The sequence below is a fragment of the Pseudomonas sp. H1h genome (assembly GCF_000633255.1).
GTDB lineage: Bacteria > Pseudomonadota > Gammaproteobacteria > Pseudomonadales > Pseudomonadaceae > Aquipseudomonas.
Genome location: NZ_AYMJ01000003.1, coordinates 285,575 through 343,245, shown reverse-complemented (window position 1 = coordinate 343,245; position 57,671 = coordinate 285,575). Strand labels below are relative to the sequence as shown.

Here is a 57,671-nt window from a genome sequence, read left to right as displayed (position 1 = left end):
ATCCGGCGCCGGCAAGGCCTTGCGGTCCAGCTTGCCATTGGCGGTCAGTGGCCAGGCTTCAAGGCGTATGTAGGCCGAAGGCAACATGTAGTCCGGCAACCGACCTTGCAGTTGTTCGTGCAGGTCGCTGATTGCCGGCGCGTGAGCGTTGTCCTGCGCGGTGAACCAGGCCACCAGTCGTTTGTCCCCGGGCACGTCTTCACACAGCAGGACCACGGCGTCGCGCACACCGGCGCATTCGGCCAGGCGGTTTTCGATCTCGCCCAGCTCGATGCGATAGCCGCGAATTTTCACCTGCTGATCGTTGCGTCCCAGGTATTGCAAGGTGCCGTCGGCTAACCAGCACACCAGATCGCCGGTGCGGTACATCAGCTCACCCGGGACTTCGCTGAACGGGTCGGCGAGGAATTTCTCGCGGGTCAGTTGTGGCTGGTTCAGGTACCCCTTCGCCACCCCCGCGCCGCCCATGTACAGCTCGCCGACGGCGCCCACCGGCAACGGCTGCTGACGCGCATCGAGCACGTAGGCGCGGGCGTTGCCGATCGGCCGGCCAATCGGAATGCTGCCGGCCTCCAGCGCACGGACTTCATGGGTGGTGGAAAAGGTCGTGGCCTCGGTCGGGCCGTAGCCGTTGAGCAGGTGCTGCGGCGCGCCGTCGCGCAGAACCCGGGCGATCACCGCCGGGTCCAGCACATCACCGCCGACCAGCAGATAACGCAAGCGACGGAACGCCGGCATCAGGTCATCGGCATATTGGTGAAACAGCCCGGCGGTCAGCCACAACACGCTGACGGCTTGCGCCAGCAGCTCGTTGAGCAAGCCTTCGCGGGACAGCACCTGGTTCTGATCGATCACCACTACCGCGCCGCCGTTGAGCAGCGGCGCCCAGACTTCGAGGGTACTGGCATCGAACGCCGGGTTGGAGGCGAAGGCGACCCGATCACTGGCGTTGAACTCGGCGTAGCCATTGTTGATGACCAATCGGCTGATCGCCCGGTGCGGCACCAGCACGCCTTTCGGTGCGCCGGTGGAGCCGGAGGTGTACATGATGTACGCCAGCGCTTCGCCGGACTGCGGCAGGTTCGGGTTGTGCGCCGGATACTCGGCCGGCGTCAGCGTGTCGAGGTCCAGGCGCCGCGCCGGGTAGCCGACGGTTTCGCTGCTGCGGGTCAACAGCAGCACCGCGCGGCTGTCCTGCACCATGTAGCCCTGCCGGTCGGCCGGGGCGTTGATGTCCAGCGGCACATACACCGCGGCGCACTTGCTGATTGCCAGTTGGCACACCAGCAACTCCAGCGAACGCTCAAGCAAGGTCGCGACGCTGTGCCCCGGCTGCACGCCGAGGCCGATCAGATGGTGGGCCAGGCGGTTGGCGCGCTGGTTCAGTTGCTCGTAGCTCAGGCGCTGTTCGCCCTGCACCGCCGCCAATGCTGCGGGACGGCGTGCAGCCTGGGCTTCGAACAAGCGATGCACGGTCTGCTCGCGCGGATAATCGCGACCAGTGATGTTGAAACCGACCAACACCCGTTGACGTTCGCTCGGCGAGAGAATCGACAACTGTTGCAGCGGCGTCGCCGGGTTGTCTTCCAGCGCCAGCAGCAGATGGTGCAACGCGGTTTGCAGGTAATCGCCGACCCGCGCGCCATCGACCTGCGGCAAGGCCTGCACCGTCAGTCGGAAGCCTTCGCCCAGATCGTCGACGTTGACCACCAGCGGGTAGTTGCTGCGCTCGCGGGAGCTGAGAATTTCGATCCCGTCCCAGGCCACGCCTGCCGATTTCTCAGAACTATGGCGGTAGTTGAGCAAGGTGCTGAACAGCGGCAGCGACGCAGAAACGCCGCTGCAACGCTGGGCCAACGAGAGTGATGCCTGTTCGTGCGCGAGCAGTTGCGCCAGACGTTCATGGGTAGCACGCACGCCGTGTTGCACCGCGGTCGCGCCGACACTGACCCGCAGCGGCAAGGTATTGATGAACATGCCCAGCGCCCGTTCGGCGCCTTCGCCACCCTGCATGCGCCCGAGCAGCACGGTGCCAAACACCACCGCTTCGCGCCCCGAGACCTGCGCCAGTACCTGACCCCAGGCCTGATGCACCAGGCTCGCCGCGCTGATGCCGAGCCGCCGCGCCTGTTCACGCAAACGGCGGGCAACGCTTGAATCCAGCGCCTGTACGGTGTCGACAACCGTGCTGCCATCGCCATGCACGTCCTGCAGACCGAAGGCCACGGTCGGCTCGTCGATGTCGCCAAGCATGTCGCGAAAGAACGCTTCATGCGCCTGGGCATTGGCCTGCTGTTGCGCCTGCGCGACGTAGTTGCGGTACTGCACCGGCGCCGGCAGGTCGCGACCACTTGGCTGCAGACTGTCGTTCATTTCCGCCAGCAACACTTCCAGTGCGGTGTGGTCGAGCACGATGTGATGCAGCGACAGGATGCCGATCCAGCGCTGATGTTCGCGATCTTCGGTGTAGGCCAGGCGCATCAGCGGTGCGCGGCGCAGGTCGAGGCGATAGTGGCGCGGGTCAAAGCGCGCCTGCATCTGCTCCAGCACGTCGCCTTCCAGCAGGTCGGCGTCGACGCGCTCCAGCGCCAGCGGCGCTTCACGCCAGACCACTTGCATCGGTTCTTCAAGGCCTTCCCAGACCACGCTGGTGCGCAGGATGTCGTGACGTTCGATCACCGCGTTGAGTGCACGGACGAAAGCCTTGATCTGCGCCAGACCGGCGAAGGCGAATTGCGCCTGCAGCACGTACGGATCCCCGGCACTGGTCGCCAGGTGGTGATAGAGAATCCCCGCCTGCAACGGCGCCAGCGCATAGATGTCCTGCACATTGGCGACGCCGCCGGGGACCGTCGCCACGATGCGGTCGATCCCGGCCTGATCCAGCACCGCCAACGGCAGCAGGTCCGGGGTGATTTGCGTGCAGTCGGGGCCGATCAGACTGGCCGGGGCCGCAACGGTGTGGCCGCTGCCCAGGGTCGCGGCCAGCGCCGCCACGCTCGGCTGGCCGAACAGCACGCGCACGTCGCACTGCAAATCGTGCTGACGCATGCGCTCGATCAGTTTCACCGCCAGCAGCGAATGGCCGCCAAGTTCAAAGAAATTGTCATGCCGCCCGACCTGCTCGACACCGAGCAGGGTCTGCCAGAGGCCGGCGATCAGCGTTTCCACGTCGCCCACTGGGGCTTCGAAACCGCGACGGGCGAAGGCATCGCTGTCGGGCTGCGGCAAGGCTTTGCGATCGAGCTTGCCGTTGGTGGTCAGCGGCAAGGCCTCGAGGCGCACAAAGGCGCTCGGCACCATGTATTCGGCCAGCGACAGCAGCAACTCGTCACGCAATTGCGCGGCGCTCGGCTCAGGCCCTTCGGCGGCCAGCCAGTAGGCGACCAGCCGCTGATCGCCGGGGCTGTCTTCGCGGGCGATCACCACCGCCTCGCGCACACCGGCGCAAGCTGCAAGGCGTGCTTCGATCTCGCCCAACTCGATGCGGAAGCCCCGGATCTTCACCTGATCGTCGTTGCGCCCCAGGTATTCAAGGCTGCCATCTGCGGTCCGCCGTGCGAGGTCGCCGGTCTTGTACAGACGCGCCTCGGCACGCCCGCTGAACGGGTCGGCAATAAAGCGTTCCGCGGTCAGCGCCTCGCGATTGAGGTAGCCACGGGCAACCCCCGCACCGCCCACGTACAACTCGCCGATCACGCCGGTGGGCACCGGTTCGCGCTGCGCATCGAGCACGTACAGTTGCAGGTCGGGAATGCCCACGCCAATCGGACTGCGCCCAACAGATTGCGCATCCGCCGCCACCAACGGTCGATAAGTGACGTGCACGGTGGTTTCGGTGATGCCGTACATGTTCACCAGCCGCGTACCGGCATTGCCGACCCGGGCGTACCAGGGTTTGAGCACACCCGGTTCGAGGGCCTCGCCACCGAAGATCACTTCACGCAGCGAATGCTGCAACGGGCTGCGGCCCTGCGCTGCGATCAACTGACGGAAGGCGCTTGGGGTCTGATTGAGCATGGTCACGCCGCTGCGGCACAGCAACGCGTAGCAGTCGTCCGGCGAGCGGCTGACCGCCTGCGGCACCAGCAGCAACTGGCCGCCAAACGCCAGCGCGCCCCAGATTTCCCACACCGAGAAATCGAAGGCGAAGGAATGGAACAGCGCCCACACGTCCTGCGGGTTGAAGTTGAACCAGTCATGGGTTGCCGAAAACAGCCGCACCACGTTGCGGTGTTCGACCATCACGCCTTTGGGCAGCCCGGTGGAACCCGAGGTGTAGATCACGTAGGCGAGATGACTTGGAGTCAGCTCGGGAATGTGCGGATTGCTGCTGAGTTCAGCCTGCAACTGCACGCTGTCCAGATCGATGATCGGCACGTTGAGCGCGCCAACCCTGTCCAGCGTATCGGCCTGGGTCAATACCGCCACCGGGGCGCTGTCCTGCAAGGTGTAGGCAATGCGCTCCAGCGGATACGCCGGGTCGATCGGCACATAACCGGCGCCGGCCTTGAGCACGCCGAGCAGAGCGATGATCATTTGCGGGCCACGCTCGACACAGATCGCCACGCGCTGATCCGGACGAATGCCCCGCGCCAGCAGGTGATGCGCAAGTTGATTGGCGCGGCGGTTGAGTTCGCCGTAGCGCAGCGTCTGCTCTTCGAAAATCAGCGCGGTGGCCTCGGGCCGCGCCAGTGCGTGGGCTTCGAACTGTTGATGAATCAACGGTGTTTCGGGGAACTGTGGCAACGGCGAGTTGACCCCGTGCACCAGGTATTCACGCTCGGCGGCCGGCAGAATATTCAGCCGTTGCAGCGGCGCATCCGGGGTCGTTTGCAAGGCTTGCAGCAGGCTGTGCAATGCCGTGTGCAGATAGCCGGCAATGCGTTCGGCGCCCAGCGCTCCATCCGCCAGTGCGGTGATGCGCAAGTCCTCGCCGAGGTCATCGATGTTGATCGTCAGCGGATAGTTGGTGCGCTCGCGGGCGCCCAGCACCTGCACACCCGGAACCAGCTCGCTGACGTCAGCAATCTCTTCGCGGCTGCTGTGGCGGTAGTTGAGGATTGCGCTGAACAACGGCGTCGGCACTGCCACCGCGCTGCAGCGCTGGGCCAGTGCCAGTGACGTCTGCTCATGGCCGAGCAATGCGGTCAGGCGCCGATGAGTGGCCAGCACCCCGGCACGCACGCCGTCCTGCCCGACATCCACTCGCAGCGGCAAGGTGTTGATGAACATCCCCAGCGCTTGCTCGCCGCCCTCACCCGCCTCCATCCGTCCCAGCAGTACGGTGCCAAACACCACCGCCGTGCGCCCCGACAACTGCCCGAGCACCCGCGCCAGCGCCAAGTGCATGAGGCTGGCGACGCTGACCCCGAGCTGACGCGCCTGGCCGCGCAGTTGCCGGCTGAAATCGGTGTCGAGCATCAGCAAGGCTTCTTCGATGCCCTGGCCGTCGCCTTGCACATCCTGCAAACCACAGGGCAAGGTCGGCTCGTCGATGTCGGCGAGCATCTCGCGGAAGAACTGTTCGTGAACCTGTTCATCCAGGCTCAGGCGCGCCTTGGCCAGGTGATCGCGGTACGGCACCGCCGGCCCGACCTGCGCGGCCTGGCCGAGCAAATGCGCACGGGTTTCCCGGCGCACCACGTCGAGGGCGACGTGGTCCATGATCAGGTGATGGAACAGCAGCAAGGCGACCACGCGCCCGTTGATCGGGTCTGCGGCGTGAACCAGACGCAGCAGCGGTGCCTGCTGCACGTCGAGCCGGAAGGACCGTGGATCGTGGCGCTCCAGCAGTTGCGTCAGCACATCCACGCCCGGGTCCAGGGCGATTTCTTCGCAGTGCAGCGGTGCATGTCGTTGCACCACTTGCAACGGTTCATCCAGGCGCTCCCAGACGAATGAGGTGCGCAGGATATCGTGCCGCTCGATCATCCATTGCAGCGCCTCGGCGAAGGCGTCCAGGCGCTCGCGGCTGTCAAAGGCGAACCGCGCCTGCGACACATACGGATCGCCAGCAGGCGCCGACAAGTGCAGGTAAAGCATGCCTTCCTGCAGCGGGGCCAACGGGTAAATGTCCTGCAGGTTGGCAGCGCCGCCGGGTACGTTGGCGACCAGCCGATCGATGGTGGGCTGATCCAGCTGCACCAGCGGCAGCATGTCCGGGGTGATGCGAAATGCCGGGCTCAGCCAGTCGCCACCGTGACGGGCGACCAGCTCCAGCAATTGCGCCTTGTGCGCAGCGAGGCTGTCCCACAACGCATCGTCCAGCGCGTCGTCGCTGCCCAGAATGACCAAGTCTTCATCTTCCTGTTGAAGGCGGATCGCATGGGTGGAAATAACAGCCATCAGTTCGCTGAAATGCATGGGATAACCTGCTGTAAATACGAGAAAAAGGAGCGCGCAGCCGCGAGTCCGTGCGAGATGCGCGCAGCCGGGAAAAGCTAAAACATCGAGGCCTGGGGGGCTGACATGGGAAGCGGGGACAAGCGGCCGGCCTTGGCGCCGCAGATCCTCCCTGTGGGTGAGGGCTTGCTCCGGGCGGCGTTCCGACGAATGCGCTGGTTCAGTCGATATTGATGGCGACTGTTACAGCGCATTCGGGAGCAAGCCCCCTCCCACAGGGTTTGGTTTGCACAATCAGTTCCGGGTCAGAGCCGGCGTTTGCGGTTGAGGCTCGGGATGGTGGTTTGTGGAATGAGCACTTGCTGCGCCTGATCGGTGGTGCTGAGCGCCAGCGCCGCCAGCGTCGGCTGGCTGAACAGTGCCCGGGCGTCGGTGTGCAGACCACTCTGACGCATGCGCGCCACCAGACTCACCGCCAGCAGTGAATGCCCGCCCAGTTCGAAGAAGTTGTCGTGCCGCCCGACCTGTTCAACACCGAGCACCTCGCCCCAGATCTGCGCCAGCGTGGTTTCGACGTCCCCCTGCGGCGCCACGTAAGGCCGGTTGATCACTGCATCCGCACCCGGTTCCGGCAGGGCTTTGCGGTCGATCTTGTCGTTTGGTGTCAGCGGCAAGGCGTCGAGACGCACGAACGCACCGGGCACCATGTACTCCGGCAAACGCTCCAGCACGTGGGCGCGCAAGGTCTCCAGGCTGGGTTCATCTACGCCAGAGCGCACGCTGTACCAGACCACCAGACGTTCGTCGCGCACCATCACTACCGCTTCGCGAATTGCCGGATGCTCGATCAGCCGCGCCTCGATTTCTCCTGGCTCCAGACGCAAGCCACGCAGCTTGATCTGGAAGTCGTTGCGACCAAGGAATTCCAGTTCACCGTCGTTGTTGTAACGCACCAGATCGCCGGTGCGGTACAGCCGATCACCCGCTACAAACGGGCTGTCGATGAAACGCTCGGCCTGCATCTCGGGCAAGCCGTGATAACCGCGCGCCACGCCGACACCGCCAATGTGCAACTGACCGCTGACGCCTTGCGGCACCGGTTGGTCGTAAGCGTCAAGCACATACAAACGCGTGTTGCTCAACGCTTTACCAATCGGCACCGCGCTGTCCGGCACCGGCATTGCCGGTTCCAGCGTCCAGCCGGTGCTGTCGACCGTGGTTTCGGTCGGGCCGTAAACGTTGTGCAAACGCACCCACGGCAGCCGTGCGCGCACCTGCCGCGCCAGCGCAGCACTGAGTTCGCCGCCACCATTAAGCACGTCGGTGAGGCTGGTGCATTGCTCGACACCCTCCTGCTCGATGAACTGCTGCAGCAACGCCGGGACGAACTTGACCACCGTCACCTGTTGCTGGCGGATGGTCTGCACCACGTAAGCCGAATCGCGGTTGCCGTCGGGCCGCGCCAGCACCAGACGCATGCCGGAGCACAGCGGCCAGAAGATCTCCCACACCGAACTGTCGAAGCTGAACGGCGCCTTTTGCAGCAGTGCGCCGTGTTCGGTTGGCGGACTGAGTTGCGAACCCCAGTGCACCATGTTGCAGGCGCTGCGGTGCTCGATCATCACGCCCTTCGGCAGGCCCGTAGAACCCGAGGTGTAGATCATGTAAGCGAGGTTCGAAGCGCTCAGGCCTGGTACCTGAAGATTGCCTGTCGGCTGCTGCTCCCAACTGCCGCGATCCAGGTCGATCAGCGCCACACCCGGGTCACCGAGCAGTTGGCGTGTGGCGCCGTGCACCAACAGCGCGACCGGCGCGCTGTCCAGCAACATGTAGTTCAGACGTTCCAGCGGATAGTCCGGGTCCAACGGCACATAGGCGCCGCCCGCCTTGAGAATGCCGAGCAGACCAACCACCAGATCCAGCCCACGCTCGACGCAGATCGCCACCCGCGCATCCGGCTGCACACCGAGTTCGCGCAGGTGATGGGCGAGGCGGTTGGCGCGCTCGTTAAGCTGGCGATAAGTCAGGCTGCGTTCACCGCCGAGCAGCGCGACGGCGTCCGGTTTGCGCTGCGCTTGTGCTTCGAACAAGGCGTGCAGCGGTTGCTCCAGCGAGCACTCGACTTGCGTCGCGTTGAAGTCCACCAACAAGCGCTGCAACTCATCGGCTTGCAGAATCGGCAAACGGCTCAACGGCTGTTGCGGCGCCTGCTCCAACGCCTGCACCAGGCCGCTCAACGCCGCGTGCATGTAACCGCAGATCCGCTGCGCGCCGATCTGCGCCACAGCCCGGCCGGTGAGGCGCAAGCCGTTGCCATAATCATCCACGCTCATGGTCAGCGGATAGTTGGTGCGTTCTTCGTTGGCCAGGGTTTCGATGCCTTGCCAGGACTGCCGGGACGGTTCCAGCAACTCCGATTCATCACTGTGCCGGTAATTGAGCAGCGCGCTGAACAGCGGCGACGGCGACGCCACCCCGCTGCAACGCTGGGCCAGCGCCAATGAAGCGTGTTCGTGCCCGAGCAGCGCGGTCAGCCGCGCGTGGGTGACACGCACGGCGTCCAGCACTCCGGCGTCGACGTCGATGCGCAGCGGCAAGGTATTGATGAACACCCCCAGCGCCCGGTCAGCACCCTCGCCGCCCTGCATGCGTCCCATCAGTACCGTGCCGAATACCACACGTTGCTGACCGGACGTCGCCGCCAGCACCCGCGCCCACGCCAGATGAATCAGGCTCGCGACGCTGACACCGGCCTGGCGCGCCTGATGGCGCAAACGCTGATAGACGTCTGTCGGCAGCGCCTGCTGCGCCTCGTCGATGCCGCGCCCGTCGCCCTGCACTTCTTGCAGGCCGAACGGCAGGGTCGGTTCATCGATGTCCGCCAGTTGTTCGCGGAAAAAAACCTCGTGCTCCTGCTCGCTGACGCCCAGCCGCGCCTGCGCCACGTAATTGCGATACGGCACTGGCGGCGCCAGCGCCACAGCCTGCCCCGACAGACTGGCCTGCAACTCGCCGCGCATCACTTCGAGGGCGATGTGGTCCATCGCCAGGTGGTGGAACAGCAGAATCCCCACCACCCTGCCCAGCGCCGGGTCACGGGCATACACCAGACGCATCAGCGGCGCCTGACTGACGTCAAGACGATAACGCCGGGCGTTGAAGCGCGCGTGCAACTGCTCGAGGATCGGCCCGTCAAGCGGATCAAGTTCGACTTCCTGCAACGGCAGCAGCGCGTCACGCCACACCACCTGCACCGGCGTGCTCAAGCCTTCCCAGACCACCGCCGTGCGCAGAATGTCATGACGCGCCATGACCTGGCGCAACGCAGCGGCGAAGGCCTCGACGCGCTCGATACTGTCGAACGCCAATTGGGATTGCAGCAGGTACGGATCGCCCTGCGCGGCGGTGATGTGGTGGTAGAGAATGCCTTCCTGCAACGGCGCCAGCGGATAAATGTCCTGCACATTGGCAGCTCCGCCCGGCACCGTGGCGATGATTCGCTCGATGTCCGCCTGCTCCAGTTGCACCAGCGCCAGCATCGCTGGAGTGATGTGCGTGCAATCGGCCGCGATGCGATTGGCCGGCACCTCGATTTCGCGCCCGCTGCCGACCGAGGCGGCCAGTGCCGCCAGGGTCGGCTGGCTGAACAGCACGCGCACGTCGCTGCTCAAATCGAGCTGACGCATGCGCTCGATCAGAATCACCGCCAGTAACGAATGCCCGCCCAGTTCAAAGAAATGGTCGTGACGCCCGACCCGCTCGACTTGCAGCACTTCAGCCCAGATCTGCGCCAAGGCCATTTCGACCTCGCCTTGCGGCGCTTCGTATTCGCGACGAATCAGATCGTCCGGCCCGGGCACCGGCAGCGCCTTGCGGTCAACCTTGCCGTTGGCGGTCAGCGGCAGAGCCGGCAGGCGTACGTAGGCGCTCGGCAGCATGGCGCTGGTCAGGCGTTCTTTGAGGTGCCCGTGCAATTGATTGATGTCCAGCGGCGCCTGCTCGGTGAACCAGGCCAACAACTGCCCGTCGCGCACCAGCACCACGGCTTCGCGCACCGCCGCATGGCTGGCGAGTGCGCTCTCGATTTCCCCCGGCTCGATGCGTACACCACGGATTTTCACTTGGTCGTCATTGCGACCCAGATATTCCAGGTGGCCGTCGGCGCGCCAGCGTGCAAGGTCGCCGGTGCGGTACATCCGCGCCCCCGTTTCAGCGCTGAACGGGTCGCGCAGAAAGCGTTCGGCGGTCAGGTCCGCACGGTTCAGGTAACCACGGGCGACCCCGGCACCGCCGACGTACAACTCACCGCTCACGCCAAGCGGCACCGGTTGCTGCTGCTCATCGAGCAGATACACCGTGGCGTTGCTCACGGGTTTGCCGATGTGCAGCGCCTGCCCGGCGTCGATACGCCCGGAGGTCGCCACCACCGTGGCTTCGGTCGGGCCGTAGTTGTTGATCACCGCGAACGATTGCTGGCGCGGGAACTGACGCAGGCGATCACCACCGATCAGCAGGGTGCGCAAGGTCGGGTGATCGAGTTGCCGACTGAACGCGTATTCGGCAATCGGGGTTGGCAAAAAGCTGACATCCAGCGGCTGCGCACGCCACCAGTCGAGCAGCGCATCGATGTCTTCGCTGCCATCGCTGGCGGGCGCCAGGTGCAGGATCGCGCCCACGCACAGCGCCGGCCAGACTTCCCAGGCCATCGCGTCAAAACCGAACCCGGCGAGACTTGAGGTATGGCTGCCGGCATTCAAGTCGAAAACGTCAGCGTGCCAATCCACCAGATTGCACAGGGTCCGGTGCTCGACCATCACCCCTTTGGGCAGGCCGGTTGAGCCGGAGGTATAAATCACATAGGCGAGGTTTGCCGGGGTCAGTCCGGGCACTTTCGGCGCGCCAAGGTTGGCGGCGGACCAAGTCTGGCGATCCAGCTCGATCACCGGCACCGACAACGCCGGCAGATGCCCGCGCAATGCGCTTTGAGTCAGCACCGCCTGCGGCGCGCTGTCATCCAGCAGATAGCTCAGGCGTTCAGCCGGGTGCGCCGGGTCGAGCGGTACATAGGCGGCGCCAGCCTTGAGAATCGCCAACAGCCCGACCAGCGTGTCGAGCCCGCGCCGCGCGATGATCGCCACCCGGTCATCCGGGCGCACGCCGAGATTGAGCAGATGATGAGCGAGCGCGTTGGCGCGCTGATTGAGCTCGGCATAAGTCAGGCATTGCCCTTGGTGAACCGCCGCCAACGCCTGCGGCCGTTGCACCGCTTGAGCCTCGATGCGCTGCTCAATCGTGGTTACGCTCGGATAGTCCACCCGCGTCGCATTCCATTGTTGCAGCAGCGCGACTTCTTCAGGAGTGCTCAGGCTGAACTCCATGACCGGCAGGTTCACCGCCTCCAGTCCTTGTTCCAGGATCAGCAGCCAGCGTTCGGCCAGAGCCTTGACCTCCTCGGCACTGAAATACGCCTCGCTGTAAATCAGGTACAGGCGCGCGTCATCGTTGGCCAGATTACTCAGCAGGTGCACCGCCAGTGGCGTCGCCTCTTCCACGTTGGAGACCTTGGTAACCCGCGCCAGCGCCTCGCCGTAGCGGTAATCGTGGGTGTCCTGCTCGTAGGAAACGGTCAGTTCGAACAGTTGCGAACGGTCCTCGCGCAACAGGCCCAGGGCGCGGTTCATCTCACTCAAGGGAAAGCGCTGATGACGGAAATCCTTTTTCAGTTCATCGCGAATGGCCCTGATCAGCTCACCGAATGTCTGTTCGCGGCCAAAGCCCATGCGCACTGCACTGATTTGCGCGAACAGCCCGAGGGTGGATTTGAAGCGTGCACCGGAGCGGTTGAGGATCGGCAGCCCCACCACCCATTCGTCACGCTGCGCGGTGCGGCTGAAATACACGTGCAACGCCGCCAGCAGGACATGGAACGCCGAAGCGCCAAACTCCCGCGCCACCTGTTTCATGCGCTGGTGCAGCAGCGCCGGCAGGGGCTGCGCAAGGACCTGAGTCTGGGCAGCGGCGCCGGCCAGACTCTGTTGGTGGCGCGGCAGCAGCAGCGGCTCGGGCAATTCTCGGTACTTATCCAGCCAGTAGGCACGGTCCAGCGTATAGCGGGGCGAGCCGTGATAGCGCGCATTGTCTTCGATGAAGTCGATGTACGACGGCGCGGTGGCCGGTGCGGGCCGGCCGTGCGCCAAGGCGTTGTAGATCTCGTCCAGCGACTTGAGCATTTCACCGAAGCTCCAGCCATCGACAATCAAATGGTGGGCCAGAATCGACAACCAATGCCGCTGCTCGTCGAGGCGGATCAGCAGGAAACGGAACAAGGGACCGCCATCCAGCACGAAGGGCTGATCGATGCGCTGCTGAATCAATGCCCGCGCTGCCGACTCCGGGTCGGCGTGCGCCGACACATCGTGAATCGGCATCGGTGCAGGCAAAGCGTGGGCAAATCGCTGCAAAGGCAGGCCATCGACACCGGCGCCCGGCAACAGGACCGTGCGCATGGCGTCATGCCGGGCCACCAGAACTTCGAGGGCCGCCTGCATGCAAGCCGGATCCAGTGGGCCGCTCAGGTTCATATACCCGCCGATGTTGTACAACGGCGAATCGCCGCGACTCAGCTGATCCAGCCAGATGTCCAACTGCGCAGCAGTCAGCGGATACGTCTGGAGCGATGCGGACGGGGTGTCCGCCGCAGGGGCAGAAATAGGCGGCATAAGATCCTTCTCATGTGATTTTGCGCCTATTCAAGCATCGCCCCCGGCGCTGACATGACACGTGAAACCCGGACAATCCGGTCCGCCGCACGGGGCTGTCAGCCCTTGTTGTGCCTGATAGGGCCGGAACTTTCTAAAAGTTCGGAGAGGAAACACTGAAAAGCTTGTAGGAAAAATGCCACACGCTAGCGCTGCCATCGACCTGCTCAGCCAGCACACAACAGCGCAACTTCCCCGGTTTCCGGGGCTTTAACGTGACCAAACAGTCACACAAAGCACGGCACCTGTACCAAACACCGTCAGAAGCCCGGCGCCAACTTTCAGAAATGATGGCACTTTGTGTCCCCGGTTTCCCCTACAGACGCAGGGCAAAACCATAGGCTTAAATCCCGCCCCAGATCAGTTTCAAGGAGAGATGATTGCGTGGGCGGCTTTTGCATAAACAGCGGACGACTCGGTGATGACTCGGAACCAGGGATGACAAGGATATGAATCTGACCGGCAGCATTCGCAACATGGAAAACCCGCATTTCTACTGGCAACTGGGAGAACTGATTGCCAGCACCGGCGACGATCATTTCGCCAGCAACCTGTTCCAGTTGGTCGACACCCTGGTGCCGGTCAACCGGGTCGATCTCAGCGAATGGACGCTGGACGAACGCCAGGCCAGCGTGGTCGAGATCAAGGCGCTGGGCAGCGCGGGCCTGCCGCAGACCTTCCCGCCGCCGGATCCGTTGCAACGCCCGGACGATCATCCGCTGTTGCAGAAGATGATCGAGATGAATGATTCACTGCTGATTCAACTCAAAGCATCGCTCCAGCCCAGACATCCGCAGCACAGCGTGCACCAGTGCAATCTGGTATCGCGCACCTCCAACCGCCGTTGTGTCATCTCGTTCTATCGGCCGCATACGCAACGGGTGTTTTCCCTGCCGGAGCTGTCGTTTCTCAAAAGCCTGTCCGACACGCTGTTGCCGCTGATCGAGCGCCACGCGCACCTGAGTCGGCAGATCATCGCCAAACAGCCACGCCAGCCATTGGCCGATCTGGAACAGGCACCCTTGCAGCAGGTGTTCGATGAGCGTCTGGCGCTGGGCGGCGTCGTTCTATCGGCGCGGGAAAAAGAAGTCTGCCTCGGTCTGCTGACCGGCGGCACCGTGCCGCAGTTGGCCGAGAAGCTGCGGGTCAAGAGCAGTTCGGTCGAGACCTATCTCAAACGTGCGACCGCCAAACTCGGGGTCAGCGGGCGGCATGGCCTGGCACGGTGGATGGCCGGGGCCTGATCCCCGACAAGCGCAATCAGGATTTTCCATTGGGCCGAGGGGCTGCAGTGCCCTGGCCCGACCGTGCCGAAACGGGCACGCCTTTTTTCTGCATGAGAACGTTCGATGTTGCGCATTTCCTTATTGTCCCTGGCCGTTGTGTTGGCCGGTTGTTCGTTGATTCCCGAGTACCAGCGCCCTGCCTCGCCGAGCGCTGCGCAGTATCCGCAAGGCGCCGTTTACCCGGCACAGACACAGCCTGCAACGCGCACTGAAGACTGGCGCACGCTGTTCAACGACGCGGCTCTGCAACAGTTGATCGAAAGCGCACTGGTCAACAATCGCGACTTGCGGGTGGCGGCGCTGAACGTCGAGGCGTTTCAGGCGCAGTACCGGATCCAACGCGCCGACCTGCTGCCGGCGGTGTCGGCCAACGCCAGTGAATCGCGCCAGCGCGTGCCGCCCAGCGTGACCCGCAGCAAAGCGCTGATCAATTCGACCTATGGGGTGAATCTGGGCGTCAGCGCCTATGAACTGGATTTTTTCGGCCGGGTACGCAGCCTCAGCGAGCAGGCGTTGCAGACCTGGCTTTCGACCGAACAGGCGCGGCGCAGTGCCGAGCTGAGCCTGGTGGCCAACGTCGCCAATGCCTATCTGACCTGGCGTGCCGATCAGGAGCTGCTCGAATTGACCCGCCAGACCCTCGCGGCCGACGAACAGAGCCTGCGCCTGACCACCCGCAACCGGGATGCCGGCAAGTCTTCGGCGCTGGAACAGGCGCAGGCCAAGACCAGCGTCGACAGCTCGCGAGCCAATCTGGCGCGCTATCAACGCCAAGTGGCTCAGGATCTGAACAGCCTGACACTGTTGGTCGGCACTCAGGTCCCCGCGACGTTGCCCGCGCAGCCGCTGTCCAGCGATCTGGTGCAGCAACTGCCGGCCGGGTTGCCGTCGGACCTGCTGCAACGGCGCCCGGACATTCTTCAGGCCGAGTCGAAACTCAAGGCCGCCAACGCCAATATCGGCGCGGCGCGTGCGGCGTTTTTCCCCAGCGTGAGCCTGACCGCCAACGCCGGCACCTCCAGCCGCGATCTCGCCGGGCTGTTCAGCGCAGGGTCCGGTGCGTGGACTTTCCAGCCGCAAATCAACCTGCCGATTTTCAACGCCGGTAGCCTGCGCGCGAGCCTGGATTATTCGAAACTGCAAAAAGATGTGGCCGTCGCCGAATACGAGAAATCGATTCAGACCGCGTTCCAGGAGGTCGCCGACGGACTGGCGGCACGAGGCACGTACCAGCAACAACTGCAGGCGCAGCGCGACCTGGTGCAGGCCACGCAGGACTACTACAACCTGGCGCAACACCGTTACCAGAACGGCGTCGACAGCAGCCTGACGTTTCTCGACGCACAGCGCTCACTGTTCAGTTCGCAGCAGGGTCTGATCACTGACCGGCTGGCGCAACTGGTCGCCGAGGTCAACCTGTACACCGCGCTGGGCGGCGGCTGGCGGGCCGATGAGGTCAGCGTTCAGTAGTCACTCGTCACTTTTTCTTACACCTTTTGTCGCCCGATCCTACGCTGCGCGGCGATCCGCGGCCGGCGTCTGCCTGCAGTTTGGTATCATGCGCCGCTTTTACGGTTAACCCCCCGCCAGTCCTGCTGACTGACGGGCTGCAAAAGGCGGTATTAGATGACGGCTTTGTTGACTCGCCGCAAGGTGCTTGCGGGAATGGGCGTGCTGGGCCTGGGCCTGCTCGCCGGCTGCGACACCCGTGGCCAACTGTCGTACAAGTACGGCAAGGACCTGAGTGACAAGATCCTCGGACGCACCTTCAAACTGAAGAGCACCGACGGCGAAACCATGTCGCTGTCGAGCTTCCGTGGCCTGATGCCGATGATCTTCTTCGGCTTCACCCAATGCCCGGCGGTGTGCCCGACCACCCTCGCCCGCGCGGCGCAAATCAAGAAACTGATGGGCAAGGACGGCGACCGTCTGCAGGTGATTTTCATCACCCTGGACCCGGAGCGCGACACGCCGCAGATCCTCGACGCCTACGTCAAAGCCTTCGACCCGAGCTTCGTCGCGCTGTACGGCACGCTGGAAGAAACCAAGGCCACCGCCAAGGAATTCGACGTGTTCTACGAGAAGGTGCCGGCGGGCGACACTTACACCATCTCCCACACGTCCACCAGTTACGTCTACGACTCGCGCGGCCAGCTGCGCATGGGTCTGTCTGTATCGCTTTCGGCACAAGAGTGCACGGAAGATTTGCTCACCGTTATGGAGGTCTGCTGATGCACCCCGTTCTGAACAACATCAAACGCGCCGTTTTCGGTCTGTCCCTGCTGGGCCTGGCATTTCAGGTTTCCGCCCAGACCAAGGTCGACGACGCCTGGGTGCGTGCGACCGTGCCGACCCAATCGGCCAGCGGCGCGTTCATGACCGTCACCGCCGACAGCGACAGCAAACTGCTGAGCGTTGCCTCGCCAGTGGCCAAAGATGTGCAGATCCACGAAATGTCGATGAAGAACGACGTGATGAGCATGGGCCCGGTCAAATCGGTTGACCTGCCGGCCGGCAAAGCCGTCAAGTTCGACCCGAACGGCTACCACGTGATGCTGATGGGCCTGAACGGCCAGCTCAAGGAAGGCGAAAGCGTGCCGCTGACCCTCACCGTGGAAAACGCCAAGGGCGAGAAAGAGACCGTTGAAGTCAAAGCCCAAGTCCGTTCGCTGACCACTATGGAAGGTCACGATCACAGCAAGATGCATTGATCCGACTTTGCGGTAATGAAAAAGGGGCGGCCCGATCGATTGATCAGGCCGCCCCTTTTTTTTTGCGCGTTACACGTTGGCGCAATCGCGCGGGTGATCATGTGTCTGGCCGCCCAAACGCAGTCGCTGCGTTCATAAATGAGTCGTCGGCGAATAACTGTCCCACATCCCTTGGTTCAAAGATTTCGCGCGAGCAACCGCGTGATCCTGCGCCGAGTCGCTTCACGCACATAGCCCTTGCTCAATTTCTCCAGATGCAGATTCAGACCATTGACCAGAAGCATGTTGCGTTTGGCGCTCTCGGCTTTCAGCAGGTAGTAAACGACAAATCCCGCAGACGCGCCCCACCAATCGAAGTAGGCCCCCGCCACTGCGGAAGTCGCCAGGCAGGCAATAAACGGGAGGTTCTTCCGGCTGCGAGGAAACAACTCTTCGTGAAGTGCTTTCCCCTCCGACAGCGGCGTGAGTCGGCCCTCGCAGTGGTTGAACACACAGATCGCGCTCCTGAGCTCGCCGCCCGGCACGCAGCCGTAGAGCACCGATATCTCATGGCCCCGCTTGACCGGCAGGTCCTTGTTGAACAGATCCAGCGACAGGTCACCCTGTGCAGTCCTGACCCAATATCGATCCTGACGCCCGCTGTCAGGCATCAAAAACTGCTCATGGCGAACCATCGTTCCTCTGAAATCAGCGAACTCGACGACGATCTTTCCACTCTTGAACGCTTGCATGGCTAATTCTGGCCTGTCGTCATCAATGCTTTCGTGCCAATGCATCACGCACACTTTGCCGAGACATCCCCGAGCTGGAACTGATCCGGGTTTTATGGTGAATCTCGCCGCTGACCAGGGTCACGACCGTTCGTTGTTGGCCATTGGGGGTGTCGCGCATGTCGATTCCTTGAGGGTTCCACGCCGGGCGACGTGCAAAGGGAAAATCCGTTGGGCGCAAATGCTACTGAGTGGCTATCACCCTGTCCACAAAGCACATCGACCGGAGCCTGCGACGGCGCCCCTTAAACAGTCTGAAACAATAAATCCACCGGAGCACACCACTCATCATTGGTCCCCTATTCGGCTGACACGAACGCCTGGCACGGCGTGAGGGCATCTGCCGGGCTGACGAGAGCAGATCAGGCATGTGTTTAAAAGGGCGATCAGACAGCCCACCCTTGGTATCATCGCGCACACTTTTATGACGGTTTGATGGCTGGAAGATCTTTTTGTGAGCGTTCTTTTTCGTTGGTTGCGGCAACCACACGCCCGCCTCTTTTCTCTGATTCTGCTGGTACTGATCGTACCGGTGTGCCTGCGCGCGGCGCTGGGCTGGTCATCGCCGCTGGGCTACTTGTCCGATCTGGCGATCGGCAGCCTGCTGCTGGTGTTGCTGCATCGGCGTGCGTGGTGGTGGGCGTTGCCGTTGCTGTTGTTCTGGGGCCTGCTGGCGGTGGCTACGACCGAGCTGGTCAGCGCGGTCGGCCGACTGCCGAACCCTGCCGATCTGCATTATCTGAGCGACCCGCAGTTCGTGGAAAACTCCACGGGGGGCGGTCTTGCCCATCCTGCCGTGGGCATCATTCTGGGACTGGCGTTGATTTTCTGGCTAGCGACCCGTTTCGCCAATCGCGCCCAACCCGCGCCCGCACTGCCCCGCACGCTGTGGGCGGCACCGGCGCTGCTGTTTGCCGCGCACTGGGGTGTGCAGAACCTGTGGCCGAACGATCAAGACCCGTGGCGCCTGTACAACCTGCCGCACCACTTGCTCGCCACGCAGGTGGCCGATCTGCAATTGCAGGCCGAAGAATGGCTGGACGGTGACGCCGAAGAACCCGCGCCGCAGATGACCGGGCTGACGGATCTGGACCTCAACGGACACAAACTGCTGGCCGCGCCGGGGCAGGCGCGCAACGTACTGATCATTACGCTGGAAGGCATTCCCGGCGCCTACATCCGCGCCAACCGCGAGGCGATCGGCAGCCATTATCAGGAAGACCTGATGCCCAACCTCAGCCGCTGGGCCGAGCGAGGCATGAACACGCCCGATTACGTACTGCATACCCACCAGACCATTCGCGGCCTGTACGCCATGCTCTGTGGCGATTACGACAAACTCAACAACGGTACGCCCAAGGGCGTGGAAATGCTCACCCAGCACGAACGCAATCAGGCATGCCTGCCGGCGCAACTGCGGCAGAACGGGTTCAGCACCCACTACCTGCAAGGCGCCGGGCTGCGCTTCATGGCCAAAGACAAGATCATGCCGCACATCGGCTTCGATGCGACCCATGGTCTGGAGTGGTTCACCAACGCCAACTACCTGGAATTCCCCTGGGGCAAGGATGACAAGGCGTTCTTCGAAGGCGCACTGGATTACGTCAGCCAACTGAAGAAGCAGAAACAACCGTGGATGCTCACCCTGCTGACCGTCGGCACGCACCAGCCCTACTCCGCACCGGAGCAATACCTGGAGCGTTACGACACACCGAAACAGGCCGCCGTCGGTTATCTCGACGATGCGCTGGAGCAGTTCCTCAGCGGTCTCGAACGCCAGGGCGTGCTCAAGGACACGCTGGTGGTGATCACCTCGGATGAATCCCACGGCATCGATGGCGTGCGCCTGGCATCGTCCTGGGGTTTCAACCTGACGCTGGCGCCGGAACACGAACAACTGCCGCGGCTGAATGCCGGAGTCTATGGGCATGTCGACCTGAGCGCGTCGATCCTCGACTATTTCGACCTGCCGGTGCCTACGGCATTGAGCGGCCGCTCGCTGTTTCGCGACTACGCCAGCGGGCGTGAAATCATGTCTTACACCAACGGCAAACTGCGCTACCACAACGGTCAGGGGACGTTCTCCGAGTGCGACATGCCGCGCCGTTGCCGCTACTACGAAAGTGCCGGGTTCATTGCCGACAGCGCCACCTTCAAGGGCAACGAAAGCAGCCAGCAGGCCCGACAGATTGCGGCGCGCGCCATGGCGCTGGACCTGTCGCTGCTGCGCACACCGCTCAATCAACGCTATCAGTTCGGCAGCAACAACGTGATCCCGCTGCAGGCGCAGATCAAGGATGACTGGGCCGACAACCTGATCGGTGCGCAATACCTGGAAATGCCCAAGGGCTCGCACACTCGCGTGCGCCTGACCGTGCGTTCAGTCGATCCACAGCAGACGGCGTACATTCAGCTCAAGGCCAAGGAGTTCGAACAGGACGTGCAATTGGGACTGCCGACCGAGATGGTCGCCACGGCGGACCAGCCACTGGAGATGGATTTCAGTTTCGACAACCCGAAACAGCGCAAGGCCTTCTCGTTCCACTTGCTGGGCTATGGGCTGGGGGCGGTCGAGGTCACGGATTTCAGTGTGATCACTGAGTTGCCAGGGCAGGAAGATCCACTGGATGCGCTGCCGGACGACGACACCGCGCAATCGAGTTGAGGATATTGCCAACGTCACGCACCTGGCGTGACGTTGGCAATCGCCGGGTCCAATCAGAACGTCGTGCGCAATCCCACCTGAATGCTGCGCCCTTCTGCCGGCGCAACGTCGCGCAGGATCGAACTGGCGTAACGCACGGTCTGGTTGGTCAGGTTCTCGGCGTTGACGAAAGCCAGCCATTTGCTCTGACCGACATCAAAGTGATAACCCACATTGGCGCCCAGCGTGGTGTAGCCATCGGTGCTGCTTTCGTTGGCCGGCACGCGATGTTGCGAGCTGGCGTGCTCGATATCGATCCGCGCCTGCCAGCGATCCAGTTCCCACAACAAACCACTGTTCAAGCGCAGCGGCGCGATGCGCGGCAGGTCTTGGCCGTTGTCGAGGTTCTTCGCACGGGTGTAATCGCCCGACAGTTCCAGGGCAAACTTGCCGTAGGCATTTTCGCCAAGCGTCCAGCGATCCTGCGCTTCGATGCCGCTGAAACGTGCGCGCACGCCCGAGTAGGTGTATTCGGGAATGCCACCGGCGTCCTGTTCCCCTTCGTCATTGAGCGTGCGACCCGTGCCTAGCAGACCGATGTAATTGGAGAAATGGCTATAGAACACGCCGACACTGCCCTTGTGCGTGCCATTGTCGAAGCGCAACGCCAGGTCGCTGGACACCGCTTTTTCTTTCGACAGTCCGGCGTCGCCGACTTCATAGGTGCCGGTCGCGACGTGCGCGCCGTTGGCGTACAACTCATAAAACGTTGGGGCGCGTTCGGTGTAGCCCAGTGTCGCGGCGACCGACCAGATCGGCGTCAGCGTGTACACCGCGCCGGACGACAGGCTGCCGGCGGTGAAGCTGCTGGAGCGGTCGGCGTTGGCGAAGCGCTCGTTGCCTTTGGCATCCGGATCGACCGTGGTGTGTTCCAGTCGCCCGCCGAGGGTGAACAGCAGTCGCTCGGTGGCCTGTAACTCTTCCAGAATGAACAGTGCGCCGGCATCCGTATCGGTGTGCGGCACGAATGCTTCTTCGCCCAGCGCCGAGAATTCGTTGCGACTGACCTGAGCGCCGATCACCCCATTGAACGGCCCCAGCGGCTGGTGCCGAGCCTCAACCCGTGCTTCGTAACCCTTGTTCTTGAAGGTTGTACCGACTTCACCGCCCTCGATTTCCCGATGCTCATAATCGGTGTAACCCGCGTCGAGTTTGATTGAGCTGAACGGGCCGTCGAGGTTGCGGATTTCCGAAGAAAACGCGTAGTGCTCCTGCTGCATGCGGATGCGCACGTCATCTTCGGCGGGTGAGCCGTAGTTCGAATCGTAATTGCTGTAGGACAGACCGGCGTAACCGTCATCCCAGGTGTAGGAACCGCCAACAGCGCCGCCGTCCTGGCGCCCGTCGCTGTTGGCCAGCCGATGCTTGCGCGAATCACCGTCGTCGTTGGCGCGCGCAGCGCCGGTCTTGGCGTAACCGGGGATTTTCAGATCGTTGAATTCACGGGCGCTGGCATCCAGGTGCAAGGCGAACTGGCCGTTGCCCGCTTCCAGTTTCCCCGCACTGCTGCGGGTCGTGTCGGCGCCACCGTAGCGCAGCTCGCCGGCGCCATGGATGCCGTCGATGGCTTCGGTAGGAATGCGGTTATCGAACGTGTTGACCACCCCGCCGATCGCGCTGCCGCCGTACAGCAGCGCTGCCGGGCCGCGGACGATTTCGATGCGCTCGACATTGACCGGATCCAGCGGCACCGCGTGATCGTAGGACAGCGACGAAGCGTCCAGCGCGCCGACGCCGTTGCGCAGGATGCGAATGCGGTCACCGTCCTGCCCCCGAATGATCGGCCGACTCGCGCCCGGGCCGAAGTATGACGAGGACACGCCGGGCTGCTTGTTCAGGGTCTCGCCCAGGCTGCCTTTCTGCTGATACGTGAGGTCGTCGCCACTGAGGACGGTCGAGGGCGATGCCAGGGTCTGGCTGCCCAGTGGATTGCCAGTGATGACTTGTGGTTGCAGCTCGAGCGGTTCGGCGGCGAACACCGGCGAGGCAAGCAGCAGCGTGGCGGCCAGAGGCGTCAGGCGTCGTTGAAGGGGCTGGGAACGGGCAGGCATTTCAGAACTTCCATGAGCAGAACAATGAGAATCGCTGCCGGCGTTTTGCTGATAATTACCGGCAGAAACAGAATGAAATCTTTTTTATGTTATACAATAACATTTCTTTCTGTCATCCCGATTCTTGCAATTTGTTGTACAGCAAGCGCTCAAGGACGCGGATTTGCGGCTTTGGTCAAACGGCCCGGCAGCCTGCAAAAGCGCATGAAGGCGCTGAAAGACTGCGGCTATCAGCCTCCAATAGTCGGCCTATTAGCTGACTGCCCGAGTCGGGTCTAGCCTTACTAGTCCGAAGTCGGCACGAGCCGGCCGTAGAGACCTGATAAGGACCCGAACATGGCAAACGAATCGAAATGCCCGTTCAACCACGCCGCCGGTGGTGGTACGACGAACCGTGACTGGTGGCCGAATCAACTGAACCTGAAGATCCTCAGCCAGCACTCGCCCAAGTCCGATCCGCTGGGCAAGGACTTCGACTACGCCAAAGCCTTCAAGAGCCTCGACTTCCAGGCGCTGAAACAAGACCTTCGCGCGCTGATGACCGACTCTCAGGACTGGTGGCCGGCAGACTTCGGCCACTACGGCCCGCTGTTCATCCGCATGGCCTGGCACAGTGCCGGCACCTATCGCACCGCCGATGGCCGCGGTGGCGCCGGTTCCGGACAACAGCGTTTCGCCCCGCTCAACAGCTGGCCGGACAACGTCAGCCTCGACAAGGCCCGCCGCCTGCTGTGGCCGATCAAACAGAAGTACGGGCAAAACATTTCCTGGGCCGACCTGATCGTCCTCACCGGCAACGTCGCGCTGGAATCGATGGGCTTCAAGACCTTCGGTTATTCCGGCGGCCGTCCTGATGTGTGGGAGCCGGATGAAGACGTGTACTGGGGGTCGGAACATGAATGGCTGGGCGGCGACAGCCGTTATGGCAAAGACAAGGCCGCCATGCAGGAACCCGGTGACGGCACGCTGGTAGCCGAACCCGATTTGCACGGCAAAGAGCAAAGCCGCACCGATCAGGGCGAACGCAATCTGGAAAACCCGTTGGCCGCCGTACAAATGGGCCTGATTTATGTGAACCCGGAGGGCCCTGAAGGCAATCCAGATCCGGTCGCATCGGGTCGCGACATCCGCGAAACCTTCGGCCGCATGGCCATGAACGACGAAGAAACCGTGGCCCTGATCGCCGGCGGTCACGCCTTCGGCAAGACCCACGGCGCCGGCCCCGCCGACAACGTCGGGCCTGAGCCGGAAGCCGCCGGGCTGGAAGAACAAGGCCTTGGCTGGCGCAACGCATTCGGTAGCGGCAAGGGCGCCGACACCATCACCAGCGGCCTCGAAGTGACCTGGACCACCACCCCGACCCAGTGGAGCAACAACTATCTGGAAAACCTGTTCGGCTTCGAGTGGGAACTGTTCAAAAGCCCGGCCGGTGCGCACCAGTGGAAACCGAAAAACGGCGCCGGGGCCGACACCGTTCCGCATGCCCACGATCCGAGCAAGAAACTCTCGCCGACCATGCTCACCTCCGACCTGGCCCTGCGTTTCGACCCGATTTACGAGCCGATCGCCCGGCGCTTCCTGGCCAACCCGGATCAACTGGCAGACGCCTTCGCCCGCGCCTGGTACAAGCTGATCCACCGGGACATGGGCCCGCTCTCGCGTTACCTCGGCCCGGAACTGCCCAACGAGGAACTGCTGTGGCAGGACCCGATTCCTGACGCCACTCACCCGCTGATCGACAGCAACGATGCGCAGGCGCTGAAAAGCAAAGTGCTGGCATCCGGCCTCTCGGTGTCGCAACTGGTCTCCACCGCGTGGGCCGCGGCGTCTACGTTTCGCGGTTCCGACAAACGCGGTGGCGCCAATGGTGGCCGTCTGCGTCTGGAGCCTCAGCGCTCCTGGCAGGCCAACCAGCCTGAGCAACTGGACAAGGTGCTGAAGACCCTCGAAGGCATTCAAAACGAGTTCAATGCCGGAGCTTCCGGCAAGAAAGTCTCGCTGGCAGACCTGATCGTGCTGGCGGGCAATGCCGGGGTCGAACAAGCGGCGAAAAACGCCGGGCACTCGGTTTCTGTGCCGTTCAATCCAGGGCGCACGGATGCGACTCAGGAGCAAACCGACGTCGAGTCGTTTGGTTTCCTCGAACCGATTGCCGATGGCTTCCGTAACTACAGCAAGGGCAAATACACCGTTTCAGCCGAAGCATTGCTGGTCGACAAGGCCCAATTGCTGACCCTCTCCGCCCCGGAAATGACCGTGCTGCTGGGTGGTCTGCGGGTATTGGGAGCCAACGTCGGGCAGAGCCGGCATGGCGTGTTCACCACACGCACCGAAGCGCTGACCAACGACTTCTTCACTAACCTGCTCGATATGGGCGTGGAGTGGAAACCGACGTCACCGGCGGCGGACGAGTTCGAAGGACGCGACCGCAAAACAGGCAGCGTGAAATGGACGGCGACGCGGGTTGATCTAGTGTTTGGTTCCAACGCAATACTGCGGGCATTGGCCGAGGTGTATGCCAGTTCGGATGCCAAAGAACAGTTCGTGAAGGACTTCGTGGCAGCCTGGACGAAGGTGACAAACCTGGATCGGTTTGACCTGAAGTAGCTGACTAGACGCAACCCCCTGTAGGAGTGAGCCTGCTCGCGATTGCGGTGTATCAGATGACATCTCCTTGTCTGACACACCGCATTCTCAAACAGGCTCACTCCTGCCAAGGATCTGTGGCGGGGACAGAATATGTGTTCGCCCCAATAAAAACGGTGGGAGCGGGCTTGCTCGCGAAAGCGGAGTATCAGTCGACATCTCTGTGCCTGATACACCGTATTCGCGAGTAAGCCCGCTCCCACATTTCGTTACGGGTTACGCCAGGCTTTTGCTCACCACCTCGTACACATCGCTCGACAACTGCCCCGAAGCCAGAATCCGCTCCAGTTCGGCCTTCATCAACGCCTGCCGCGCAGTGTCGTATTTACGCCAGCGGGTCAGCGGTGCCAATTGGCGCGAAGCGATCTGCGGGTTGAAGCCGTTCAGCTCGATTACCAGGTCCGCGAGGAAGCGGTAGCCCGAACCATCGGCGGCATGGAAGTTGATCAGGTTTTGCCCGGCAAACGCACCGACCAGCGCGCGCACCTTGTTCGGGTTCTTGATGTTGAACGCCTTGTGCTGCATCAAGGCTTTCACACGCTCCAGACCGCCCGGCAAAGTACTGCCGGCCTGCACGCTGAACCACTGATCCATGACCAGCGGATTGTCCTTGAAGTGCTCGGCGAAGCTCGCCAGCGCCCGCGCCTTCTGCTCGTCGAACGGCGAGTTGACTAACACAGCCAGCGCGGTCAGGCGCTCGGTCATGTTGTCGCTGTTTTCGAACTGCTCAAGGGTGGCGGCCAGCACCTCGGGCTTGCCGCTGAGCATCAGGTACGACAGCGCAATGTTCTGCAACGCACGACGAGCGAAATGCTCGGCCTCGGCCACGTAAGGGGTTTGCTTCGACAAATCACGGTTGGCCTGATAGCGCAGCCACAGCGCTTCGAACAGGTTGTCCGCCAATTGTTTGCGGGCAAACTCGCGAGCGTTGTGGATCGCCTCGACGTCCGCCACTTCGCTGATTTCGGTCAGATAGGCTTCGCTTGGCAGCGAGAGCATTTCGGCGACCATGGCCTGATCCAGCGACTCATCGGACAGCACGGTTTTCAACGCCGAGATCAGACGCGGATCGAGCACCAGGCTCTCGCCCTTCTGCTGCTGGGCGATCAGCTCCTGCAGCACCTGTACCGACAGTTGCTGACCGGCATCCCAGCGGTTGAAGCCGTCGCTGTCGTGCTGCATCAGGAACATCAACTGGTCGCGGTTGTACGGGAAGCTCAGCTTCACCGGCGCCGAGAAACCGCGCAGCAGCGATGGCAGCGGCTGTTCGGCGATGTCGACGAAGGTGAACGTCTGCTCGACTTCGGTCACCGAGATCACGCGGCTGGTGCCTTGCGCCGCCGCTTCACCGGCCAGACGCAGGGCAATCTCGTTGCCCTGACTGTCGAGCAGGCCCAGTTCGACCGGGATCACGAACGGCAGTTTTTCCACCTTGTCCGGGGTTTCCGGACAGCTCTGGCGGAAGGTCAGGCTGTAGGTTTTTGCCGCCGCGTCGTAGGACTCGCTCACCGCCAGACGCGGTGTGCCGGCCTGGCTGTACCAGCGCTTGAACTGGGTCAGGTCGACCCCGTTGGCATCTTCCATGGCCTTGATGAAATCGTCGCAGGTCACGGCCTGGCCATCGTGGCGTTCGAAGTACAGGTCACTGCCCTTGCGGAAGCCATCGGCGCCCAGCAGGGTGTGGATCATGCCGACCACTTCCGAGCCCTTTTCGTACACGGTCAGGGTGTAGAAGTTGGAGATCTCGATGAAACTGTCCGGACGCACCGCGTGGGCCATCGGCCCGGCATCTTCGGCGAACTGGTGGGTACGCAGGTACGCCACGTCCTGAATGCGCTTTACCGTGGCCGAATTCATGTCCGAAGAGAAACCGGCATCGCGGAACACCGTGAAGCCTTCTTTCAGCGACAGCTGGAACCAGTCGCGGCAGGTCACGCGGTTGCCCGACCAGTTGTGGAAGTATTCGTGGGCGACGATCGCCTCGACCCGCTGGTGCGCGGCGTCGGTGGCGGTTTCGGCGCGGGCCAGCACGGCGCTGGAGTTGAAGATGTTGAGGCCTTTGTTCTCCATGGCGCCCATGTTGAAGTCGTTTACCGCGACGATCATGAAGATGTCCAGGTCGTACTCACGACCGTAGACCTCTTCGTCCCAACGCATCGACTTCTTCAGGCTGTTCATCGCGTGCTGGCACTTGTCGATGTTTTCCGGCTCGACATAGATGCGCAGCGCGACGTTGCGCTGGGTCATGGTGGTGAACGTGTCTTCGACGCACCACAGATCACCGGCCACCAGCGCGAAGAGGTACGCCGGTTTCATGAACGGGTCTTCCCAGGTCGCCCAGTGCCGGCCATCTTCGCCCGGGCCGGAGGCGATCGGGTTGCCGTTGGACAGCAGCACCGGGTAGCTGTGCTGCTCGGCGACCACCGTGGTGGTGAACTTGCTCATCACGTCCGGGCGGTCGAGGTAGTAGGTGATCTTGCGGAAGCCTTCAGCCTCGCACTGGGTGCAGAACATCGTGCCGGACTTGTACAGGCCTTCCAGCGCGGTGTTGGTTTCCGGGTGGATCCGGACGCTGGTGTCGACGGTGAAGCTGGCGCTGGCCGGCTGCAGGGTCAGGGTGTTTTCCGTCAGCTGATAGTCGTCGGCGCCGAGTTCCTGGTCGGCCAGGGTCACCGACAGCAACTCCAGCTGCTGCCCATCCAGCACCAGCGGCGGCAGGCCCGGGCCGCGCGCCGGGTTACGGCGCATCACCAGTTGCGCGTGAACCAGGCTGTGGTCCTCGAACAGCTCGAAGGTCAGGTGCGTCTCGTCGATCAGGTACTCGGGCGCCTGATAGTCCTTCAGGTAAATCATCTTCGGTTGTTCGGTGCGCATGCTGGAATCCTTATTGATGCACGGCGAGCTGATAAGCCGTGTACTTACGAATGTTGATCACGCCGGTGTCGAAGATCAGGTACTGGCCCTTGATCCCCAGCAACGTGCCTTCGGCAATCGGGTTCTTGTCCAGGTTGAAGCTGACGATTTTGGCCGGGTATTGCTCGACCGGATAGCGGATTTCGAGAGGTTCTACATCAGTAATCGTCTGAATTGCTTGTAGGCCGAATCGCTGTTGCAGCCCCTGCAGCCCTTCGGCGCAGCTGGCGAACAGCTGATCGCGTACTTGGGCCAGATCCACCGCCGCCGCGTCGCCCTTGAGCAGCGCGCGCCAGTTGGTCTTGTCCGCCACCTGGCTGCGAAACAGGTCTTCGACGAAGCCAGACTGCTGCCGAGTCGCCACGCGCATGATCGGCAATGCCTGACTCGCGCCCTGATCGAGCCAGCGGGTCGGCAGTTGCGTCGCGCGAGTGATACCGACTTTGATCCCCGACGAGTTGGCCAGATACACCACATGATCGGTCATGCAGAATTTCTCGCCCCACGCAGGCTCGCGGCAGGTGCCGGCCTCGAAGTGGCAGCGCTCCGGGCTCATGATGCAGATGTCGCACTGCGCCAGTTTGGTCATGCACGGATAGCAGTAACCCTGGCTGAAACTGGTTTTGGTCTTGCGCCCGCAATGGGTGCAATGGATCGCCCCCAGGTATTCCAGACGCACCGTGGTGCCGATCATGGGATTGACCGGCACCTCGACGTCATCCAGACGAAACGCGTATTGCACATTCGGCCCGTCCAGGCGCGCCGACATTTTGCTGACTGCACCGCGGCCAATCTCGATCAATGGATAGCGTCCGACTTGAACAGGATGTTCGGCACTTCGATCGACTTCGACGCACACTCTTGCGGGCCCATGTAACCGGTACGCTGGTCTTCAGGCAGGTTCTGGATCTCCCAGGCGATCATCGCCTGCAGCGATAGCTCACGCTGTTCGGCGGTGAGCTTGCCACCGTCGGACCACTTGCCGATTTCCACGGCCAGTTTCAGGCTCTCGTAGATGTCCGGGGTAATGTTGTTGATCATGTCGTTAAAAGAGGACATCAGGGTCTCCGTGCTCTTTATTCACTGAAATTTTAGGCGGCCAGTTTACGGCGGTTATACAAACCACCCAACAAACCGGTGAAGCATCCGATGAGTAACCCGCCGACGTGGGCGGCGTTGGCGATCTGGCCGAATCCGATCATCGAGACCAGCCCGGACATGCAGATCACCAGCCACACCAGCATCATCACCAGCACGCCACGCGGCAGGCGATACGCCGGGTTCGGTGCCAGCAACTGGAAGATCCAGCAGTGACCGAGCAGCCCGTACAACACGCCGGACAGGCCGCCGAACAGGGTCGGGCCGCTCCAGGCAAACTGCGCGTAGTTGGACACCAGGCTGAACAGCAGCGTCAGGCCGAGCAGATTGATGCTGCCCTGGCGCGATTCGATGCGCCGCCCCAGTTCCCAGTACCACATGCCGTTCATGGCCAGGTGGAGGATGCCGAAGTGCAACAGCATCGGCGTAAACAGCCGCCACCACTGCCCCGCCGCAAGGCTGTCGGCCAGTGGTGTGAAGTGGATGTAATCGCCGACGACGCGAAAGTCGAGGAAGGTCAGCCAGCGCACGGTCTCAAGGTTGTCACCCAGGTACGTCAGGCCGCCGACCAGCAGGCTCAGCAGCAGGATGAAACCGGTGGCCCTGGCGTGTTTGAGTTGCTCGGCGAAGCTTGGACGCTTGAAGGTCGGGGCCAGCGGGATGTCCAGTTGCTGATCGGGATCGCCGGCTGGAAAACGCTCGTACAGCGAACGCACATCCTCACTGATTTCCGACGGTGCCCACAGCACCTGCTCCCCCGCCTCCTCGCTGACCCGATGGGGCACCTGCATGCGTTGCAACAGTTTGACAAAACCGCTCAGGTCTACCGCCAACGGCAGACGCAATACCGCTACCGCACTCATTGCAGCACCTCCGGCCGCTCGACATCGACCCAGACAAATTTATGCGGATCCAGGCGTGTTTCCTGATCCAGACGATAGGCCACCAGTTTGCCGTAGAGCACCGCGCTGTAATCGAGGCACGCGAGGTTCGGGCGGATCGGTGCCGGTTTGCCGCTGCGCCAGTAATGGCCGACGAACAGCAAAGGCTCATCGACGCCGTAGCGCAGCAGGTTGTTTTTTTCGCTGGAGGTCAGCGGCTTCTGCGCCACCGGCTCCGGCAGTGCATCCGGCTGGAAGACGATGTCGCCGTAGGTTTTCGGGTCGTCTTCCCAGAACTTGGTACGGAAGAACGAACGCACCAGACCGTCGCCGCTGGTCATGGTCAGCCCATCCGGCAGGCGCATGTCGGTGCCGCGCAACAGGCGATCGAACACGGTGCAGGCAAAGCTGTCCGGGACTGCCGAAGCCTGCAGGAAGTGTTCGTCGATGCAGCCATTGGGGAACAACGCGCGCAGCGGCTCGATCAGCCCGGCATCCCAGCAGGCGTGGACCACGCGGAACCGCCCGGCATCGACAAACAGCGGCAACTCGTAGAACCAGCGCTGAAAATCGTGCCAGTCGCCGGAGTGGCCCTCGAACTGGGTCAGGGTCTCGTGCAACAGACGCGCATGGCGCGGCGTGTGCTCGCGGACAAACTGCTTGCCGCTGCCCGGAGGGGCCGGCGTGCTCCAGCCCAGTGCGTTGAATTCGTGGTTGCCCATGATGCACAGCGCCTGTCCGGCCTCGACCATGTCGTGGACGATGTGCAGTGCCTCGCGGATCCGCGGGCCACGGTCAATGATGTCGCCGACGAACACGGCCATGCGCGATGGATGCCGCCAGACCCCGCCTTGCTTGTGATAACCGAGTCGGTCAAGCAAGTGTTCCAGGGTCAGGGCGCATCCGTGCACGTCACCAATCAAGTCATAACTGCGCGCGGGATCGAGCATCAGTCGCCTCCACCACCCAACTTGCTGCCCCAGCCGAGCTTGGTCCGGCAGACTTCGTAGTAGTTGTGGTCGAGCGGGTGAATCAGCCGCAGCTTCTGCGCTTTCTTGCTGACGGTAATGGTGTCGCCCGGCGCACAGGTGAAGTGGTTCTGCCCATCGCAGGAGACCTGCGGGTAGATCTGCATGTTTTTCGACACGACGATTTTCAGCTCACTGTTGCCATCGACCACAATTGGCCGGCTCGACAACATATGGGGGTACATCGGCACGATCACAATGGCGTCCAGCTTGGGATGCATGATCGGCCCGCCGGCGGACAGCGCATAAGCGGTGGAACCGGTCGGGGTGGCGACGATCAGGCCGTCGGCCTTCTGGCTGCAGACAAACTGGCCGTCGATGTACAGCTCGAACTCGATCATCCGCGTCGATTTACCCGGGTGCAGCACCACGTCGTTGAGCGCATCGCCCTGGCCGATGGCCTCGGCATGGCGGCGAACTTCGGCTTGCAGCAGGAAGCGGTTTTCCACTAGGTAATGGCCGTCGAGCACCTTGGCCACTTCGACTTCCAGCTCATCGGGACGAATGTCGGTCAGAAAGCCGAGGCTGCCACGGTTGATCCCCAGCACCGGAATATTGTGCTTGGCCAGCGCCCGTGCAGCGCCGAGCAGGCTGCCGTCGCCACCGACGACGATGACCATGTCGCAGACTTCGCCGAGCATCTTGCGCGATGAGGTCTGCAGGCCATGGCCCGGCAGGACTTCGGCGATGGTGTCTTCGAGAATCACGTGCAGGTGACGATCGAGCAGAAAGCGTTTCAGTCGGCGGACGGTATCCAGCACCTGGGAGCTACCCAGGCGACCGATGATGCCGATATTACGAAATTGCTCCATGGGACCTCTGCGGACAATCGAAAACGCGAAAAACACGATTATGGGCGAAAGCCCGCCATAGACAAAATCCTTTCAGCCTCAAGGGTGCGCTCGTGTTTCAGGCTATGCTCGCAAGATGATCCTGTTTCCCGAGCTGCTCCAGTTGCCACACCAATTACGCCATCCGGAGGTGCGGGATCTGGCGTGGGTGATTCTCGCCCCGCCAATGCTCGCAACGACGCCGTGGCCGCAGCGTCACCCGCTGGCCGGCAGCGATTGGGTGAGCGATCCACAGCGCCTGGAGCAGTGGCTGCGGCAACTCGATCGCGACAGTTATGGCTTGCTGCATTGGCTGTCCCAGGCGCGCACCCGGCGTCTGGGCCTGTATTACGAGCGGTTGTGGCAGTTTGCCGTGGAGCATGCGCCGGGCATTGAACTGATTGCCGCCAACCTGCCGATTCGCCGCGAGGGCCACACCCTCGGCGAACTGGACATGCTGCTGCGCGATCGTGACGGCGTGCATCACCTGGAACTGGCGATCAAGCTCTACCTCGGCCCGCAGCATGGCAACGGGCATGATACGGCGCAGTGGCTGGGCCCGGGCTGTCACGATCGACTGGACCGTAAACTGGCGCACCTGGCGGAACACCAACTGCCGATCTCGGCGCGTCCGGAAAGCCGCGCGGTGCTGGCGAAGCTGGATATTGAAGTGTTCAGTGCGCAGTTGTGGCTGGGCGGTTATCTGCTGTATCCGTGGCCCGGTCAGGCCGAACCACCAAAAGGCGCGCATCCGCAGCACCTGCGTGGGAGCTGGCTGCACCAGAAGGACTGGCCGGCGTTTGTCGAACAGCGCCCGCCCGGGCGCTGGCAACCCCTGCCCCGGCATGCGTGGCTGGCGCCGGCGCATTACCCGGCAGATCAGACCTGGAACGCTGACCATCTGCAGATGTGGCTGGAGGCCCTGGAGCCGCTGGCCCCGGCGCAACTGATGGTGCGCCTGATCGAGAACGCGCGGGGCGAATGGGAAGAGGCGGAGCGGTTATTTCTGGTGTCGGATCTTTGGCCGAATGTACCCGGCCAGGCGTGAGTTTTTGTAGCGCCTGTTCCGGCCCTTTCGCGAGCAAGAACGCTCCCACAGGGGGACCGCATTCCAATTGGAATGCAGTTCAAAATGTGGGAGCGGGCTTGCTCGCGAAGGGCTCAACGCGGTCTAGATGGAAAGCCGCAGAGCCAAAGCCGCCAAGGTAATCAATAGCACTGGCACCGTCAGCACAATCCCGACCTTGAAGTAATACCCCCAGCCAATCCGGATATCCTTGCGCGCCAGCACATGCAGCCAGAGCAAGGTCGCCAGACTGCCGATCGGGGTGATCTTCGGCCCCAGATCGCTGCCGATCACGTTGGCATAAATCATCGCTTCCTTGACCACACCGCTGGCCTGACTGGCATCGATCGACAGCAGGCCGATCAGCACCGTCGGCAAGTTATTCATGATCGACGACAACAACGCCGTCAGCACCCCGGTGCCCAGCGCCGCGCCCCACACGCCATACCCGGCAAACACGTCCAGCCAACCGGCCAGATACCCGGTCAGCCCGGCATTGCGCAGGCCATAGACCACCAGGTACATGCCCAGCGAGAAAATCACGATCTGCCACGGCGCTTCTTTCAGCACCTTGCGCGTGGAAATCTTGTGGCCACGGGCGGCAATCGCCAGCAGCAGCGCGGCGCAGACCGCCGAGATCGCGCTGATCGGAATGCCCAGTTGTTCGAGGAAGAAGCAGCCGATCAGCAGGATCACCAGCACCACCCAACCGGCGTAGAACGTGGCTTTGTCGTGGATCGCCGTGTGCGGCTGGTCGAGTTGTTCGGGGTCGTAAACCTTGGGGATGTCACGACGGAAGAACCACAGCAACACGCCCAGCGTCGCGGCCACACTGACGAAGTTGACCGGCACCATCACCGCGGCATAGCGGTTGAAGCCAATGTGAAAGAAGTCCGCCGAGACGATATTGACCAGGTTCGACACCACCAGCGGCAGGCTCGCCGTGTCGGCAATAAAACCGGCGCCCATCACGAACGCCAGGGTCGCCGCCGGTGAAAAGCGCAGTGCCAGCAGCATCGAAATCACAATCGGGGTGAGGATCAGTGCGGCGCCGTCATTGGCGAACAGCGCCGACACCAGCGCGCCGAGCAGCACCATGAAGGCAAACAGCTTGCGTCCACTGCCCCGCCCCCAACGCGCCACGTGCAGCGCAGCCCAGGCGAAGAAACCCGCTTCATCGAGCAACAGGCTGATGATGATCAGTGCGACGAACGTGCCGGTGGCGTTCCAGATGATCTGCCACACCAACGGAATATCGCTCAGGTGCACGACGCCGCAGATCAGCGCCAGCACCGCGCCGAGCGTCGCGCTCCAACCGACCCCGAGGCCTTTGGGTTGCCAGATGACAAGGGTAATGGTCAGCAGGAAGATCAGTGACGCAGCGAGCATTCGCGACAGCCTTCAAATTTCAAATGAGTGGAGACCCCAATGTGGGAGCGGGCTTGCTCGCGAAGGCGGAGTGTCGGATGCAAAATTGTCATCTGACACACCGCCTTCGCGAGCAAGCCCGCTCCCACAGGATCTCTGTTTTACCGCAGATCTGACCAGATTATTTTTTGTGTTGTTCCACAAACTGCCCATACGCATTGATGAAGTTCTGCAGGAACGGCTTGACCGACTCGCTCAGCTTGCCCGCTTCGTCAAACGCCGAGCCCGCGCCGCCCAGATACGCTTCCGGCTGCTGCATGCACGGCACGTTGAGAAACACGAAGGATTGACGCAGATGCTGGTTGGCACCAAAACCACCGATGGCCCCCGGCGAGACGCTGATCACCGCCCCCGGCTTGCCACCCCAGACGCTTTGGCCATAGGGCCGCGATCCCACGTCAATCGCATTCTTCAACGGCGCCGGCACCGAGCGGTTGTATTCCGGGGTGACAAACAGCACCGCGTCGGAAGAGCCCACCTGTTGGCGGAAAGTGCTGTAGGCTGCCGGCGGTGAATCGCCGTCGATGTCTTCGTTGTAGAGTGGCAGATCGCCAATTTCGACAATCTTCAGTTTGAGGTTCGCCGGTGCCAGCTCGGCCAGCGCCAGTGCGACTTTGCGGTTGATCGATGCTTTGCGCAGGCTGCCGACGACTACAGCGACGTTGTAGACATTGCTCATGGAAGACTCTCGACTGTCCGTGGGAAGAGCGTGTAGTTATAGATGATTCGATGACGGTTTCACCAGTGAGCGAGGGAAATTCCTCCGCGTTGATTATTTTTTTCCTGTAGGAAAACTTACAGGGCTTGATGACGGTCTACCAAGCCGCAAATCAAGCGTTTTATCTCCAGAGGTTCTAAGCAGATGGCAGCAGTACTCGTCGGTCAGTTCCATGCAAGAGATGCGGAAGGCCGCGTTTATTCCGTGCATGAGTTTCAGGAATCCACCCCGTCGGCAGACGGTCTCACCGGCATGGAGCCTGTCACCACCTACAAGCTGGCCATTGGCGATCGCGTCAAAAAGCTCAGTGACAGCGAGTTTTTGCTGGTTCAGTCGGACATCACCCTGATCCGCGAACCCGAGCCAACCGTCGCTCAATAACCGCGCGTTATGAGCAGAAGTCATATGCGCAGACTTGGGGTAGGATTCAGCCACTGACCCCACCTGCTGAACATGGACTTCACGCATGCGTTTACGTCATATCGAAGTGATTCAGGCGCTCTTGCAGACCGGTCACCTGGGCACCGCTGCCGAATGGCTGCAGCTCCCGGTGACCGAGGTCGAAGAGCGATTGCGCGAAGCCGAGAGTCAGTTGGGGTTCATGTTGTTCGCCAGCGTTCGCGGCCGGTTGCAATCGACGCCTGAAGCACGGGCGCTGCAAGTCGAGATCGCTCACGTCTATGAAGCGCTGGAGCCGGTGCAGCGCCTTGCCAGCAGCCTCAAGCAATACCTCGCCGCGCCCCTGCGCATCATCGGTACCCCGCCGCTGGCGCAACACCTGTTGCCACAGAGCATCGCGCTGCTGCGTCGGCGTTTGCCTGATGCGCCGTGCCGTCTGCTTAGCGCTGCCACGTGCGACATCGTGCGCAGCCTGCTGTTGCGCGAAAGCGATCTGGGCCTGAGCCTGCACGACCCCGAACACCCCGACATCCACGCCCGGCCGCTGGCCCAAGGCAAGCTGCAATTGCTCGCGCCCCACGGCTGGCTGCAGCCGAAGCAGAAATACATCTCCCTGCAGGACCTGGCCGGGCAGGCGATGGTCGGCCTCGAAGGCCACGACCCACTGAACCCGGCACTGGACAACAAACTCCAGGCCCTGCACCCGACGCCGAGCATCCAGACCCGGGTGCAAACCCATCAGATGATGCGCAGCATGGTCGAGGCCGGTGAAGGACTGGCCATCGTCGACCCGTTCACCGCCCTCGGCGCGCGAGCGGGCGGACTGGACGTCTGCCCATTGTCACCGGCGGTGCCGATCAGCCTGTATGCACTGACCTACCAGCACAGCGCCACGCCGGCGGCGATTCAGACCCTGCTGACGATCGTCACGGAACAAGCCGAGGCGATGCTGGCGAGTTGAGCGGGTTTTCCAACGGGTTATCGAACAGTCGATACCAGAACAACGCGATTTCGGCGGTGTTCGAATCAATGCCGCGATAACGCAAGTGGTCGACGCCACCAATCTCGTAGCCGCAACGCTCATACAGGCGACAGGCACCGAGGTTGTTGTTCTGGGTTTCGAGCATGATCCCCGGCAGCTTCTTCTTGCGACTCCAGAACTGCGCCACATCCAGCAACGCCTTGGCCACGCCATGTCGGCGCGCCGGTGCATGCACCGCCAGTTCGTCGATGTGCGCGAAGCCGTTCCAATTGGTGCTGATCACCAGATGACCGACCGGCTCGTCGTCCAGATAAGCCATGAAAATTGCGCTGTCGGCGGCATCACGATAGCTGCTGAACTCCTCGGGATCGATGCCATAGCATTTGCGGTACGGCACAATCGGCGTCACTGCCCACTGCGCCACGGGCTGACCGATCACCGCCGCGCCGTAGGCCGCCACTTCGAAACTGAAGTCGCTGCCCCAGATGTAGGCGGCAAAACCATCGTCGGCAACGCGCACCGACAGCCCTGGGTATTTTGGATTCATGACCGGTTGCATACTCGGAAAAGTCCTCATTCCTTGACGCAATCGACGGTGTACTGCCGTCCATTGCCTTCATCTTCATGTTGCAGTCCATGCACATCAGCGACAAAACCGGGGAAGCTGCTATCGAACGTGCGGGCAAATTTCAGGTAATCGATGATCGAGCGAGTCGATTCGGTAAAGCGCTCGCCGGGCATGATCAATGGAATGCCCGGTGGATACGGCACCAGCATCACCGCGGCGATCCGTCCCTCCAGCTCATCGATCGGCACGGCCTCGACCTCGCCCCGCACCAGATGATCGTAGGCGTGGGCCGGTTTCATGGCGATCTCCGGCAGCACCGTGTACATGCGCTTGAGGTGTTTGGCGGTGGCGTTGCTGCGGTAGCAGGCGTGCAGTTGATCGCACAAGTCACGCAGACCCATGCCGCGATAGCGCGCGGTATCTTGCTGCGCGATACAGGGCAGGCAACTCGCCAGACTGACGTTGGCGTCGTAACTGCGCTTGAACTCAAGCAGCTCGGTGAGCAGCGTGCTCCATTTGCCCTTGGTGATGCCCATCGAGAACAGCACCAGGAACGAATACAGCCCGGTCTTCTCCACCACCAGCCCGCGCTCCCAGAGGAACTTGCTGACCACCGCCGCCGGAATGCCCTTCTCGCTCAGCGCGCCACCGGCATTCAAGCCGGGCATCACCAGCGTCACCTTGATCGGATCGAGCAGCACGTAGTCGTCGCTGACCTCGCCGAAGCCGTGCCAGTCGGCGTCCGGCTGCAACAGCCAGTCTTGAGTCTGCACCCGGTCGATGCCTTCGACACCCGGCGGCTGCCAGATCGAGAACCACCAGTCATCCGCAGCGATATGCTGGCGCAGATTGGCCAGCGCACGACGGAAACTCAGGGCCTCGTCGAAGGTTTCCTGCAACAGCGAACGCCCGGCCGGCCCTTCCATCATCGCCGAGGCCACGTCCAGCGAGGCGATGATGCTGTATTGCGGCGAGGTCGAAATGTGCATCATGAACGCTTCGTTGAAACGGTCACGATCCAGTTGCCGCGCGCCGCCGTCCTGCACATGAATCATCGAGGCCTGGCTGAACGCGGCGAGCAGCTTGTGCGTGGAATGGGTGGTGAACACCAGCGGGCTGTCTGCGGTGCGCGAAGTGGCCATGCCATAGCGCCCGGCGAAGAACTCGTGAAACGCCGCATAGGCGTACCACGCCTCATCGAAATGCAGCACTTCGACACTGTTGCCCAGGCTTTGCTTGATCAGCTCGGCGTTGTAGCACAAGCCGTCGTAGGTCGAGTTGGTGATCACCGCCAGTTTGACTTTCGGCGCGCGCCCCTTGGTGAGCGGACTGGCGTCGATCTTGGCCTGGATCGATTCGCGGCTGAATTCGCTTAGCGGAATCGGCCCGATGATCCCAAGCTCGTTGCGTTCCGGACACAGGTACAGCGGAATCGCCCCGGTCATGATGATCGCGTGCAGCACCGACTTGTGGCAGTTGCGGTCTACCAGCACCAGATCATCACGGCCGACCATCGAATGCCAGACGATCTTGTTGGCGGTCGAGGTGCCGTTGATCACGAAAAAGGTGTGATCGGCGCCAAAATTGCGCGCCGCACGCTCCTCCGCCTCAGCCAGTGGCCCGGTGTGATCGAGCAGCGAGCCGAGCTCCGGCACCGATACCGACAAATCCGAACGCAGGGTATTTTCGCCAAAGAACTGGTGAAACGCCTGCCCGACCGGGCTCTTGTGATACGCCACGCCACCGCCATGCCCGGGGGTGTGCCAGGAATAGTTGGAATCAGCGGTGTGCTGCACCAGCGCCTTGAAAAACGGCGGCAGCAGGCCATCAAGGTACTTGCGCGCCGCCCGCGCCACTTGCCGGGCCAGAAACGGCACAGTGTCTTCGAACAGATAGAGAATGCCGCGCAGTTGATTGAGCTCGGCCATGGCATCGGCCGGGGCGTTTTCCAGGGTGACTTGTTCGCCCAGGGCAAAGATCGGCAGATCCGGCGCCCGCACCCGGGCCAGGCCGATCAGCTCGGCCATGTTCTGCAGCAAGTGCGAATGGGTGCTGGCGTCTTCGGCAGCGATCAGCATGCACGCCAGACCGTGATGGGTCGACGCCACCAACCGCCCTTCGGTGTAGTCGATGGCCGAAACGATATTGAAACCTTCCTGCTCCAACTCACGGGCGATGCCACGGATACGGTCACCGGCGACCGTGTCGGCCTTGATGTCGCGGTGGACGATCAACACCGGAAACTTCAAATCTTTGTACATGAGGCTCAGTGTCCTGAGGCGGCGGATCAATGTCTGCCAATGCACTCAGGGTAGAGGGTTGCAGCGAAAGTGGCGAGGGTGGCCAGTTGGCTTCATTGAGCACAGTGGCCGAGCAGCCCAGAGAGCACTGCTATTTGTGACGAGGGAGCAAGCTTCCTCGCCACAGAGGGGATCAGGCCTGAGCATCAGCCTCGGCGATCTGCGTCCACAGCGCCGGGCCGCCAGCGGATTTGGCAATGATTTCCAGCCGCACCTGATGCGCCGCCAGCTCTTCTTCCGTCGCACGAATGATCCGCGCAGGCTGACGATCAGCCGGCAGGCGGCGGATTTCAGTGGCGGAGTTGTCCGCGCCCTCGCCAGTGCCATTACCGTCAGAGGCATTGCCGGCCAGCGACAGGCTGGTCTGGCCTCCTGTCATGGTCAGGTAGACGTCGGCGAGAATTTCCGAGTCGAGCAAGGCGCCGTGCAGTTCACGGCCGGAGTTGTCGACACCATAACGCTTGCACAATGCATCGAGGCTGTTGCGCTGCCCCGGGTGACGTTCCCGGGCCATCATCAGGGTGTCGAGGATGCTGCAGTGCTGCGTGATGTCAGCACGATCCTGCTGGCCCATCAGAGCGAATTCGTTGTTGATGAAGCCAACGTCGAACGCCGCGTTATGGATGATCAGCTGCGCGCCGTTGATGAACTCGAAGAACTCGTCGGCCACTTCGGCGAAACGCGGCTTGCCGACGAGAAACTCGTTGGTGATGCCGTGGACGCCGATCGCGCCCTCGTCACTCTCGCGATCCGGTTGCAGATAAACGTGAAAGTGTCGGCCCGTCAGGCGCCGACCGATCAGTTCGACACAGCCGATTTCAATGATCCGGTGACCATCGGTCACCGGCATGCCGGTGGTTTCGGTATCGAGTACAACGGATCTGGTGGCCATCAGTGTTCAATTCTCAACGGGGTCAATCGTGCAAAGGCGGCGATGTTAACACGCTCGGCGGGGTGTTTCAGTCAGACCGTATCGCGCCCATTCGCGAGCAGGCTCGCTCCCACAGGTAACCGCATTCCAATGTGGGAGCGAGCCTGCTCGCGAAGGCCACGACTCGGTGCAATGGAGGGAATCAGCTCTGCTTGTAACCGCGCACTTCGTCAACCCCCCGGTTGGCCAACTGGTCAGCCCGCTCGTTGCCGTGATGACCGATGTGCCCGCGCACCCACTTCCAGGTGACCTTGTGCCGGTTGACCTGCTCGTCCAGCTCTTTCCACAGGTCGGCGTTTTTCACTGGCTCCTTGGCTGCGGTTTTCCAGCCGCGTTTTTTCCAGTTGGCCATCCACTCGTTGATGCCCTTCATCACGTATTGCGAGTCGGTCACCAGCAGCACTTCGCACGGCCGCTTCAAGGCTTCGAGGCCACGAATGGCGCCGAGCAGTTCCATGCGGTTGTTGGTGGTGTTGGCTTCGCCGCCCCACAGTTCCTTTTCGACGCCCTTGCACACCAGCAAGGCGCCCCAGCCGCCGGGGCCGGGATTGCCCTTGCAGGCGCCGTCAGTGAACAGTTCTACGCTATCGACGCTTTCGCTCATGCCACTCTATCCAGAAAAATGCCTGGCCCCGTCAATCGCGGATCGACGATGGCCGCGGCCGGAGCAAGTCCGGCCACTATAAAAAGAAGGTTTACGGTTCGATACGACGGCGGTTGACCTTGGCCATCGGCAGCGGAATCAGCTTGCCCATCGGCTCGCGGCGCTCCTGACGCACCGGACGCAGGCCGACCACGATCTTGCGCGCGACCAGTAAATAGAAGCCGCCGCCCGACAGTTGCCAGTCACCGGCCTTGCGTTCCCAGCCGGCCAGTCGGGCCTGCCACTTGGGCGACGCGAGCGGCGGACGATAGCACCCGAAGCGGCGTTTCTCCAGCGCAAAACCCAGCAGATTAAGCCAGTCAGCCACCCGTGACGGCGAGATGCAGCGCGCCTGGCGCAAGGCATCGTGGGCGAAAACATGGCGCAGCCCCCAGGCGCTCCAAGGGTTGATGCCGATGATCAGCAAATGCCCGCCGGGCCGCACGCTGCTCGCCGCTTCACGCAGCAAACCGTGGGGCGACAGGCAGAAATCCAGGCCATGCTGCAACACCACCACGTCGGCGGCGTGCTCGCTCAACGGCCAGGCCTGCTCCTCGCAGACGATCTCCACGCCCGGCAACGGCGCACCGAGGCGCACGTTGCGCTGCACCTGCGGCGCTGACGGCGGGGTCTGGGCCGAGGGCCCGTAATGCACCAGATAACCGCCGAAGAAGCGGCCCAACTCGTCTTCGAGCATGCGCCGTTCTTCATCCAGCAGAAATTGCCCGAGCGGGCCGGCCAGCCATTCACGGGCCGCGCCGATCAACGCCAGCCAGTCGGGATCGGCCTGAGCGAACGCTTTATCGGTCATGTCATTCTCCAACGCCGCTAGAAGCTCTAAGATGCGCCAATGTTTTCCGCTTGGCGAATTCCGACGATGATACAGATCAGTGCCCTGCCCGCGTTCACCGACAACTACATCTGGTTGTTACAGGATCACCGCACCCAGCGTTGCGCCGTGGTCGACCCGGGCGATGCCGCGCCGGTGCAGGCCTGGCTGGCCGCGCACCCGGGCTGGGTGTTGAGCGACATTCTGATTACCCATCACCACCATGATCACGTCGGTGGCGTCGAGCGTCTGAAAGCGGCGAGCGGCGCCAAAGTCTACGGCCCGGCCAGCGAGAACATTCCGGGGCGCGACGTGGCGCTCCAGGACAACGACACGGTCAGCGTCCTCGGCTGGGACTTCGATGTCTATGCGGTGCCGGGTCACACCCTCGGCCACATCGCCTATTACCACCACGGTCTTCTGTTTTGCGGCGACACCCTGTTCGCCGCCGGCTGTGGACGCTTGTTCGAAGGCACGCCGGAACAAATGCACCAGTCGCTCAGCCGTCTCGCCGCCCTGCCCGAGGATACGCTGGTGTATTGCACCCATGAATACACCCTGAGCAATCTGAAGTTTGCCGCGGCGGTCGAACCGAGCAACCCGGACATCGCCGCCCGTCTGAAAGAGGTCAGCGAAAAACGCGAGAAAGGCGTCATGTCCCTGCCCTCGACCCTGGCCCTGGAAAAGCTCACCAATCCGTTTTTGCGCACCGCTGAAACATTGGTTACACAAAAAGTGGACGAACGGGCAGGCGCTCAAAACCGGGCGCCGAGTGAGGTTTTTGCGGCTCTGCGGGCCTGGAAAGATACGTTCTAAGTGACTCACCACTCGGTACAAAAATTCTGAATGGTTGACCGCAGGGGGTGCGCTTTCTAGAATCGCCCGACATTTTTGCCCGGAACTTACTTCCAGCCAATGTCGTCATCCATACGTAAGTCCGTCAATTCAGACACGTTGACCCGCTTGGCGCAAGCCATCGCGGTGGCTGTGTCCGCCACGCTGGCGGGCTGCTCCAGCCATGCTCCGCAGACTGAAGCGAGCCATACGCCGAACATTGCTGCGCGAGCCAAGCAGAAGCCGATCTGGCTGACTGAAAAGCCAAGCCCACAGGTGCCTCAGGACATCTGGGAGCGCATGCGCGGCGGTTTCCAGCTGCAGGACGGCCTGGGCGTGAACCCGCGCATCGAGCAACAGCGCCTGTGGTTTGCCAGCAACCCGTCCTTTCTCGAGAATGCCGGCGAACGCGGCAGCCTCTACATTCATTACATCGTCGAGCGTCTTGAAGAGCGCAACATGCCACTGGAACTGGCCCTGTTGCCAGTGATCGAGAGCGCCTACAACCCGATGGCCTATTCCCGGGCCGACGCGTCGGGCCTGTGGCAGTTCATCCCGTCCACCGGCCGCTACTACAACCTGCGCCAGACCCGTTTTTATGATGGCCGTCGCGATATCACCGCCTCGACCACCGCCGCGATGGATTACCTGACCCGTCTGCACGACATGTTCAACGGTGACTGGCTGCTGGCTCTGGCGGCTTACAACGCCGGTGAAGGCACCGTCAGCCGCGCCATCGAGCGCAACGAGAAGCTCGGCCTGCCCACCGACTACTGGAACCTGTCGTCGTTGCCGGCGGAAACCCAGGCCTACGTGCCAAAACTGCTGGCCTTGTCGCAAGTGGTGCTGGCCCCGGAAGCCTACGGGGTGAACCTCAACCCGATCGCCAACGAACCGTACTTCCAGGTCGTCGAAATCAACCAGCGCATGGACCTGTCCAAGGTCGCGGCAGTGGCCAACATCGACGAAGACGAACTGTTCCAGCTCAACCCGGCGTTCAAGCAACGCACCACCGTCGATGGCCCTCAGCATCTGCTGGTGCCGACGTCCAAGGCGCAACTGCTGACCGCCAGCCTGCAGACCATGCGGCCTGAAGAACTGATCAGTCCGCGTTCGCTGAAACCGGTGTTCGACGGCGCCGACCCAAGCGAAGTGGCGAAGCTCAAGCGCGCCTACCGGGTCAAACGCGGTGACAACCTCGGCTCCATCGCCAAGGCCAACAAGGTCGAAGTCAAGGATCTGCAGCGCTGGAACAAGCTGACTGGCAAGAACCTCAAGGTCGGCCAGACCCTGGTGATGCAGGACACCACCAAGCGCACCCCGGCGCGCAGCGGTGGCCGGGTCAACACGGTGATCGCCGCCAACAGCAAGACCAAAGGCAAGGCCGACAGCCAGCAGCAGACCCAGTACAAGGTCAAGCGTGGCGACACCCTGTACGTAGTGGCCAAGCGTTTCAACGTCGAGATGCAGCATCTCAAGCGCTGGAACCCGGGTGCCGGCAAGGCGTTGAAGCCTGGGCAGATGCTCACGGTTTACCAGCCGCACTGACAGAAGAGCCCCTGACATTCAGGGGCTTTTTTGGCTTTTGGCTCCCACAAAAGCAAAAGCAATAGAACACGATTAACAGCGCATTAAACCGCTGTCTTTTTCCTGTCCAGACAAGCTGTTACTGTACGGCCCACAAAGCCCAAGCCGCCTGGACCGGATCTGACTTGAAGCGTCCCCTCCTCCTGCTCCTGATCAGCCTGGCCTTGAGCTCACCCGCAAGCGCGACGATTACCGAAAGTCATGGTTATGCGCAGTTCGGCACGCTCAAGTACCCGGCCAGATTTACCCACTTCGACTGGGTCAACCCGCAAGCGCCCAAGGGCGGTACGTTGCGGGTGATGGCGTTCGGCACCTTCGACACGGTCAATCCGTACACCTTCAAGGGCACCAGCCCGGTCACTACACCGAACTTCCTGCAGTACGGCATCAACGAACTGAACGAACCGCTGATGGTCGGCACCGGCCAGTATTCGCCGTCTGGTGACGAGCCGGCGTCGAGCTATGGCCTGATCGCACAATCGGTGGAGTACAGCGAAGATCGCAGCTGGGTGGTGTTCAATCTGCGCCCCGAGGCGCACTTTCACGATGGCACGCCGATCACCGCCTACGACGTGGCGTTCTCCTATCGGTTACTGCTCAAGGAAGGACATCCGCTGTACCGTACCGCCCTGCAGGAAGTCTCACGCGTCGACATCCTCAACCCGCAACGCATTCGCTTCGTGATGAAGCGCTCGGGCAATCCGCTGCTGATCCTGCGTCTGGGCGAGCTGCCGGTGCTGCCACAACATTACTGGAAAGGTCGCGACTTCAAGGCCACCACCTTCGAACCGCCGCTGGGCAGCGGGCCGTACCGCATCACCTCGGTAACGCCAGGTCGCCAGTTGATCTTCGAGCGGGTCAAGGACTATTGGGGCAAGGACCTGGCCGTCAATCGCGGCAAGTACAACTTTGATCGCATGGAGGTCGAGTTCTACCGCGACAGCGACGTCGCCTTCGAAGCGTTCAAGGCCGGTGAATTCGACATCTACATCGAACATCAGGCAAAGAACTGGGCCAACGGCTACAACTTCCCGGCCGTGCGCCGTGGCGAAGTGATCAAGGCGCAGATCCCGCACCAGATCCCGACCCAGAGCCAGGGTCTGTTCATGGATACCCGCCGCGCAACGTTTTCCGATGTGAAGACTCGCGAGGCGCTGGGGCTGATGTTCGACTTCGAGTGGACCAATCGCGCGTTGTTCAGCGACGCCTACAAACGCACCACCAGTTATTACCCCAACAGCGAGTTTTGCGCGACGGGGCTCCCGGTCGGGCATGAATGGCTGATGCTCAAGCCGTACAAGGAGCAACTGCCGGCCAAGTTGTTCACCGAGCCGTTCACGTTGCCGCAAACCGACGGTCGCGGCATCCCGCGGGAAACCATGCGCAAGTCGCTGGCATTGCTCGCCGAAGCCGGCTGGAAACTCAACGGCCAGCGTCTGCAAAACGCCGCAGGACAGCCGCTGAGTTTCGAGTTGCTGCTGGTCAATCCGAACCTTGAACGGATCCTGCAGCCGTACATCGAGAACCTCAACAGCATCGGCGTCGATGCGCGCCTGCGCACGGTGGATCGCGCCCAGTACAAACAACGTCTGGACCAGTTCGATTTCGACATGATCCTGATGACGCTCAACCAGACCCTCAGCCCGGGCCTGGAGCAATGGCAGTACTTCCATTCCAGCCAGGTCGGGGTCAAGGGCAGCAAGAATTACGCCGGCATCGCCAACCCGGTGGTCGATCACCTGCTCGAACAACTGCTCGCCGCGCAAACCCGCGATGAACAGGTCGCCGCCGGCAAGGCGCTCGACCGCGTGCTGCTGTGGCAGCACTACAGCATTCCCAACTGGTACCTCAATTATCACCGACTGGCCTACCGCAACCGGTTGGCTTTCGTTACCACGCCGCCCTACACCCTGGGCCTGAGCGCGTGGTGGCTGAAATCTTCGGAGAACAATAAATGACGCCCATCCGCGCCCTGCTCGTGCAGGCCAGCGGCCTGCTGTTCGCCGGGCTGGCCTGCGCCGCCCCGCAACACGCCGTGACCCTGTACAACGAGCCGCCGAAATACCCGGCCGATTTCAAGCAGTTCGACTATGTGAACCCCGACGCGCCCAAGGGCGGGATCTTCCGTCAGGCCGGGTTCGGCGGCTTCGACAGCCTCAACCCGTTCATCAGCAAGGGTGTACCGGCCGATGACGTCGGGCAGATCTACGACACCCTGACCAAGCACAGCCTCGACGAACCGTTCACCGAATACGGCCTGATCGCCGCCAAAATCGAAAAAGCCCCGGACAACAGCTGGGTGCGCTTCTACCTGCGCCCGGAAGCACGTTTTCATGACGGCCACCCGGTGCGCGCCGAAGACGTGGTGTTCAGCTTCCAGACCCTGACCAAGGACGGCTCGCCGCTGTTTCGCGGCTACTACAGCGATGTCGAAGAGGCCATCGCCGAAGACCCGCTCAAGGTCCTGTTCAAGTTCAAGCACAACAACAATCGTGAGTTACCGCTGATTCTCGGGCAGTTGCCGGTGCTGCCGAAGCACTGGTGGGCCACTCGCGATTTCACCAAGGGCAACCTGGAGATTCCGCTGGGCAGCGGCCCCTACAAGGTCGCCGACGTGAAGGCTGGGCGCTCGGTGCGTTATGAGCGGGTCAAGGACTACTGGGGCAAGGACCTGCCGGTCAATCGCGGGTTCTACAACTTCGACGTGATGACCACCGATTACTACCGCGACAACACCGTCGCCGTCGAAGCGCTGAAGGCCGGCCAGTTCGATTACTGGCTGGAAATGACCGCGAAGAACTGGGCCAACGCCTACAACATTCCAGCGGTCACCGAAGGTCGCTTGATCAAGGAACAGATCGCCAACAGCAACCCGACCGGCATGCAGGGCTTTGTCTACAACCTGCGCCGCCCGGTGTTCCAGGATGTGCGCGTGCGTCAGGCGCTCGGCCTGCTGTTCGATTTCGAATGGACCAACAAACAACTGTTCAACAGTGCCTACTTTCGCACCCGCAGCTATTTCGAGAACTCGGAAATGGCCGCCACCGGCCTGCCGGACGCCGAACAACGGGCGATCCTCGAACCGTTTCGCAGCAAGCTCCCGGCCCAGGTGTTCAGCGAAGCGTTCGAGAACCCGAAGACCGACGCCAGCGGCATGATCCGCGCCCAGCAGCGTGAGGCCTATCAACTGCTGCAAGAAGCCGGCTGGAAGATCGTCGACGACAAAATGGTCGACGCCATGGGCAAACCGGTGGTCATTGAATTCCTGCTGGCGCAGACCGAATTCGAACGCGTGCTGTTGCCGTTCAAGCGCAACCTGGCCGACCTCGGCATCGATCTGGTGATCCGCCGCGTCGACGTTTCGCAGTACATCAACCGTGTGCGCTCGCGGGACTTCGACATGATCGTCGGCAGCTTCCCGCAATCCAACTCGCCGGGTAACGAGCAGCGCGAATTCTGGATGAGCGCCGCCGCCGACAAACCGAGCAGCCGCAACACCATGGGCCTGAAGGACCCGATCGTCGATCATCTGGTGGAAAACCTGATCAACGCCGATTCGCGCAACAGCCTGGTGGCCCATGCCCGGGCGCTGGATCGGGTGCTGCAATGGGGTTACTACGTGGTGCCCAACTGGCACATCAAAACCTGGCGCGTGGCCTACTGGAACCACATCGGTCACCCGAAAGTCTCGCCCAAATACGACATCGGGATTAACACCTGGTGGGTCAAGCCCGACGCGAAACCCGCCATAGAAGTCGAAACCAAACTGCAAGCCGACCCTGTGGGCACGGAGTAATCAGATGCTGGCGTATATTTTTCGGCGACTGTTGCTGATCATCCCGACCCTGTTCGGCATCCTGCTGATCAACTTCGTGATCATCCAGGCCGCGCCCGGCGGCCCGGTGGAGCAGATGATCGCCAAGCTCGAAGGCTTCGAGGGCGCCACCAGCCGCATCGCCGGTGGCGGTGCCGAGGTGTCGGTGGCCGGTTCCGCCTATCGCGGCGCGCAAGGCCTGGACCCGGCGCTGATCAAGGAAATCGAGCACATGTACGGGTTCGACAAGTCGGCCCCGGAACGCCTGTGGATCATGGTCAAGAACTACGCGAAGCTGGACTTCGGTGACAGCTTCTTCCGCGACGCCAAGGTCATCGACCTGATCAAGGAAAAGATGCCGGTCTCCATCTCGCTGGGGCTGTGGAGCACGCTGATCATGTACCTGGTGTCGATCCCGCTGGGGATCGCCAAGGCCACGCGGCATGGCAGTCACTTCGACGTCTGGACCAGTTCGGCGATCATCATCGGTTATGCGATTCCGGCGTTCCTGTTTGCGATCCTGCTGATCGTGGTGTTTGCCGGCGGCAGTTATCTGGACTGGTTCCCGTTGCGCGGGCTGACCTCGAACAACTTCGATGAGCTGAGCCTGGGCGGCAAGGTCCTCGACTACTTCTGGCACCTGGCGCTGCCGGTGACGGCGCTGGTGATCGGCAACTTCGCAACCATGACCCTGCTGACCAAAAACAGCTTCCTCGACGAGATCAACAAACAGTACGTAGTCACCGCCAAGGCCAAGGGCCTGACGCGCAATCGCGTGCTTTACGGCCACGTGTTCCGCAACGCCATGCTGCTGGTGATTGCCGGTTTCCCATCGGCGTTCATCGGCATTTTCTTCACCGGCTCGTTGCTGGTGGAAGTGATCTTTTCCCTCGACGGGCTCGGCCTGATGAGTTTCGAAGCGGCGATCAATCGCGATTACCCGGTGGTGTTCGGCACCCTGTTCATCTTCACCCTGCTGGGGCTGGTGGTGAAACTGATCGGCGACCTCACCTACACCCTGGTCGATCCGCGCATCGACTTCGCCAGCCGGGAGCATTGAGATGAACCTGTCCCCTCTCAACCGCCGCCGGTTCGAACTGTTCAAGGCCAACAAGCGTGGCTGGTGGTCGCTGTGGCTGTTCCTGATCCTGTTCGGCCTGAGCCTGGGCGCCGAGCTGATCGCCAACGACAAACCGCTGGTGGTGCACTACGACAACAACTGGTACTTCCCGGCGATCAAGCGCTACCCGGAAACCACCTTCGGCGGCGAATTCCCGCTGGAAGCCAACTACAAGAGTCCGTACATCCGCGAACTGCTCAAGGCCAAGGATGCGTGGGTCTTGTGGGCGCCGATTCCCTACAGCTACCAGAGCATCAACTACGACCTGAAAGTCCCGGCACCCGCGCCACCCTCGGCAGACAATCTGCTGGGCACTGACGATCAGGGCCGTGACGTACTGGCACGGGTGATCTATGGCTTCCGTATTTCGGTCCTGTTCGCCCTGACGTTGACGGTATTGAGTTCGATCATCGGCGTGATCGCCGGGGCCTTGCAGGGTTTCTATGGCGGCTGGGTCGATCTGGCCGGGCAGCGTTTTCTGGAGATCTGGTCGGGGTTGCCGGTGCTGTACCTGCTGATCATCCTCGCCAGCTTCGTCCAGCCAAATTTCTGGTGGCTGTTGGGGATCATGCTGCTGTTCTCGTGGATGAGCCTGGTCGATGTGGTGCGCGCCGAGTTCCTGCGTGGGCGCAACCTCGAATACGTGCGCGCCGCACGGGCGCTGGGTATGCGCAACGGCGCGATCATGTTCCGCCACATCCTGCCTAACGCGATGGTCTCGACCATGACCTTCATGCCGTTCATCCTCACTGGCGCCATCGGCACCCTCACCGCTTTGGACTTCCTCGGCTTCGGCTTGCCGGCCGGCAGTCCGTCGCTGGGTGAACTGGTGGCTCAGGGCAAATCCAACCTGCAAGCGCCGTGGCTGGGCATGAGCGCGTTCGCCGTGCTGGCCCTGATGTTGAGCCTGCTGGTGTTTATCGGCGAGTCCGCTCGCGATGCCTTCGACCCGAGGAAGTGAAATGAATCAGGACAATCTGATCGAAGTGCGCGACCTGGCCGTCGAATTCGGTTTCGGCGAGCGCGTGCATCGCGTGGTCGAAGGCGTGAGTTTCGACATCAAACGCGGCGAAACCCTGGCGCTGGTCGGCGAGTCCGGCTCGGGCAAATCGGTGACTGCGCACTCGATCCTGCGTTTGCTGCCCTACCCGATGGCCCGGCATCCGGCCGGCAGCATCAATTACGCCGGGCAGAATCTGCTGGGGCTGAGCGAGAAAACCATCCGCCACATCCGTGGCAACCGGATCGCGATGATCTTTCAGGAGCCGATGACCTCGCTCAACCCGCTGCACTCGATCGAGAAGCAGATCAACGAGATCCTCGGCATCCACAAGGGTCTGAGCGGCAAAGTCGCGACCAAGCGCACGCTGGAGCTGCTGGAGATGGTCGGCATCCCCGAGCCGCACAAGCGCCTAAAGGCCCTGCCCCACGAATTGTCCGGCGGCCAGCGCCAGCGGGTGATGATCGCCATGGCGCTGGCCAACGAGCCGGAACTGCTGATCGCCGATGAACCGACCACTGCGCTGGACGTGACCGTTCAGCTGAAAATCCTCGATTTGCTCAAGGAACTTCAGGCTCGATTGGGCATGTCGCTGTTACTGATCAGTCACGATTTGAACCTGGTGCGAAGAATTGCGCATCGCGTATGTGTCATGCAGCGCGGTTGCATCGTCGAACAGGCATCGTGCGAAGAGCTGTTCCGTTCGCCGCAGCATCCGTACACTCGGGAATTGCTCGGCGCGGAGCCCAGCGGAGGCCCGGCGAGCAATAAAATCGGCGCGCCGCTGCTTGAAGTCGAGAACCTGAAAGTCTGGTTCCCGATCAAGAAAGGCCTGCTCAAGCGCACGGTGGATCACGTCAAGGCCGTGGACGGCATCAACTTCAGCCTGCCTCAGGGTCAGACCCTGGGGATTGTGGGGGAAAGCGGTTCCGGTAAATCCACGCTGGGTCTGGCGATTTTGCGGTTGATCGGCAGCAAAGGCGCGATCCGCTTTGAGGGTAAGCAGCTAGACTGCCTGACGCAGAATGAGGTTCGCCCGTTGCGTCGGGAGATGCAGGTGGTGTTTCAGGACCCGTTTGGCAGCCTGAGCCCACGGATGTGCGTGAGCGACATCGTTGGCGAAGGCCTGCGGATTCACAAGATGGGCACCGCAGCCGAACAGGAAGCGGCGATCATTGCGGCATTGAAGGAGGTAGGTCTGGATCCGGAAACCCGGCACCGCTACCCCCACGAGTTTTCCGGTGGGCAACGGCAACGTATCGCCATTGCCCGGGCTTTGGTGCTGAAACCGGCGCTGATCCTGCTGGACGAGCCGACCTCGGCGCTCGACCGGACGGTGCAGCGGCAAGTGGTGGAGCTGTTGCGTTCACTGCAAGCCAAGTACAACCTGACGTATTTGTTCATCAGCCATGACCTGGCTGTCGTCAAAGCGCTGAGCCACCAGTTGATGGTGGTCAAGCATGGCCAAGTGGTCGAACAGGGAGACGCGCAAGAAATCTTTGCCGCCCCTAAACATCCGTATACACAGCAGTTGCTGGAAGCCGCTTTTTTGGCACCAGCCACTGCGCAATAACCTGAAAGAGGAGCAACACATGGGTTTTCTCGCCGGTAAGCGCGTACTGATCGTCGGTGTCGCCAGCAAGCTGTCCATCGCATCCGGCATCGCTGCCGCCATGCATCGCGAGGGCGCTGAGCTTGCCTTCACTTATCAGAACGACAAACTCAAAGGTCGTGTTGAAGAATTCGCCCAAGGCTGGGGTTCGAGCCCTGAGCTGTGCTTCCCGTGCGATGTGGCCAGCGATGAAGAAATCGCCAAGGTCTTCGAAGCACTGAGCAAGAAGTGGGACGGCCTGGACTGCATCGTGCACTCCGTTGGTTTCGCCCCGGGCGACCAACTGGACGGCGACTTCACCGAAGCCACCACCCGTGACGGTTTCCGCATCGCTCACGACATCAGCGCCTACAGCTTCGTGGCCCTGGCCAAGGCGGGTCGCGAAATGATGAAAGGCCGCAATGGCAGCCTGCTGACCCTGTCGTACCTGGGCGCCGAGCGCACCATGCCGAACTACAACGTCATGGGCATGGCCAAGGCTTCGCTGGAAGCTGGCGTACGTTACCTGGCCGGCTCCCTGGGCCCGGACGGCACCCGCGTCAACTGCGTATCGGCTGGCCCGATCCGTACCCTGGCAGCGTCGGGCATCAAGAACTTCCGCAAGATGCTGGCCGCCAACGAAGCGCAAACCCCGCTGCGTCGCAACGTCACCATCGACGAAGTCGGCAATGCCGGCGCCTTCCTGTGCTCCGACCTGGCGTCGGGCATCAGCGGTGAAATCATGTACGTGGACGGCGGCTTCAACACCACCGCCATGGGCAACATCGAAGAGTAATCTTCGCTTAGCCAATAAAAAACCCGCCCATTGGCGGGTTTTTTATTGCCTGCAATTTCTTGAACACCCGATAAACCTGTGGGAGTGGGCTTGCTCACGAAGAGGCCGGCACATTCAACATCGATTTCGCCTGCCCGGACGCCTTCGCGAGCAAGCCCGCTCTCACGGGGTCTTGTGCCGTACCTGGACTTTGTAACACCCGACAAACCTGTGGGAGTGGGCTTGCTCACGAAGAGGCCGGAACATTCAACATTGATTTCGCCTGACCGGACGCCTTCGCGAGCAGGCTCGCTCCCACGGGATTTTGTGCCGTACCTGGATTTTATGAGCGCCCGACAAACCTGTGGGAGTGGGCTTGCTCACGAAGAGGCCAGTACATTCAACATTGATTTCGCCTGACCGGACGCCTTCGCGAGCAGGCTCGCTCCCACGGGGTCTTGTGCCGTACCTGGACTTTGTAACACCCGATAAACCTGTGGGAGTGGACTTGCTCACGAAGAGGCCGGCACATTCAACATCGATTTCGCCTGCCCGGACGCCTTCGCGAGCAGGCTCGCTCCCACGGGGTTCTGTGCCGTACCTGGATTTTGTGAACACCCGAAAAACCTGTGGGAGTGGGCTTGCTCACGAAGAGGCCAGTACATTCAACATTGATTTCGCCTGACCGGACGCCTTCGCGAGCAAGCTCGCTCCCACGGGGTTCTGTGCCGTACCTGGATTTTGTGAACACCCGACAAACCTGTGGGAGTGGGCTTGCTCACGAAGAGGCCAGTACATTCAACATTGATTTCGCCTGACCGGACGCCTTCGCGAGCAAGCCCGCTCCCACAGGGTTTGGTGTCGTGCGCAAATGATCGGCATGCCATTGATCAATGTGGGAGCGAGCCTGCTCGCGAACGCGGTGTGTCAGCCAACACGCCGGCAACTGACAGATTGCTTTCGCGAACAGGCTCGCGCCCGCTGGGGTTGGCCCTGGACGTGGGTCAGGCCAGTTCCAGTTCGCGCTCCTCTTGCACTGGTACGGCCTCAAACCGATCTGCCAGAAACGGCGTGATGTCCAGGGGCAGAGCTTCGTGATTGACCAGTTTGTCCAGTAGCACCCCGGTAATCGCCGAGGTCAGGATGCCCGTGCGGAAGTGCCCGCAGGCATTCAGATAGCCCTCCACCCCACGCATCGGTCCGAGTATCGGCAGCTCATCCGGCGACCCCGGACGCAGACCGGCCCAGGTGCGTTTGAGATTGACGTCCTTGAGTTCCGGCAGGCAGCGCACTGCGCCCTGCACCAGTCCGGCGATTTCCGGATAGGTGGTGGTGACGTCGAAGCCTTTGTCCTCGGTGGTGCTGCCGATCAGGATTTCACCGTTGTCCTTTTGCGCCACGTAGCAATCGCTGGTGGTCAGGCAGCCGTTGAGGATCTTCGGCATGCGCTCGGTCAGCAGGATCTGGCCCTTGACCGGTTTCACCGGAATGCGCACCCCGGTGGCCCACTCGCTCAGGTCCGCCGCCCACGCACCGCCGGCGTTGATCAGGGTCTTGCAGTGGAACACGCCCTCCTCGGCCGTCTGCACACCGGTCACACGGGTGCCGTGGTGCAACACGCCGGTGACGTTGGTGTTGACGTAAATGTCTACGCCATTTTGCCGCGCGCCTTCCATGTAGGCATCGGCGAGGCGGAACGGGCTGACCTGGTGATCGCAGAGGAACTCCAGCGCACCACGGGCCTCGTGGCTGACGCTCGGCTCGGCTTCGCGCAGCGCCGCCTGATCAAGCCAGCGCACCTGATCGGCGAGGTGCGGAATGCAGCCGACGATGTGCTCGGCGTAGAGCCGGTCTTCGTCGTCATAGATGACGAATTTCAGCCCGGTCTTTTCGAACTTGAAATCCATGCCGTGATTGTCTTTCAGCTCACGGTGCAACGCCGGGTACAGCGCGTTGGACTGCAAGGCGAAATCGAAGAACGACTCCGGCAGGATGTGCGGCGTACTGGCATCCACTGCCACGGCCGCACCCTGGGTTTCGCGCTTGCGATTGGCCGACATCATGCGGAAGAAAATCACCCCGCACCCCAGCCCCACCGACTCGCCGATGGCCCATAAACCACCCGCCGACGCACGGGTCGCATTGCCCGGGCGTTTGGCGTCGATCAGCGCGACCTTGAGGCCTTGGCGCTTGGACAATTGATAGGCGCAGGACGCCCCGATCACACCGCCGCCGGCAATGATCACGTCATAGAACTTACTCATGGGAAGCGGCCTCCGTGCCGACGGACTGGAACGCGGAAAAAGGAATCGGATCGATCGGGAAACGCGGGCGCAACCAGCCGACGTCCTTGCGCCCGGTGGCTTGGCGCAGGCGGTCGCTGCAATAGCCGACGCACATCCGCCCCTGACAATCGCCCATGCTCACCCGGGTACGCATCTTCAGGCTGGCGATGTCCTGCACGCCCTGCTCCAGCGCCAGATCGATGTCGGCGCGAGTGGCATGCTCACAGCGGCAGATCACTGTGTCAGCGGCCGGCAGCGCAGTCTGGCCGACACCGCGTTCGGTGTAGCGGTCCACTGCCGCGCGGAAACGCACGATGGTTTTCAGCTTGCTCAGGAATCGGTCGCGACGCACCCGCGCCAGATCTTCTTCGATAATCTCGCGCTGGAGCAGGATCGAAGTCGCGGCGATCTTGCCGGCGAGCATCGCCGCTTCACCGCCGCGAATCCCGCCCATGTCGCCGGCCAGGTGCACGTGCGGCTCGTTGCTTTGCTGCCAGATATTCGAATTGGCGCGCAGGTAACCGTCGTCACTGAAGCCGTGATCCAGGCCCATTTGCTGACTGAGCTGGGTGCGCGGAATGAAGCCGTAGCCGACGGCGAGGGTCTTGGCTTCGAAGCGCTCGATGCGCGTCAGATCCGGCTCCCAGGTGGCCGAGTACGGTGCCACCGAGACGCTTTTCAGCTCACCGTCGCCGTGCGCTTCGACCACACCCCAGCCGTAGTTCATCGCGATGCCGTGCAGTTTCAGATAGGCGAGCATGCTCAGGCCATCGAGGAACAGCTGTGGTTTGTTCAGCAGCGCCAGGCTTTCGCGGGCAATCTTGCCGAACGCGCAGGCTTCATACACGCCCGCGACCTTGACGCCGGACGCATGCAACTGGGTCGCCACCAACGGCAGCAGCGGCCCGGTACCGGCGATGATCACCGGCCCCTGCGGTTTGACCACGCCACTTTTGATTTGCAGTTGCAGGCCGCCGAGCATGATCACTCCCGGCAGTGTCCAGCCGGGGAACGGCACGCTGCGCTCATGACAACCGGCAGCCAGCAACAGCTGCGGGTAGCCAATCTCGTGCAGTTGCTCGTCACCATCGAGCACCACCAGCGCCCGGGTGCCTTCGGCGCCAACCACGCGGTGGTTCAGGCGCACGTCGATCAGAGCGGCGTGTTCCTGGAAATCACCGTGCAGTTTGCCCAGCGCCTCGGAGTAGCGTGGCCCCAGATAGTCGAGCTGCACACCGTCGCGCAACGGCCCGCGATAGACCACACCGCCAAGGCGCGATGCTTCTTCGAGCAACGTGCAGCGCACTCCGTGGCGCGCCAGTTCGATGGCTGCCGCCATCCCCGCCGGGCCGCCGCCGACAATCACCGGTTGCTGGCTCATACGACCTCCTGCGCAGCAACGCGATTGACCTGGGTTTCGATCTGCATGCCGTCACGCACGACGGTCTGGCAGGCACGGCGCTTGTGGCGACCGTTGATTTTCACCAGGCAGCACTGGCACACGCCCATGCCGCAGTAGGCACCGCTGATCTGGTCATGATCATTGCGCGCGATCTGGCGCACGCCGATGGACTGGATGACGCTGAGGACGGTTTCGCCGATGGCGGCAGTCACCGCTTGGCCGTTGATGTGGACGGTCATATCCGCCTGGGTCAGGGGCTGGATATCGAAGGTTCTTTCTAGGCAGTGCATTGCAATGTTCATCCGTGAATGTTCGGTTGAGGTTGTGTCAGCTCCTTGCTGCACTACACCGTGTCGACTTTTATTGCTTTGATTGGGGCGTCGGCGCGGGTACTTCGTCAGCGCAACGAGATGCGCGTGAAGCACTGTAGTTCATACCTCAGCAAAGGCCTGGATCATTTACGTTAGGCGAAATGACCGAACGAAATATTGATCCAGGCCAGTGAAAGCGGTCGGATTGTTCAACGATCTCAGTTGGAGAAGACGAACTGCCCCTTGATCTTTTTCGAGCCCATGAAACCGAGGTCGGGAAACAGCAGGTTTTTCACCCAGGCCACGAAAAACACCATGGCCAGCGTGATGACCGCACCGACGATGACCGACACCGGGTCTTCGGCGTAATCCTTGAACAGCCGTGGCAACTGGCTGATCGAAAGCAGCATGTACACGGTGTAGGTCTGCGCCGAGTTGCGGTAAAAACCCCAGGCGAACAGCAGCGGCACACCGCCACCGAGCAATCCGAGGAAGATCGCAAAACCACTGCTGATGGTCAGCCCCAGAAGATAGCCGCCCAGCAGCCCGATCAACGCCTGCACGTAAATCAGCCCCAACAACACTTTGATCTTGCCGGCATGACGCTCAAGCAATTGCGGATCCGGGCGGGAGCCGATCCAGTAAGCCAGCACCTTGTCCTTGACCGCACCACCTGCCAGCGCCTGGAAGGTCTCGGTTTTCGAGCGCCCCGCCTCAAGCATCTGCATGGCCTGACGTTTGATTTCCTTCTTGTCCAACGTACTTTTCCTTAAATAGAGGGCTCGCGGTATGAAGCGCAGCGCTTCAGCCGCCGATTCTCGCCTTGTTGGACTGCAGAAAGCAAAAAGCCGCTTCCACCGTGAAGTGGAAGCGGCCGAGGCAATCGCCTCAGAGGGATCAGTGTACGAACAGGGCGATCAGGATGATGATCGGGATCGGCACGCCGAGGAAAAACAGCAGTAATGAGCGCATGGTGATTCTCCTTGCTTAACGGACTGGAGGCAGCGTGGTGGTAGTGGTGGCGTAGGTGTCGACTTCTACGTACTCGACCGCATCCCGGCGACGAC

The 57,671-nt window shown here is 62.0% G+C and carries 40 protein-coding genes (2 of these 40 running past the window's edge); 18 read left to right on the top strand and 22 right to left on the bottom strand.

The window, feature by feature from the left end:
• A protein-coding gene (locus tag U862_RS0103455) for a non-ribosomal peptide synthetase (protein ID WP_025109115.1) crosses the window boundary here: on the bottom strand, positions 1-6,366 show its 5' portion. Its footprint begins 6,693 nt before the window's first position; only the first 6,366 of its 13,059 coding nucleotides appear in the window; its start codon is at positions 6,364-6,366; the stop codon falls past the left edge of the window.
• Positions 6,367-6,650: 284 nt separating this feature from the next.
• Positions 6,651-13,064, bottom strand: a complete 6,414-nt coding sequence (locus U862_RS0103450) for a non-ribosomal peptide synthetase (RefSeq protein WP_025109114.1) — start codon at positions 13,062-13,064, stop codon at positions 6,651-6,653.
• A 488-nt stretch (positions 13,065-13,552) separates the two neighbouring features.
• Here U862_RS0103450 and U862_RS0103445 point away from each other — a divergent pair, with 488 nt between their 5' ends.
• The 4 genes from U862_RS0103445 to U862_RS0103430 all read left to right on the top strand — a co-directional run bounded on the left by U862_RS0103445 (position 13,553) and on the right by U862_RS0103430 (position 17,100).
• Complete coding sequence (locus U862_RS0103445; protein ID WP_025109113.1) at positions 13,553-14,347, top strand: helix-turn-helix transcriptional regulator; 795 nt, start codon at positions 13,553-13,555, stop codon at positions 14,345-14,347.
• Between the two features lie 105 nt (positions 14,348-14,452).
• Positions 14,453-15,859: an efflux transporter outer membrane subunit gene (locus U862_RS0103440; RefSeq protein WP_029977436.1), complete on the top strand. Its 1,407-nt coding sequence runs from the start codon at positions 14,453-14,455 to the stop codon at positions 15,857-15,859.
• 156 nt (positions 15,860-16,015) lie between these two features.
• Complete coding sequence (locus U862_RS0103435; protein WP_025109111.1) at positions 16,016-16,621, top strand: SCO family protein; 606 nt, start codon at positions 16,016-16,018, stop codon at positions 16,619-16,621.
• Entirely contained in the window at positions 16,621-17,100 is a 480-nt protein-coding gene (locus tag U862_RS0103430) for a copper chaperone PCu(A)C (protein ID WP_025109110.1), read from the top strand. The genes U862_RS0103435 and U862_RS0103430 overlap by 1 nt, the downstream gene beginning before the upstream one ends.
• Positions 17,101-17,276: 176 nt before the next feature.
• Here U862_RS0103430 and U862_RS0103425 read toward each other — a convergent pair whose 3' ends face one another.
• Positions 17,277-17,876 carry a hypothetical protein gene (locus U862_RS0103425; RefSeq protein WP_256214615.1) on the bottom strand — a complete coding sequence of 200 codons (600 nt, stop codon included), beginning with the start codon at positions 17,874-17,876 and terminating at the stop codon, positions 17,277-17,279.
• Positions 17,877-18,324: 448 nt separating this feature from the next.
• Between U862_RS0103425 and U862_RS0103420 the strand changes: the two genes are divergently transcribed.
• Positions 18,325-20,535, top strand: a complete 2,211-nt coding sequence (locus U862_RS0103420; RefSeq protein WP_025109108.1) for an LTA synthase family protein — start codon at positions 18,325-18,327, stop codon at positions 20,533-20,535.
• A 53-nt stretch (positions 20,536-20,588) separates the two neighbouring features.
• On the opposite strand, the gene U862_RS0103415 is transcribed toward U862_RS0103420, so the two are convergent.
• Positions 20,589-22,625, bottom strand: a complete 2,037-nt coding sequence (locus tag U862_RS0103415; protein ID WP_025109107.1) for a TonB-dependent receptor — start codon at positions 22,623-22,625, stop codon at positions 20,589-20,591.
• Between the two features lie 336 nt (positions 22,626-22,961).
• Between U862_RS0103415 and katG the strand changes: the two genes are divergently transcribed.
• Positions 22,962-25,232, top strand: a complete 2,271-nt coding sequence (katG, locus tag U862_RS0103410; RefSeq protein ID WP_025109106.1) for a catalase/peroxidase HPI — start codon at positions 22,962-22,964, stop codon at positions 25,230-25,232.
• A gap of 255 nt (positions 25,233-25,487) precedes the next feature.
• On the opposite strand, the gene pepN is transcribed toward katG, so the two are convergent.
• The 6 genes from pepN to U862_RS0103380 are packed head-to-tail and all read right to left on the bottom strand — an operon-like array spanning position 25,488 to position 32,003.
• Positions 25,488-28,145 (bottom strand): aminopeptidase N, encoded by a 2,658-nt coding sequence (pepN, locus tag U862_RS0103405; protein ID WP_025109105.1) that lies wholly within the window; start codon positions 28,143-28,145, stop codon positions 25,488-25,490.
• Positions 28,146-28,155: 10 nt separating this feature from the next.
• Positions 28,156-28,986 (bottom strand): DUF2797 domain-containing protein, encoded by an 831-nt coding sequence (locus U862_RS0103400; RefSeq protein ID WP_025109104.1) that lies wholly within the window; start codon positions 28,984-28,986, stop codon positions 28,156-28,158.
• On the bottom strand, positions 28,983-29,243 hold the full coding sequence (locus U862_RS0103395; RefSeq protein ID WP_007919229.1) for a YeaC family protein: 261 nt from the start codon (positions 29,241-29,243) through the stop codon (positions 28,983-28,985). Before U862_RS0103395 ends, U862_RS0103400 begins: the two co-directional genes overlap by 4 nt.
• Positions 29,244-29,275: 32 nt before the next feature.
• Positions 29,276-30,145: a rhomboid family intramembrane serine protease gene (locus tag U862_RS0103390; RefSeq protein WP_025109103.1), complete on the bottom strand. Its 870-nt coding sequence runs from the start codon at positions 30,143-30,145 to the stop codon at positions 29,276-29,278.
• Complete coding sequence (locus U862_RS0103385; RefSeq protein ID WP_025109102.1) at positions 30,142-31,113, bottom strand: metallophosphoesterase; 972 nt, start codon at positions 31,111-31,113, stop codon at positions 30,142-30,144. Before U862_RS0103385 ends, U862_RS0103390 begins: the two co-directional genes overlap by 4 nt.
• Complete coding sequence (locus U862_RS0103380) at positions 31,113-32,003, bottom strand: NAD(+) kinase (RefSeq protein WP_003224174.1); 891 nt, start codon at positions 32,001-32,003, stop codon at positions 31,113-31,115. Before U862_RS0103380 ends, U862_RS0103385 begins: the two co-directional genes overlap by 1 nt.
• Before the next feature lie 115 nt (positions 32,004-32,118).
• On the opposite strand from U862_RS0103380, the gene U862_RS0103375 reads away from it, so the two are divergent.
• The gene (locus tag U862_RS0103375) at positions 32,119-33,069 is read left to right on the top strand and encodes a DUF1853 family protein (protein ID WP_025109101.1); all 951 of its coding nucleotides are present in this window, start codon (positions 32,119-32,121) and stop codon (positions 33,067-33,069) included.
• 123 nt (positions 33,070-33,192) lie between these two features.
• Here U862_RS0103375 and U862_RS0103370 read toward each other — a convergent pair whose 3' ends face one another.
• Both U862_RS0103370 and U862_RS0103365 read right to left on the bottom strand, forming a co-directional pair.
• The gene (locus U862_RS0103370; RefSeq protein WP_025109100.1) at positions 33,193-34,476 is read right to left on the bottom strand and encodes an arsenic transporter; all 1,284 of its coding nucleotides are present in this window, start codon (positions 34,474-34,476) and stop codon (positions 33,193-33,195) included.
• A 160-nt stretch (positions 34,477-34,636) separates the two neighbouring features.
• Positions 34,637-35,194 carry an NADPH-dependent FMN reductase gene (locus tag U862_RS0103365; protein WP_025109099.1) on the bottom strand — a complete coding sequence of 186 codons (558 nt, stop codon included), beginning with the start codon at positions 35,192-35,194 and terminating at the stop codon, positions 34,637-34,639.
• Between the two features lie 183 nt (positions 35,195-35,377).
• Between U862_RS0103365 and U862_RS0103360 the strand changes: the two genes are divergently transcribed.
• Entirely contained in the window at positions 35,378-35,614 is a 237-nt protein-coding gene (locus tag U862_RS0103360) for a hypothetical protein (RefSeq protein ID WP_025109098.1), read from the top strand.
• An 85-nt stretch (positions 35,615-35,699) separates the two neighbouring features.
• Positions 35,700-36,593, top strand: a complete 894-nt coding sequence (locus U862_RS0103355; protein WP_025109097.1) for a LysR family transcriptional regulator — start codon at positions 35,700-35,702, stop codon at positions 36,591-36,593.
• Here the strand turns inward: U862_RS0103355 and U862_RS0103350 are convergent.
• From U862_RS0103350 to U862_RS0103330, 5 genes are all read right to left on the bottom strand, one after another.
• On the bottom strand, positions 36,559-37,173 hold the full coding sequence (locus U862_RS0103350; RefSeq protein ID WP_025109096.1) for a GNAT family N-acetyltransferase: 615 nt from the start codon (positions 37,171-37,173) through the stop codon (positions 36,559-36,561). The two genes, U862_RS0103355 and U862_RS0103350, sit on opposite strands and share 35 nt — an antisense overlap.
• A gap of 14 nt (positions 37,174-37,187) precedes the next feature.
• Positions 37,188-39,443 carry an Orn/Lys/Arg decarboxylase N-terminal domain-containing protein gene (locus U862_RS0103345; RefSeq protein WP_025109095.1) on the bottom strand — a complete coding sequence of 752 codons (2,256 nt, stop codon included), beginning with the start codon at positions 39,441-39,443 and terminating at the stop codon, positions 37,188-37,190.
• A gap of 172 nt (positions 39,444-39,615) precedes the next feature.
• Entirely contained in the window at positions 39,616-40,374 is a 759-nt protein-coding gene (gene dnaQ, locus U862_RS0103340) for a DNA polymerase III subunit epsilon (protein ID WP_025109094.1), read from the bottom strand.
• Positions 40,375-40,555: 181 nt separating this feature from the next.
• The gene (gene rnhA, locus U862_RS0103335; protein WP_003224162.1) at positions 40,556-41,017 is read right to left on the bottom strand and encodes a ribonuclease HI; all 462 of its coding nucleotides are present in this window, start codon (positions 41,015-41,017) and stop codon (positions 40,556-40,558) included.
• Positions 41,018-41,108: 91 nt separating this feature from the next.
• Complete coding sequence (locus U862_RS0103330; RefSeq protein WP_025109093.1) at positions 41,109-41,867, bottom strand: methyltransferase domain-containing protein; 759 nt, start codon at positions 41,865-41,867, stop codon at positions 41,109-41,111.
• A 66-nt stretch (positions 41,868-41,933) separates the two neighbouring features.
• Here U862_RS0103330 and gloB point away from each other — a divergent pair, with 66 nt between their 5' ends.
• The 8 genes from gloB (at position 41,934) to fabI (ending at position 52,627) form a co-directional block, all read left to right on the top strand.
• Positions 41,934-42,701, top strand: coding sequence for a hydroxyacylglutathione hydrolase (gene gloB, locus U862_RS0103325; protein ID WP_025109092.1), 768 nt, complete (start codon positions 41,934-41,936; stop codon positions 42,699-42,701).
• 99 nt (positions 42,702-42,800) lie between these two features.
• Positions 42,801-44,267 (top strand): LysM peptidoglycan-binding domain-containing protein, encoded by a 1,467-nt coding sequence (locus tag U862_RS0103320; protein WP_025109091.1) that lies wholly within the window; start codon positions 42,801-42,803, stop codon positions 44,265-44,267.
• 164 nt (positions 44,268-44,431) lie between these two features.
• Entirely contained in the window at positions 44,432-46,264 is a 1,833-nt protein-coding gene (locus U862_RS0103315) for an extracellular solute-binding protein (protein ID WP_025109090.1), read from the top strand.
• Positions 46,261-48,102 (top strand): extracellular solute-binding protein, encoded by a 1,842-nt coding sequence (locus tag U862_RS0103310; RefSeq protein WP_025109089.1) that lies wholly within the window; start codon positions 46,261-46,263, stop codon positions 48,100-48,102. Before U862_RS0103315 ends, U862_RS0103310 begins: the two co-directional genes overlap by 4 nt.
• A 4-nt stretch (positions 48,103-48,106) precedes the next feature.
• Positions 48,107-49,180, top strand: a complete 1,074-nt coding sequence (locus U862_RS0103305; RefSeq protein WP_025109088.1) for a microcin C ABC transporter permease YejB — start codon at positions 48,107-48,109, stop codon at positions 49,178-49,180.
• Position 49,181: 1 nt separating this feature from the next.
• Positions 49,182-50,201, top strand: coding sequence for an ABC transporter permease (locus tag U862_RS0103300; protein WP_025109087.1), 1,020 nt, complete (start codon positions 49,182-49,184; stop codon positions 50,199-50,201).
• A gap of 1 nt (position 50,202) precedes the next feature.
• Entirely contained in the window at positions 50,203-51,813 is a 1,611-nt protein-coding gene (locus U862_RS0103295) for an ABC transporter ATP-binding protein (protein ID WP_025109086.1), read from the top strand.
• A gap of 19 nt (positions 51,814-51,832) precedes the next feature.
• Positions 51,833-52,627, top strand: coding sequence for an enoyl-ACP reductase FabI (fabI, locus tag U862_RS0103290; RefSeq protein WP_007910591.1), 795 nt, complete (start codon positions 51,833-51,835; stop codon positions 52,625-52,627).
• Positions 52,628-53,610: 983 nt separating this feature from the next.
• Here the strand turns inward: fabI and hcnC are convergent.
• The 4 genes from hcnC to U862_RS0103270 all read right to left on the bottom strand — a co-directional run bounded on the left by hcnC (position 53,611) and on the right by U862_RS0103270 (position 57,362).
• The gene (hcnC, locus tag U862_RS0103285; RefSeq protein WP_025109085.1) at positions 53,611-54,870 is read right to left on the bottom strand and encodes a cyanide-forming glycine dehydrogenase subunit HcnC; all 1,260 of its coding nucleotides are present in this window, start codon (positions 54,868-54,870) and stop codon (positions 53,611-53,613) included.
• On the bottom strand, positions 54,863-56,272 hold the full coding sequence (hcnB, locus tag U862_RS0103280; protein WP_025109084.1) for a cyanide-forming glycine dehydrogenase subunit HcnB: 1,410 nt from the start codon (positions 56,270-56,272) through the stop codon (positions 54,863-54,865). Before hcnB ends, hcnC begins: the two co-directional genes overlap by 8 nt.
• Entirely contained in the window at positions 56,269-56,583 is a 315-nt protein-coding gene (locus tag U862_RS0103275) for a (2Fe-2S)-binding protein (protein ID WP_025109083.1), read from the bottom strand. The genes hcnB and U862_RS0103275 overlap by 4 nt, the downstream gene beginning before the upstream one ends.
• Before the next feature lie 239 nt (positions 56,584-56,822).
• Positions 56,823-57,362, bottom strand: a complete 540-nt coding sequence (locus U862_RS0103270; RefSeq protein WP_025109082.1) for a hypothetical protein — start codon at positions 57,360-57,362, stop codon at positions 56,823-56,825.
• A gap of 31 nt (positions 57,363-57,393) precedes the next feature.
• On the opposite strand from U862_RS0103270, the gene U862_RS30740 reads away from it, so the two are divergent.
• Positions 57,394-57,567 carry a hypothetical protein gene (locus tag U862_RS30740; RefSeq protein ID WP_157836051.1) on the top strand — a complete coding sequence of 58 codons (174 nt, stop codon included), beginning with the start codon at positions 57,394-57,396 and terminating at the stop codon, positions 57,565-57,567.
• A 24-nt stretch (positions 57,568-57,591) separates the two neighbouring features.
• Here U862_RS30740 and U862_RS0103260 read toward each other — a convergent pair whose 3' ends face one another.
• A protein-coding gene (locus tag U862_RS0103260; RefSeq protein ID WP_025109081.1) for a hypothetical protein crosses the window boundary here: on the bottom strand, positions 57,592-57,671 show its 3' portion. It continues 865 nt past the right edge of the window; 80 of the gene's 945 nt are visible here — the last part of the coding sequence; the start codon falls outside the window, past its right edge; it ends in the stop codon at positions 57,592-57,594.

Coding starts and splice junctions, on each gene's coding strand:
- hcnB (WP_025109084.1), bottom strand. CDS start 56,272: ATGAGCCAGCAACCGGTGATTGTCGGCGGCGGCCCGGCGGGGATGGCG.
- U862_RS0103385 (WP_025109102.1), bottom strand. CDS start 31,113: ATGCTCGATCCCGCGCGCAGTTATGACTTGATTGGTGACGTGCACGGA.
- U862_RS0103380 (WP_003224174.1), bottom strand. CDS start 32,003: ATGGAGCAATTTCGTAATATCGGCATCATCGGTCGCCTGGGTAGCTCC.
- U862_RS0103330 (WP_025109093.1), bottom strand. CDS start 41,867: ATGACCGATAAAGCGTTCGCTCAGGCCGATCCCGACTGGCTGGCGTTG.
- hcnC (WP_025109085.1), bottom strand. CDS start 54,870: ATGAGTAAGTTCTATGACGTGATCATTGCCGGCGGCGGTGTGATCGGG.
- U862_RS0103395 (WP_007919229.1), bottom strand. CDS start 29,243: ATGTCCTCTTTTAACGACATGATCAACAACATTACCCCGGACATCTAC.
- U862_RS0103450 (WP_025109114.1), bottom strand. CDS start 13,064: ATGCCGCCTATTTCTGCCCCTGCGGCGGACACCCCGTCCGCATCGCTC.
- U862_RS0103300 (WP_025109087.1), top strand. CDS start 49,182: ATGAACCTGTCCCCTCTCAACCGCCGCCGGTTCGAACTGTTCAAGGCC.
- U862_RS0103435 (WP_025109111.1), top strand. CDS start 16,016: ATGACGGCTTTGTTGACTCGCCGCAAGGTGCTTGCGGGAATGGGCGTG.
- U862_RS30740 (WP_157836051.1), top strand. CDS start 57,394: ATGAAGCGCAGCGCTTCAGCCGCCGATTCTCGCCTTGTTGGACTGCAG.
- U862_RS0103310 (WP_025109089.1), top strand. CDS start 46,261: ATGACGCCCATCCGCGCCCTGCTCGTGCAGGCCAGCGGCCTGCTGTTC.
- rnhA (WP_003224162.1), bottom strand. CDS start 41,017: ATGAGCGAAAGCGTCGATAGCGTAGAACTGTTCACTGACGGCGCCTGC.
- U862_RS0103305 (WP_025109088.1), top strand. CDS start 48,107: ATGCTGGCGTATATTTTTCGGCGACTGTTGCTGATCATCCCGACCCTG.
- U862_RS0103365 (WP_025109099.1), bottom strand. CDS start 35,194: ATGAGCAATGTCTACAACGTCGCTGTAGTCGTCGGCAGCCTGCGCAAA.
- U862_RS0103440 (WP_029977436.1), top strand. CDS start 14,453: ATGTTGCGCATTTCCTTATTGTCCCTGGCCGTTGTGTTGGCCGGTTGT.
- U862_RS0103375 (WP_025109101.1), top strand. CDS start 32,119: ATGATCCTGTTTCCCGAGCTGCTCCAGTTGCCACACCAATTACGCCAT.
- U862_RS0103295 (WP_025109086.1), top strand. CDS start 50,203: ATGAATCAGGACAATCTGATCGAAGTGCGCGACCTGGCCGTCGAATTC.
- U862_RS0103355 (WP_025109097.1), top strand. CDS start 35,700: ATGCGTTTACGTCATATCGAAGTGATTCAGGCGCTCTTGCAGACCGGT.
- U862_RS0103350 (WP_025109096.1), bottom strand. CDS start 37,173: ATGCAACCGGTCATGAATCCAAAATACCCAGGGCTGTCGGTGCGCGTT.
- dnaQ (WP_025109094.1), bottom strand. CDS start 40,374: ATGGCCACCAGATCCGTTGTACTCGATACCGAAACCACCGGCATGCCG.
- U862_RS0103390 (WP_025109103.1), bottom strand. CDS start 30,145: ATGAGTGCGGTAGCGGTATTGCGTCTGCCGTTGGCGGTAGACCTGAGC.
- U862_RS0103445 (WP_025109113.1), top strand. CDS start 13,553: ATGAATCTGACCGGCAGCATTCGCAACATGGAAAACCCGCATTTCTAC.
- U862_RS0103370 (WP_025109100.1), bottom strand. CDS start 34,476: ATGCTCGCTGCGTCACTGATCTTCCTGCTGACCATTACCCTTGTCATC.
- U862_RS0103275 (WP_025109083.1), bottom strand. CDS start 56,583: ATGCACTGCCTAGAAAGAACCTTCGATATCCAGCCCCTGACCCAGGCG.
- U862_RS0103345 (WP_025109095.1), bottom strand. CDS start 39,443: ATGTACAAAGATTTGAAGTTTCCGGTGTTGATCGTCCACCGCGACATC.
- gloB (WP_025109092.1), top strand. CDS start 41,934: ATGATACAGATCAGTGCCCTGCCCGCGTTCACCGACAACTACATCTGG.
- U862_RS0103415 (WP_025109107.1), bottom strand. CDS start 22,625: ATGCCTGCCCGTTCCCAGCCCCTTCAACGACGCCTGACGCCTCTGGCC.
- U862_RS0103360 (WP_025109098.1), top strand. CDS start 35,378: ATGGCAGCAGTACTCGTCGGTCAGTTCCATGCAAGAGATGCGGAAGGC.
- U862_RS0103430 (WP_025109110.1), top strand. CDS start 16,621: ATGCACCCCGTTCTGAACAACATCAAACGCGCCGTTTTCGGTCTGTCC.
- pepN (WP_025109105.1), bottom strand. CDS start 28,145: ATGCGCACCGAACAACCGAAGATGATTTACCTGAAGGACTATCAGGCG.
- katG (WP_025109106.1), top strand. CDS start 22,962: ATGGCAAACGAATCGAAATGCCCGTTCAACCACGCCGCCGGTGGTGGT.
- U862_RS0103320 (WP_025109091.1), top strand. CDS start 42,801: ATGTCGTCATCCATACGTAAGTCCGTCAATTCAGACACGTTGACCCGC.
- fabI (WP_007910591.1), top strand. CDS start 51,833: ATGGGTTTTCTCGCCGGTAAGCGCGTACTGATCGTCGGTGTCGCCAGC.
- U862_RS0103425 (WP_256214615.1), bottom strand. CDS start 17,876: ATGCATTGGCACGAAAGCATTGATGACGACAGGCCAGAATTAGCCATG.